Source organism: Anaerozeibacter quisquiliarum (genome assembly GCF_051162045.1).
In the GTDB taxonomy this organism is placed as follows: domain Bacteria; phylum Bacillota; class Clostridia; order Christensenellales; family Aristaeellaceae; genus Anaerozeibacter; species Anaerozeibacter quisquiliarum.
Genome location: NZ_JBISDI010000005.1, coordinates 55,903 through 113,573 on the forward strand (window position 1 = coordinate 55,903; position 57,671 = coordinate 113,573).

47 protein-coding genes (1 of these 47 running past the window's edge) are annotated in these 57,671 nt (G+C 64.5%); 21 read left to right on the forward strand and 26 right to left on the reverse strand.

Annotation, left to right across the window (positions count from 1 at the left end; all coding sequences use genetic code 11):
• Window positions 1–8: 8 nt before the first annotated feature.
• Both ACH6CV_RS03270 and ACH6CV_RS03275 read right to left on the reverse strand, forming a co-directional pair.
• Window positions 9–1,307, reverse strand: a complete 1,299-nt coding sequence (locus ACH6CV_RS03270) for an ATP-binding protein (protein ID WP_456356732.1) — start codon at window positions 1,305–1,307, stop codon at window positions 9–11.
• Window positions 1,300–1,977, reverse strand: a complete 678-nt coding sequence (locus tag ACH6CV_RS03275) for a response regulator transcription factor (protein WP_456356733.1) — start codon at window positions 1,975–1,977, stop codon at window positions 1,300–1,302. The genes ACH6CV_RS03270 and ACH6CV_RS03275 overlap by 8 nt, the downstream gene beginning before the upstream one ends.
• 177 nt (window positions 1,978–2,154) lie before the next feature.
• On the opposite strand from ACH6CV_RS03275, the gene ACH6CV_RS03280 reads away from it, so the two are divergent.
• On the forward strand, window positions 2,155–3,027 hold the full coding sequence (locus tag ACH6CV_RS03280) for a DegV family protein (protein WP_456356734.1): 873 nt from the start codon (window positions 2,155–2,157) through the stop codon (window positions 3,025–3,027).
• Window position 3,028: 1 nt separating this feature from the next.
• On the opposite strand, the gene ACH6CV_RS03285 is transcribed toward ACH6CV_RS03280, so the two are convergent.
• Window positions 3,029–5,677 (reverse strand): calcium-translocating P-type ATPase, PMCA-type, encoded by a 2,649-nt coding sequence (locus tag ACH6CV_RS03285; RefSeq protein WP_456356735.1) that lies wholly within the window; start codon window positions 5,675–5,677, stop codon window positions 3,029–3,031.
• Between the two features lie 146 nt (window positions 5,678–5,823).
• Here ACH6CV_RS03285 and ACH6CV_RS03290 point away from each other — a divergent pair, with 146 nt between their 5' ends.
• The 14 genes from ACH6CV_RS03290 (at window position 5,824) to ACH6CV_RS03355 (ending at window position 20,840) form a co-directional block, all read left to right on the forward strand.
• Window positions 5,824–6,171, forward strand: a complete 348-nt coding sequence (locus ACH6CV_RS03290; RefSeq protein WP_456356736.1) for a cupin domain-containing protein — start codon at window positions 5,824–5,826, stop codon at window positions 6,169–6,171.
• A 37-nt stretch (window positions 6,172–6,208) separates the two neighbouring features.
• A complete protein-coding gene (locus tag ACH6CV_RS03295) occupies window positions 6,209–6,394 on the forward strand; it encodes a ferredoxin (protein ID WP_456356737.1) in 186 nt (61 codons plus the stop codon).
• Window positions 6,395–6,426: 32 nt separating this feature from the next.
• A complete protein-coding gene (locus ACH6CV_RS03300; protein WP_456356738.1) occupies window positions 6,427–7,638 on the forward strand; it encodes a DUF438 domain-containing protein in 1,212 nt (403 codons plus the stop codon).
• Window positions 7,639–7,768: 130 nt separating this feature from the next.
• On the forward strand, window positions 7,769–8,872 hold the full coding sequence (locus ACH6CV_RS03305) for a sensor histidine kinase (RefSeq protein ID WP_456356739.1): 1,104 nt from the start codon (window positions 7,769–7,771) through the stop codon (window positions 8,870–8,872).
• Window positions 8,835–9,551, forward strand: a complete 717-nt coding sequence (locus ACH6CV_RS03310; protein ID WP_456356740.1) for a response regulator — start codon at window positions 8,835–8,837, stop codon at window positions 9,549–9,551. Before ACH6CV_RS03305 ends, ACH6CV_RS03310 begins: the two co-directional genes overlap by 38 nt.
• Complete coding sequence (locus ACH6CV_RS03315) at window positions 9,548–11,104, forward strand: DUF1538 domain-containing protein (RefSeq protein ID WP_456356741.1); 1,557 nt, start codon at window positions 9,548–9,550, stop codon at window positions 11,102–11,104. The genes ACH6CV_RS03310 and ACH6CV_RS03315 overlap by 4 nt, the downstream gene beginning before the upstream one ends.
• Before the next feature lie 13 nt (window positions 11,105–11,117).
• A complete protein-coding gene (locus ACH6CV_RS03320; RefSeq protein ID WP_456356742.1) occupies window positions 11,118–11,792 on the forward strand; it encodes a P-II family nitrogen regulator in 675 nt (224 codons plus the stop codon).
• A 367-nt stretch (window positions 11,793–12,159) separates the two neighbouring features.
• Window positions 12,160–13,200 (forward strand): LacI family DNA-binding transcriptional regulator, encoded by a 1,041-nt coding sequence (locus ACH6CV_RS03325; protein WP_456356743.1) that lies wholly within the window; start codon window positions 12,160–12,162, stop codon window positions 13,198–13,200.
• 19 nt (window positions 13,201–13,219) lie between these two features.
• Window positions 13,220–14,248 carry a sugar ABC transporter substrate-binding protein gene (locus ACH6CV_RS03330; protein ID WP_456356744.1) on the forward strand — a complete coding sequence of 343 codons (1,029 nt, stop codon included), beginning with the start codon at window positions 13,220–13,222 and terminating at the stop codon, window positions 14,246–14,248.
• A gap of 134 nt (window positions 14,249–14,382) precedes the next feature.
• The gene (locus tag ACH6CV_RS03335; RefSeq protein WP_456356745.1) at window positions 14,383–15,882 is read left to right on the forward strand and encodes a sugar ABC transporter ATP-binding protein; all 1,500 of its coding nucleotides are present in this window, start codon (window positions 14,383–14,385) and stop codon (window positions 15,880–15,882) included.
• A complete protein-coding gene (locus tag ACH6CV_RS03340) occupies window positions 15,875–16,873 on the forward strand; it encodes an ABC transporter permease (protein ID WP_456356746.1) in 999 nt (332 codons plus the stop codon). The genes ACH6CV_RS03335 and ACH6CV_RS03340 overlap by 8 nt, the downstream gene beginning before the upstream one ends.
• A gap of 20 nt (window positions 16,874–16,893) precedes the next feature.
• Window positions 16,894–17,880 (forward strand): sugar phosphate isomerase/epimerase family protein, encoded by a 987-nt coding sequence (locus ACH6CV_RS03345; RefSeq protein WP_456356747.1) that lies wholly within the window; start codon window positions 16,894–16,896, stop codon window positions 17,878–17,880.
• Window positions 17,881–18,120: 240 nt separating this feature from the next.
• Window positions 18,121–19,446: an alpha/beta fold hydrolase gene (locus tag ACH6CV_RS03350; RefSeq protein WP_456356748.1), complete on the forward strand. Its 1,326-nt coding sequence runs from the start codon at window positions 18,121–18,123 to the stop codon at window positions 19,444–19,446.
• Window positions 19,447–19,583: 137 nt separating this feature from the next.
• Window positions 19,584–20,840 (forward strand): MFS transporter, encoded by a 1,257-nt coding sequence (locus ACH6CV_RS03355; RefSeq protein ID WP_456356749.1) that lies wholly within the window; start codon window positions 19,584–19,586, stop codon window positions 20,838–20,840.
• On the opposite strand, the gene ACH6CV_RS03360 is transcribed toward ACH6CV_RS03355, so the two are convergent.
• Entirely contained in the window at window positions 20,837–22,042 is a 1,206-nt protein-coding gene (locus ACH6CV_RS03360; RefSeq protein WP_456356750.1) for a DUF401 family protein, read from the reverse strand. The two genes, ACH6CV_RS03355 and ACH6CV_RS03360, sit on opposite strands and share 4 nt — an antisense overlap.
• 231 nt (window positions 22,043–22,273) lie before the next feature.
• On the opposite strand from ACH6CV_RS03360, the gene ACH6CV_RS03365 reads away from it, so the two are divergent.
• The 3 genes from ACH6CV_RS03365 (at window position 22,274) to ACH6CV_RS03375 (ending at window position 26,107) form a co-directional block, all read left to right on the forward strand.
• The gene (locus ACH6CV_RS03365) at window positions 22,274–23,899 is read left to right on the forward strand and encodes a hypothetical protein (protein ID WP_456356751.1); all 1,626 of its coding nucleotides are present in this window, start codon (window positions 22,274–22,276) and stop codon (window positions 23,897–23,899) included.
• 151 nt (window positions 23,900–24,050) lie between these two features.
• Window positions 24,051–24,503, forward strand: coding sequence for a hypothetical protein (locus ACH6CV_RS03370; protein ID WP_456356752.1), 453 nt, complete (start codon window positions 24,051–24,053; stop codon window positions 24,501–24,503).
• Window positions 24,500–26,107 (forward strand): protein kinase domain-containing protein, encoded by a 1,608-nt coding sequence (locus ACH6CV_RS03375; RefSeq protein WP_456356753.1) that lies wholly within the window; start codon window positions 24,500–24,502, stop codon window positions 26,105–26,107. Before ACH6CV_RS03370 ends, ACH6CV_RS03375 begins: the two co-directional genes overlap by 4 nt.
• Window positions 26,108–26,303: 196 nt before the next feature.
• On the opposite strand, the gene ACH6CV_RS03380 is transcribed toward ACH6CV_RS03375, so the two are convergent.
• From ACH6CV_RS03380 to abc-f, 14 genes are all read right to left on the reverse strand, one after another.
• Entirely contained in the window at window positions 26,304–26,759 is a 456-nt protein-coding gene (locus ACH6CV_RS03380) for a C-GCAxxG-C-C family protein (RefSeq protein WP_456356795.1), read from the reverse strand.
• Window positions 26,760–26,911: 152 nt separating this feature from the next.
• Complete coding sequence (locus tag ACH6CV_RS03385; protein WP_456356796.1) at window positions 26,912–29,272, reverse strand: homocysteine S-methyltransferase family protein; 2,361 nt, start codon at window positions 29,270–29,272, stop codon at window positions 26,912–26,914.
• Window positions 29,244–29,930, reverse strand: a complete 687-nt coding sequence (locus ACH6CV_RS03390; RefSeq protein ID WP_456356754.1) for a methionine synthase — start codon at window positions 29,928–29,930, stop codon at window positions 29,244–29,246. Before ACH6CV_RS03390 ends, ACH6CV_RS03385 begins: the two co-directional genes overlap by 29 nt.
• Entirely contained in the window at window positions 29,930–30,781 is an 852-nt protein-coding gene (locus tag ACH6CV_RS03395; RefSeq protein ID WP_456356755.1) for a methylenetetrahydrofolate reductase, read from the reverse strand. The genes ACH6CV_RS03390 and ACH6CV_RS03395 overlap by 1 nt, the downstream gene beginning before the upstream one ends.
• Before the next feature lie 15 nt (window positions 30,782–30,796).
• Window positions 30,797–31,732, reverse strand: coding sequence for a cysteine synthase A (gene cysK / locus ACH6CV_RS03400; protein ID WP_456356756.1), 936 nt, complete (start codon window positions 31,730–31,732; stop codon window positions 30,797–30,799).
• 83 nt (window positions 31,733–31,815) lie between these two features.
• Window positions 31,816–32,262, reverse strand: a complete 447-nt coding sequence (locus ACH6CV_RS03405) for an RrF2 family transcriptional regulator (protein WP_456356757.1) — start codon at window positions 32,260–32,262, stop codon at window positions 31,816–31,818.
• A gap of 280 nt (window positions 32,263–32,542) precedes the next feature.
• On the reverse strand, window positions 32,543–33,736 hold the full coding sequence (locus ACH6CV_RS03410; protein WP_456356758.1) for a hypothetical protein: 1,194 nt from the start codon (window positions 33,734–33,736) through the stop codon (window positions 32,543–32,545).
• 16 nt (window positions 33,737–33,752) lie between these two features.
• The gene (locus tag ACH6CV_RS03415) at window positions 33,753–34,832 is read right to left on the reverse strand and encodes a zinc-dependent alcohol dehydrogenase (protein WP_456356759.1); all 1,080 of its coding nucleotides are present in this window, start codon (window positions 34,830–34,832) and stop codon (window positions 33,753–33,755) included.
• Window positions 34,829–35,797 (reverse strand): ABC transporter permease, encoded by a 969-nt coding sequence (locus tag ACH6CV_RS03420; protein ID WP_456356760.1) that lies wholly within the window; start codon window positions 35,795–35,797, stop codon window positions 34,829–34,831. Before ACH6CV_RS03420 ends, ACH6CV_RS03415 begins: the two co-directional genes overlap by 4 nt.
• Before the next feature lie 4 nt (window positions 35,798–35,801).
• On the reverse strand, window positions 35,802–36,782 hold the full coding sequence (locus ACH6CV_RS03425) for an ABC transporter permease (RefSeq protein WP_456356761.1): 981 nt from the start codon (window positions 36,780–36,782) through the stop codon (window positions 35,802–35,804).
• Window positions 36,783–36,792: 10 nt separating this feature from the next.
• On the reverse strand, window positions 36,793–38,283 hold the full coding sequence (locus tag ACH6CV_RS03430) for a sugar ABC transporter ATP-binding protein (protein ID WP_456356762.1): 1,491 nt from the start codon (window positions 38,281–38,283) through the stop codon (window positions 36,793–36,795).
• Between the two features lie 62 nt (window positions 38,284–38,345).
• On the reverse strand, window positions 38,346–39,299 hold the full coding sequence (locus tag ACH6CV_RS03435) for a sugar ABC transporter substrate-binding protein (RefSeq protein WP_456356763.1): 954 nt from the start codon (window positions 39,297–39,299) through the stop codon (window positions 38,346–38,348).
• A gap of 125 nt (window positions 39,300–39,424) precedes the next feature.
• Window positions 39,425–40,468 carry a LacI family DNA-binding transcriptional regulator gene (locus ACH6CV_RS03440; RefSeq protein ID WP_456356764.1) on the reverse strand — a complete coding sequence of 348 codons (1,044 nt, stop codon included), beginning with the start codon at window positions 40,466–40,468 and terminating at the stop codon, window positions 39,425–39,427.
• A 212-nt stretch (window positions 40,469–40,680) separates the two neighbouring features.
• Complete coding sequence (gene abc-f / locus ACH6CV_RS03445) at window positions 40,681–42,255, reverse strand: ribosomal protection-like ABC-F family protein (protein WP_456356765.1); 1,575 nt, start codon at window positions 42,253–42,255, stop codon at window positions 40,681–40,683.
• 336 nt (window positions 42,256–42,591) lie between these two features.
• Between abc-f and ACH6CV_RS03450 the strand changes: the two genes are divergently transcribed.
• Window positions 42,592–43,020: a GNAT family N-acetyltransferase gene (locus tag ACH6CV_RS03450; protein ID WP_456356766.1), complete on the forward strand. Its 429-nt coding sequence runs from the start codon at window positions 42,592–42,594 to the stop codon at window positions 43,018–43,020.
• 195 nt (window positions 43,021–43,215) lie between these two features.
• On the opposite strand, the gene ACH6CV_RS03455 is transcribed toward ACH6CV_RS03450, so the two are convergent.
• From ACH6CV_RS03455 to cmk, 8 genes are all read right to left on the reverse strand, one after another.
• Entirely contained in the window at window positions 43,216–43,458 is a 243-nt protein-coding gene (locus ACH6CV_RS03455; RefSeq protein ID WP_456356767.1) for a hypothetical protein, read from the reverse strand.
• Window positions 43,459–44,060: 602 nt separating this feature from the next.
• Complete coding sequence (locus ACH6CV_RS03460) at window positions 44,061–45,833, reverse strand: SpoIID/LytB domain-containing protein (RefSeq protein ID WP_456356768.1); 1,773 nt, start codon at window positions 45,831–45,833, stop codon at window positions 44,061–44,063.
• Between the two features lie 141 nt (window positions 45,834–45,974).
• Window positions 45,975–47,390, reverse strand: a complete 1,416-nt coding sequence (gene pepV, locus ACH6CV_RS03465) for a dipeptidase PepV (RefSeq protein WP_456356769.1) — start codon at window positions 47,388–47,390, stop codon at window positions 45,975–45,977.
• A gap of 71 nt (window positions 47,391–47,461) precedes the next feature.
• On the reverse strand, window positions 47,462–49,324 hold the full coding sequence (gene uvrC, locus ACH6CV_RS03470; protein ID WP_456356770.1) for an excinuclease ABC subunit UvrC: 1,863 nt from the start codon (window positions 49,322–49,324) through the stop codon (window positions 47,462–47,464).
• A gap of 326 nt (window positions 49,325–49,650) precedes the next feature.
• Window positions 49,651–52,062: a leucine--tRNA ligase gene (leuS, locus tag ACH6CV_RS03475; protein WP_456356771.1), complete on the reverse strand. Its 2,412-nt coding sequence runs from the start codon at window positions 52,060–52,062 to the stop codon at window positions 49,651–49,653.
• Window positions 52,063–52,743: 681 nt separating this feature from the next.
• Entirely contained in the window at window positions 52,744–54,789 is a 2,046-nt protein-coding gene (locus ACH6CV_RS03480; protein ID WP_456356772.1) for a bifunctional 4-hydroxy-3-methylbut-2-enyl diphosphate reductase/30S ribosomal protein S1, read from the reverse strand.
• A gap of 101 nt (window positions 54,790–54,890) precedes the next feature.
• Window positions 54,891–55,538, reverse strand: a complete 648-nt coding sequence (locus ACH6CV_RS03485; RefSeq protein ID WP_456356773.1) for a lysophospholipid acyltransferase family protein — start codon at window positions 55,536–55,538, stop codon at window positions 54,891–54,893.
• Entirely contained in the window at window positions 55,535–56,221 is a 687-nt protein-coding gene (gene cmk, locus ACH6CV_RS03490) for a (d)CMP kinase (RefSeq protein WP_456356774.1), read from the reverse strand. Before cmk ends, ACH6CV_RS03485 begins: the two co-directional genes overlap by 4 nt.
• A 141-nt stretch (window positions 56,222–56,362) precedes the next feature.
• On the opposite strand from cmk, the gene ACH6CV_RS03495 reads away from it, so the two are divergent.
• A complete protein-coding gene (locus ACH6CV_RS03495) occupies window positions 56,363–57,229 on the forward strand; it encodes a MurR/RpiR family transcriptional regulator (RefSeq protein ID WP_456356775.1) in 867 nt (288 codons plus the stop codon).
• Window positions 57,187–57,671 carry the start of an NAD(P)/FAD-dependent oxidoreductase gene (locus ACH6CV_RS03500; protein ID WP_456356776.1) on the forward strand. The gene runs 808 nt beyond the window's last position, so the window shows 485 of its 1,293 coding nt (coding positions 1–485); it begins with the start codon at window positions 57,187–57,189; the stop codon falls past the right edge of the window. Before ACH6CV_RS03495 ends, ACH6CV_RS03500 begins: the two co-directional genes overlap by 43 nt.

The window sequence follows — 57,671 nt, forward strand, 5'->3', positions numbered from 1 at the left end:
TCGCGTGACTATTTTGCGGGCAGCGTTACGGTGAAGCGCGCGCCCTCGCCGGGCGCGGAGACGAGCTCGATCCGGCCCTGGCAGATGTCCACGATGCGCTTGACCAGCGACAGCCCCAGCCCGTTGCCGCCCATGTGGTGGCTTGGGTCCGCTTGGTAGAACTTTTCAAAGATGCGCGCCTGGTCGGCCTCGTCGATGCCGATGCCGTCGTCCTCCACCGTCACGCGGGCCTCGCCGCCCTTGCGGGTCAGCGTAAGCCGGATGTGCCCGCCCGGCGGCGTGAACTTGGTGGCGTTGCCCAGCAAGTTGTCCCACACCTGCATGAGCAGCATTTCGTCGGCCTCGATCGACACCTTGTGAAGCTCGACCATGAGGTTTTGTTCCTTGCGCTCGATCGCCGGGTGCAGCGCGGTCGCGCAGCGGCGCAGCTGCTCGTCGAGCTTGAACTTCTCGCCCGAGCGCACGGGCGGGTGGCTCTCGAGCCGGGTGAGCTTGAGCAGATTGTCGGACAGCGAGCTCAGCCGCGCGCTCTCCGACGCGATCACTTGGGCGTACTCGCGGCGCTCTTCGTCGGTGATCCCCTCGCAGGTCAGCAGCCGCGCGTAGCCGCTGATCGAGCCCACCGGCGTCTTGAGCTCGTGCGACAGGCTGGAGGTGAAGTCGCGCCGCAGGTATTCGACCGACTTGAGCTCGTGCGCCATCCGGTTGAAGTTGCTCGCCAGCTCCGCGACCTCCTTGATGCCGCCCGCAAACAGCGGCAGCTGCGTGTCCACGCTGATGTCGAAGTTGCCCTTGGCCACCTGCCGCGTGGCCTCGGTCAGGTTGACGATCGGCTGGGCGACGCGCCGCGACAGCGCGTACACCACCAGGAAGCCGATCAGGATCAGCAGCAGGTTGCCCAGCAGGCTCCTGAGCAGCGCCGTGACCAGCAGCATGTTGGCCGGGTAGGCCTCGACCGCCATCAGCGCGCCCGACAGCGTGAAGTACAGGCTCTTGTTCATGAAGTGCCCGGTCACCCACCGCCCGCGTTCCTTAAGTTGCGCGCGCCCGGCGTCGTCGACCAGCGCCCAGTCGCCCGGGTGCAGCCGGTAGTCGGCGGAGGACAGCGCCTGCGCGACCTCCTCGGGCGAAAGATCGGTGCGCGAGGCCAGCTCCACCGCGGTGGCGGCCAGCTTCCGCTGGCTGGACAGCAGCTCGCCGTCCACAAAGCCCGCGCACATGAGCGCCATGAACGCGCTGGACAGCAGCAGCGACAACAACAGCGTCTTGACGAAGTAGCCGATCAATTTGGAGCGCAGCTTACGCATTGTCCACCTCGCAGCGGTAGCCGAGCCCGCGCACCGTCACGATCGAAAAATCCGTAACGCCCGCAAGCCGCTCCCGCAGCCGCTTGATGTGCACGTCCACCGTGCGCTCGCCGGTTTCGCAGCTCACGCCCCACACCTCGTCCATCAGCTGCCGCCGCGTCAGCAGCTGCCCCGGATAGGACAGCAGCATGAACAACAGCGCGAATTCCTTGCGCGGCAGCGTGCGCTTCGCGCCGTCCACGGTCAGCGTCCAGTCGCGGCTGGACAGCACCGTGCGGCCCACCTCGATCCGATGCTCGCTCTGGATGCCCACGCGCCGCAGCAGCGCCTTGACCCGAAGCCCCATCTCGTCGAGGTCGATCGGCTTCACCATGTAGTCGTCCGCGCCCGCCCGAAACGCCAGTTGCTTGTCGCCGAACTCGCTCTTGGCCGTCACCATCAGGATCGGCAGCGCGCGGTCGTACTGGCGCAGCGCCTCCACCAATTCGTAACCGTCCATGTTCGGCATCATGATGTCGCAGATCGCAAGGTCCAGCTTGCATTCCGCAAGCACCTGAAGCGCCTGCGCGCCGTCGGCCGCCGGACAGGTCTCGTAGCCGCTCAGCCGCAGGAACGCGCACATCATCCGGCGCTGGTTCGCGTCGTCCTCGGCCACCAAGATGCGGAACATGCGCGCCCCCTCCTTCGCCGTTGTACGGCCATACTATACCAACCGAATGTAAAGGGCGCGTGAAGCCGCGCGTGGCGCGTACCGCCGCGGAAATTAAATTTCGTCTCGCCGGGGTTCATTTTTTGTTCATATTCGCGGTGTAAGATGCCAGTGGTTATGATGGAGGGGGCTGTGCGCATGACGCGGAACCTGGACTATACCATTGTCGTGGACGCGACCATCGACCTGCCGGAGGAGCTTTTCCCGCAGGTACAGGTGATACCCATGCAGGTGCAGATCGGTGCGGACACATTGAGCCATGCCAGCAACTGGAGCGAGCAGCAAAGCGAGGCGTTCTACGCGCGGCTGCGCGCGGGCGAGCTGCCCAGCACTTCGCAAATCTCGCCCTATGCCTATGAGCAGGCGTTCGAACGGGCGCTCGAGGGCGGGGGAGACGCGCTCTACCTGGGCCTGTCCTCGGGGCTGAGCGACACGGTCGCCCAGGCGCAGCTGGCCGCGAACGCGGTGGCCGAGCGCTGCCGCGGGCAGCGGGTTGTGGTGGTGGACAGCCTGAGCGCCACCTACGGCGAGACGCTGATGCTCGAAGCGGCGCTCGACAACCGGGCGCGGGGTATGACGGCGGAAGAAAACGCGCGCTGGCTGGCCGAGCACAGACATGAATTTGCCACCTGGTTCACGGTGGAGGATCTTATGTACCTGCGCCACGGCGGGCGCATCTCGTCGGCCGCGGCGCTCTTGGGCAGCGCGCTGCGCATCATGCCGATCCTGCGCATCGACGAGTCGGGCAAGCTGCCGGTGGTCGAGAAGATACAGGGCCGTAAAAGCGCGATCAAGCAGCTGGTGCGCCGGATGGAGAAGCACATAAGCGCCCACGCGCGCAAGGTCTATGTGATCCACGCCGACGTGCCGGAGGAGGCGGAGTTGCTGCGCCGCCTCGCGCAGCACGCGCGCCCCGACGCCCAGGTGATCGTCGGCGGCTTGGGCCCGGTGATCGGCGGGCACGTGGGGCCGGGGGTGCTGGCGTTGGCGTTCCGGGGAAACGGGCGGTAGTTTATGCGCCGCGCCGCCGCAAAAGGTACGCATTCAGCGCCTTGCGAATCAGGTCGGCGGGCACGACGCTCAGCGATAGCGCCACGCAGACCAGCCACTCGCGCGCGGTCAGGCCGTAGGCGCGCAGCAGGCTGCCGCCCAGGTAGATCAGCGCGGTCTGCACCGCGAACACGAACGCCATGACGGCCACGAAACCCTTGTTGCCCAGGATGTGATCGAGCAGGTTGAGGCTGTGGGTGCGGGCGGAGAAGGCGTTGAAGGTGCCGGCGTAGACAAACACGGCGAAGAATGCGGTGAGGATGATGTCGGGCCCGCGCTCGGGCCGGAAGAAGCCGCGCGCCCACGGGCTGAGCAGCAGCCACAGGCACAGAAGCGTGGTGTACGCCGCGCACACGCCGATCTGTTCCGCCATCCTGCGATCGACGATCGGCGTGTCGCGCGCGACCGGCCGCTCGTCCAGGTAGCGCTTAAGCGCCGGCTCACCGCTGAACGCCAGGCCCGCCAGCGTGTCCATCACCATGTTGATCCACAGCATTTGCATAACCGTCACCGGCGCGTCGTAGCCGACGATGGGCGCGATGATCGAGACGGCCATCGCGCACAGGTTGACCGTCAGCTGGAACACGATGAACTTGCGGATCGAGCGGAAGATCGTGCGCCCGTAGAGCACCGCGCGCACGATCGAGGACAGGTTGTCGTCGAGGATCACGATGTCGCCCGCTTCCTTCGCCACCTCGGTGCCGCTGCCCATCGCAAAGCCGATGTCGGCTTTCTTGAGCGCGGGCGAGTCGTTGACGCCGTCGCCCGTCATGCCGACCACTGAGCCGCGCCCCTGCGCCACGTCCACCAGGCGGCTCTTGTCGACCGGCAGCGCGCGCGACACCACGCGCAAATCGGGCAGCACGCGCGTAAGCTGCGCGTCGCTCATCTGCGCAAGCTCCGCGCTCGTCAGCATCCGCGCGCCTTTATCCCTCAAGAGCCCCGCTTCGCGCGCGATCGCCTCGGCGGTCTCGGGGCCGTCGCCGGTAATCATGATTACCTGGATGCCCGCCTTTTCGAGCGCCCGCACGCTCTGCGAGGCTTCGGCGCGCAGCGGATCGCGCACGCCGATCAGCGCGACGAAGCTCAATTCACGAAAATTCTCCCCGATGCCGGGAGCGCCGGTCGCCGCGGCCAGTACGCGCATGCCCTCGCCCGCCATTTGCCGGGCCGCGCGCTCGACGGTCAGGCGGTTAAGCGGCGCCTGGACGCGCCCTTGGGCGTCATAATACCGGACGCAGTGCGGCAACAGGCGCTCGGGCGCGCCCTTGATAAGCGTCGCGTTGAGGTCGCCCGCCACCTCGGTCGCCATGTACTTGTTGTCGCTCGTGAACGGCACGCGCCCCACCTGTCGCAGCGAAAGCGCGGGCGCGAGCGCGCCCGCGACGAAGCGCTTAAGCGCGCGGTCGGTGGTGTTGCCGCCCGCGGGCTCGCCGTCGATCATCGAGGCGGCGTTGTTGTGCTCAAGCGAGGGGAACAAAACCCGCCAGAATCCCGCGTCGCGCGCGGCCGCGTCGGCGCTGTCGTATCGCGTGCCGTCGCCGCGCAGCACGCAGGCTACGCTGAACCGGCCCTCGGTCAGCGTGCCGGTCTTATCGGTCATCAACAGGTCGATGTTGCCGGCGGTCTCGACGCCGGCCGGCTTTCTCACCAGCACATGATCCCTGAGCATGCGCCGCATGTTGGCCGACAGCACCACCGTAATCATCATCGGCAGGCCCTCGGGCACCGCCACCACGATGACGGTGACCGCCAGCGTAATGGCGTGCAGGATGCTGCCCATAACCAGACCCGGTACCTGAACCATCCCGGCCATGACCTCGGACGAAAAGCCGCTCGACACCAGCCATATGTTGAAGAGGTCTGCAAGCGCCACGAGCACCGCGCCCGCGATGCCGAAGCGGCTGATCGCGCCGGCCAGCCGGGAGAGGCGCAGTTGCAGCGGGCTTTCGCGCGTTTCCAATTGGATCTCGCCCGCGAGCTGCCCGAGCATCGTTTGGCTGCCCACCGCCGAGACCCGCATCACGCCCTCGCCGGCGCACACCATGCAGCCGGACAGCAGCATCGACGGATTGTTCAGACCCAGGGCCGCGTCCATGTGCCCGTGCAGTTTGTGGGCCTCCTTGGTCTCGCCGTTGAGCGGGGACTGGTCCACGTCCAGCTCGCCCCGGATCAGCTCGCCGTCGGCGGGTACGCGTTCGCCGCTCTCGAGCAGCACGAGGTCGCCGACCACCACCTCGGCCATGGGCACGAGCGCGGCGCTCCCCCGGCGCAGCACCCGGCAGTTGACGCGCGCCTCCTCCTCTTGCAGCTTTTGAAACGCCGTCTCGCTGCGGTGCTTTGAGGCGGTGGACACCCAGGTGGACAGCAGCACGGCCAGCGCGATGCCCGCGCTCTCGTACCAGCCCGCGCCGCCCAGCGCGAACAGCAGGTTGATCGCCAAGGCCACCAGCAGGATCTTGATCATCGGGTCATTGAGGTCCTCGATGAATTTCATGAAGAACCCTTGCTGCTTCACGTGCGTCAGCTGATTCGCGCCGTGGCGCGCGCGCGACTCGATCACCTGGCGTTCGGTCAGGCCCGCGAGGGCGGGCTCATAGGCGGTCTGCATGGCTTGCACCTCCATTGGGGAAGGTATGACCTTGGCCGATCGTCTATGAACGCCGGCGGCGCGGTAAAGATTTGGCTATTGTTGGAAATCAAACGGATGATGCGCGGGCTGTGGGGTATAATGACGGCGGAAGGAGGATGAGGCGCATGGAGAAGTTCATTCGGCATTTGCCCCACGAGACGGTGCTCTCGCTTGCGGATCAGGTGGACTATCACGACGGGCAGATCGTGAGCAAGACGCTTTCGCAAAGCGGCGCGCTCAGCCTGACGCTCTTTGCGTTCGATCAGGGCGAGGAGATCAGCTCGCACGAATCGGACGGCGACGCGATGGTAACGGCGCTGGACGGCGCGGGCGAGGTGACGATTGCCGGCAGGAAGTATCCGCTCAAGGCGGGCGAGAGCATCGTGATGCCCGCCAAGACGCCGCACGCGGTGTACGCCAGCGAGCGGTTCAAGATGTTTCTGACGGTGGTATTCCCGAAGAAGGATCAGTAGACTTCGAAGACTACCAACATATAAGGAGGATATGGTCATGAAGGCGACGATCGATCGCGACGGCTGCATCGGGTGCGGCCTGTGCGCCGAAACCTGCCCCGAGGTGTTCCGCATGGCGGACGATGGGTTGGCCGAGGTGCACGGCGAAGTCACGGAAGAAAACGAGGGATTGGCGCGCGAGGCGGCCGAGGGTTGCCCGGTATCGGTGATTACGGTAGAGTAATGTAGGCAGCAGCCGCGAAGGGAGGGGATCACATGAGTCAGGAGATCAACAACAGGGCCTACCGCAGCGAGGTCATCCGCAGGCTGCTCAGCCAGCTGCACGAGGGCCGGTCGGTGGACGAGGTCAAGGCCGAGTTCGAGCGGGCGTTCGACGGGGTGTCGGCGGCCGAAATATCCGAGGCCGAGCAGGCGCTGATCGCGGGTGGCATGGAGGTGCGCGAGGTGCAGCGGCTGTGCGACGTGCACGCGGCGGTGTTTCGAGATAAGCTCTCGGGCGAGGCGGCCGGCGCGGCCGGCGGCGGCCCGGATACGCCCGGCCACCCGGCGCACACGTTGCGCGCCGAGAACCGGGCGCTCGAACGGCTGATCGATGCGCGCATCCGGCCGGCGCTGTCCGCGCTGACGGCGGGAGAGGCGGGCGCGCTGCGCGAGGCGCTTGGGGCGCTGTCCGGCATCGACGCGCACTACGCGCGCAAGGAGAACCTGCTGTTCCCCTACCTCGAGCGGCACGGCGTCACCGCGCCGCCCAAGGTGATGTGGGGCGTGGACGACGAGATCCGCGCGCTGATAAGGCAGGCGCGGAGCCTGGCCTCGGCCGAGCCGGTCGAGCCGGTCGAGCTCGCGCAGGTGGTCGAGGCCGTGCTGGACAGGGTGTCCGAGATGATCTTCAAGGAGGACAACATCCTGCTGCCCATGCTCGCCGAGCACCTGACCGAAGACGAGTGGCGCAAGGTGGCCGAGGAGAGCGAGGGCATCGGTTATTTCCTGATCCCCACGCCGCCCGCGTGGAAGCCGAGCGCGGCGGGCGCGGCAAACGGGCGGGAGGGTGCCTGGCCCGAGGGCGACGTGGTGCTGCCGACGGGCGCGCTGCGCCTGTCCGAGCTCAACGCGCTGCTGAACGCGCTGCCGGTGGACATCACCTTCGTAGGCGCCGACGACACGGTCAAGTATTTCTCCGAGGGCGCGGAGCGGGTGTTCCCGCGCACGAAGGCCGTCATCGGGCGCAAGGTGGTCAACTGCCACCCTCCGGCCAGCGTGCACATCGTGGAGGGCATTGTTAACGACCTTAAGTCGGGCAAGAAGACGCACGAGGACTTCTGGATCAGGATGGGCGACAGGTACGTATACATCCGCTACTTCGCCGTGCGGGATACGGGCGGCAAATACCTGGGCACGCTCGAGGTCACGCAGAACATCGCGCCCATTATGCAGATCACCGGCGAGAAGCGGTTGGTGTCGGACTGATGGAGATACATACAATCGAGTCGGCTCACCGGGGTCATCCCGGTGAGCCGATTGCATATGCGTTCTTTTTATATAATCTTCATTTTATTTGAACGCCGTTTGTGGTATAATATATGATGGGTGAACGTGTATGAACGCAATCAAGGGGAGCCGATCGGCGCATGTCCGTTGGCGTGACGCGGGGCTCACGCTGATGATTATAACGGCGGCGGTCGGGGTCTGCCTGTTGATGCGGCTGATGGACGACGGGGACATCTACGTTTCGATGATCTTCCAGTTGGCGGTGCTGCTGGTGGCGCGTGCGACCGACGGGTACTTCTGGGGCATCTTTGCCTCGGTTTTGAGCGTGTTCGCGGTCAACTACGTGTTTACATACCCTTATTGGGCGTTCAACTTCACGATATCGGGCTACCCGGTGACGTTCATCAGCATGCTGGTGGTTTCGGTGCTCACCTCCGCCATGACCACGCAGATCAAGCAGCAGGAGAAGGTAAGGCGCGCGGCCGAGCGAGAGCGCATCCGCGGGGACTTGCTGCGCGCGATTTCACACGACTTGCGCACGCCGCTCACCTCGATCGTGGGGGCCAGCAGCGCGATCCTCGAAAACGACGAGCAGATCGACGCCGCGCGCCGGCGCGAGATGATGGGGGAGATCGTCGAGGACGCCCAGTGGCTGATCCGGATGGTGGAGAATCTGCTGTCGATCACCCGCATCGACGGTGCGGTGCGGCGCATCCGCAAGCTGCCCGAGCCTGTCGAGGAAGTGGTGGGCGAGGCGGTTTACAAGTTCAACAAGCACTACCCCCGCTCGGAGGTCAACGTGCGTGTGCCCGACGAGCTGCTGATGGTGCCGATGGACGCGCTGCTGATCGAGCAGGTACTGATTAATCTGCTCGAAAACGCGGTGCGCCACGGCCGGACTACCCGCAACGTGTCGCTGTGCGTGCGAAGGACGGGCGACGAGGCCCTCTTTGAGGTGGCCGACGACGGGCAGGGTATCCCCAAGGAACTGCTCGGCAACCTGTTCGAGGGCGGCTACGCGGCCGGCGACCGGGCGACGGACGCCTCGCGCGGCATGGGCATCGGGCTGTCGGTGTGTATGTCGATCATCGTGGCGCACGGCGGGCGCATGGACGCCGAAAATCGACCCGAGGGCGGCGCGCTGTTCTGGTTCGCGCTGCCGCTGATGGAGGAGTATGAGCAACAAGCAGATGGTTTTGATCGTCGAGGATGAGCACAACATCCTGAGCTTCATAAGGACCACCCTGAGCGCCAACGGCTACAAGGTCATCGAGGCGCGCGACGGCCGTCAGGCGCTTCAGATGATCGCGTCGCACTGCCCGGACATGGTGATCCTGGACTTGGGGCTGCCCGACATGGACGGGCTCGTGATCCTGAAGCAGGTGCGCACCTGGTCGCGGCTGCCGATCCTCGTGGTGTCGGCGCGCGACCGCGAGCGCGACAAGGTGGAGGCACTGGACCTCGGCGCGGACGACTACATCACCAAGCCCTTCGGCACCAGCGAGTTGCTGGCGCGCATTCGCACCGCGTTGCGCCATGCCCAGGCGGGCGGCGCGACGGTGGCCGACGTGTTTACGTGCGGGGGCTTGAGCATCGACCTGTTCAAGCGCCGCGTGACCGTGGACGGCGCGGAGGCGCACCTGACCCAGAACGAGTATAAGATCGTCACCTTGCTTTCAAAGTACGCCGGCCGGGTGCTGACCTACGACTTCATCATCCAACAGGTGTGGGGACCGCACGCACAGCGCGACAACCAGATCTTGCGCGTCAACATGGCCAACATTCGCCGCAAACTGGAGAAGAACCCGGCGACACCCGCCTACATCGTCACCGAAATTGGCGTAGGTTACCGCATGGCGGAGGCCGATGCGGAAAGTGAGACGGACGTATGACGGACAAAACCAAAACGGAAAGAAGGGGTTGGGTCAGGAAGGACCGGACGATTTTGCGGGAGCGAACGCACGAGGCGCTCTCGTCGGTGTTGCCGGTCAGCATCATCATGCTGCTGCTGTTCGTGACGATCGCGCCGGTGGGCGGCAATGTGCTCATGATGTTCCTTGCCGGGGCGGTGCTGCTGGTCGTGGGCATGGGCCTGTTCACGCTGGGCGCGGAGCTTAGCATGATGCCGATGGGCGAGGCGGTGGGCGCGCACGCCACCAGGGCGAAGAAGTTGTGGCCGGCGCTCGTCACCTGCCTGTTCGTCGGGGTGCTGGTCACGATATCGGAGCCCGATTTGCAGGTGCTGGCCGAGCAGGTGCCCATGATCCCCAATTTGGCGCTGATTCTTACGGTGGCGCTGGGTGTGGGCATCTTTCTGGCGGTGGCATTCCTGCGCATTGCGTGGGGGATTCGGCTGCGCTACCTGCTGGTGGGGTTTTACGCGGCCGTGTTCGTGCTGGCGCAGTTTGTGCCGCGCGAGTTCCTGCCGGTGGCGTTCGACTCGGGCGGGGTGACGACCGGGCCGATGACGGTGCCGTTCATCATGGCGCTGGGCCTGGGCATCAGCGCGATGCGCAGCGACGGCAAGGCGGAGGAGGACAGCTTCGGCCTGGTGGCGCTCGCTTCGGTCGGGCCGATTCTGGCGGTATTGATTCTGGGTATAATCTTCAGGGGCGGCGAGACCGCCTATACGGCGGTGGAGATACCGAACATCGCCACCTCGCGCGACCTGATTATGGTGTTTTTGCGGGCGCTGCCGCAATACTTCAAGGAGGTAGCGCTGGCGCTGGCGCCGATCGTGGTCTATTTTGCGGTGCTGCAGGCGACCGCGCTCAAGTTGAGCAGGCGTCGTGTGTTCCGGATGGCGGTCGGGTTTGCGTATACCTTCCTGGGGCTGGCGCTGTTTCTGACCGGCGTCAACGTGGGCTTCATGCCCGCCGGATACCAGCTGGGCAAGGTGCTGGGCGCGCTTTCCTACCGCTGGATCCTGCTGCCGGTGGGCATGCTGGTAGGCTACTTCATTGTGTCGGCCGAGCCGGCGGTGTACGTGCTCAACAAGCAGGTGGAGGAGTTGACCAGCGGCGCGATCCCGCAGCGCGCGATGAGTCTGTCGCTGTCCATCGGCGTATGCGCCTCGGTGGGGCTGGCGATGCTGCGGGTGCTGACCGGCATGCCGATCATGTGGCTGCTGATCCCCGGCTACGCGCTGTCGCTGCTGCTGGCCTTCATCGTGCCCGATATGTTTACCGGCGTGGCGTTCGACTCGGGCGGCGTGGCGTCGGGTCCGATGACGGCCACGTTTTTGCTGCCGTTCGCGATCGGGGCCTGCGAGGCGGTAGGCGGCGACATCGTCTCCGACGCGTTCGGCATCGTGGCGATGGTGGCGATGACGCCGCTGGTAACCATTCAGGCGCTCGGGGTATATTATCAATGGAAACTCAATCGCGCACCGAAGAAGCAGGCGGTTACGACGGTTGTGTCCGACGACGAGATCATCGATGTGTGATGCAGAGGTGCCTATGAAGCGTATTCTATGGGTCATTGCGGTTACTTCCCGCGATCTCGAGGAGGACATCAACCGGTGTTTTCACAAAAGCGGCCTGACGGCGGTGATATCGAGCCTGGGGCACGGTACCGTCAAGCCGGGCATACTGGATCTCTTGGGCTTGGCGAGCGATGAAAAGGCGGTGCTGTTCGCGGTGGGCGACCGCGCGTCGGCTGAGCGGGCGCTGTACGCGCTGATCGAGCGGCACGGCCTCAATCTGCCCGGGCGTGGAATCGCGTTCGCCCTGCCGGTCACGAGCGTTTGCAAGGCGCTGGTTGCGCTGTGTGCGGACACGACCAAGGAGGAGGAAGATGCCATGGATACGCCCCATGAGCTCATCGTGGCGATCGCCAACAAAGGGACGAGCGAACTGGTGATGGACGCCGCGCGCGCGGCCGGCGCGCCGGGCGGCACCATCCTGCACGCCAAGGGCACGGGCGCGGCGGGCACGCAAAAGTTCTTCGGAATGTCGCTGGCCGAGGAGCGGGAGATGATACTCATCGTGGTGCCGAAGGAGCGCAAGCCCGCCGTCATGCAATCGATCGCCCGGGAGGCGGGCGCGACCAGCCCGGCCGGGACGCTGCTGTTCTCGCTGCCGGTCAGCGCTGTCGCCGGTCTGCACAGCGCAGATGAGGATGAAGATGCATAAATACCCCGCGTGAGCGGTGATGAGGATTCCAAAGGGGCGAAGTCCTTTTGGCGGGTTGGGGGGGGCGGCGCCCCTAACGTTCCCCCGTACCCCTGCGCCGCCGTATCCGGCGCCTAAGCAATAGGGGCTGGAGCGCCGGTCCCGGTCAGCGGCGGCGCGGCGTTCCCGATGTTCTGAGAGATAGAGACGTTGCCGGCAGGCAGCGTCTCTATCTTTCCGGGCGAGTCCGTACCTGTCCCGAAAAACAGATTTCAAATCTTTTATACATCGCCCAATCCCACAAAGAAATCTATTGACGAACGCCGAAAAATGCGCTATGATGCTTGTGAAAACGATTACCGAGCGTCAACGCTGGGGAGGGCGGCACATGGCGACCATTGTGGACGTGGCAAAGGCGGCGGGCTGTTCGGTCGCGACGGTGTCGCGCGTGCTCAACGGCAAGCGCGCGAAGGAGGGCGAACTGGCGCGCCGGGTGCTGGATGCCGCGCGGGCGCTCGACTACGTGCCCAACAGCGCGGCGCGCAACCTGCGCAAGAGCGAGAGCCGCGTGATCCTGATCCTGTTGCCCAACGTCACCAATCCGTATTACGCGCACATCCTGTCGGGCATCGGCGACTCCGCTTACCAGCATGGGTACAGCCACTTCCTTTGCAACACCGGGAACAGGCGCGAACGGGAGGAGGCGGTGCTCGGGCGGCTGACGCGCCGCCAGGCCGACGGGGCGATCTTGATGGCGACGGAACTGGGCAGCGCCTGGCTCAAGCCCTACGCCGAGCGCTACCCGATCGTGCAGTGTTCGGAGTTCGACCCCGAGGTGGACATCGCGCACGTGTCGGTGGACAACTACCGCGCCGCGCTCGAGGTCATGGACCACCTGATGGGGCTGGGACACCGGCGCATCGGCATCATATCGAGTGAAAACCGGTATTCCTCGACGGCGCTGCGCGTGAAGGGCTACCGCGACGCGTTGGAGCGTGCGGGGCTGCCGGTATCCGAGGACTACATTTGCCGCGCCGACGCCGGCTACAGCTTCAAGAGCGGCTTTGACGCGGCGGTGAGCCTGCTGTCGCTTGACGAGCGGCCGACGGCACTGTTCTGCATCTCCGACGTGCTGGCGTTGGGCGCGATCGCGGGCGCGCGGGAGCTGGGCCTGAACGTGCCCGGGGATGTGGCCGTGGTGGGGTTCGACGACGTGGAGCACACCACGATGTTCAGACCTTACCTGACCACGGTGGGGCAGCCCTGTTACGAGATCGGCTACCGCGCGATGGAGATGCTGATCGGGCTGCTCGGCGGCGAGGAAGTGCCGCGGCAGATCCAGCTCCCTCACCGACTGACGGTGCGCGAGTCGTCCGGCTTGCGGAGGCACACCCTGGATTTAACGGTCGAAAGACCGTCGAGTCAATAACATTGAGGAGGCCATCTACATGAAGAAGCTCATCGCGATCATCCTGACCCTCATGTTGACGCTCGGCAGCGTCGTCGCCCTGGCCGAAGGCGTGAAGCTGGGTATCGTCACGCCCGACGCCGACCACGGTTTCACCGGAGAATCGGTGGCGCACGCGCGCGCCGAAGCCGAGGCGCTCAAGGCGTCCGGCGCTATTGACGACTACATGATGGGCGTGGGCGGCGAGGCCAGCAAGCAGAGCCAGGCCATCGACGACATTCTGACCTGGGGCGCCGACGTGGTTATGCTGTGGCCGCTCGAGGGCGACCAGCTGCGCAACTCCGCTCAGGCCATCGTGGACGAAGGCAAGAAGCTCGTGATCTACGACCGACTGATCGAGAACTTCGAGGGCAAGGTCGCCGAGATCATGGGCGACAACGAGGGCATCGGCAACATGATGGGCGAGTACCTGCTCAAGGTGTATGCCGACAGGCTCAAGGCGGGCGAGAAGATCACCTACCTGCTGTTCATCGGCGACAGCTCCACCGTGTCCAAGCAGCGCACCCAGGGCATGCTGGACGTGCTCGACAAGAGCGAGTACAAGGACCAGTTCGTGCTGCTGCAGGACGGCTTCCAGACCGACTGGTCCAACGCCAAGGCACAGGAGTTCATGGAGAACTGGATCAACACCGCGGGCGCCGAGACGATCGCCGACCTCGACCTGATCGTTACCCACGACGACGAGATCGTGGACGGCATCACCACGGTGCTTCAAAATGCCTCGGGTTTTGACAGCCTGTCGCTGATTACCAGCGTGGGCGGCCGCAGGGAGACGCTGTCCACCTACGACAGCATCGAGAAGCCGGCGCTGGTCACCTACTTCTTCAGCCCCTCGTATATCCGCGAGGCGCTGCGCCTGAGCGTGGCCGCCGCCAAGGGCGAGACCTATCAGGGCCAGGAGATCAGCGGCCAGCTGTTCCTGATCCCCTCGATGGAGATCGACAAGAGCACGGTGGATGCGTATCGCGCGAGCCAGGAGTTCGCCGATCGTTATTCGATCAACCCGTAAAGCGCAACATGGGGCCGTAGCGTCAGGGGCGTCCCCTCCCATTCCCCTCTTCGGGGGGGGAATGGGAGGGGAATGGGGCAGGACGTCTCGCGGCGCTACGCCCCCGACGATCACGTGGACAAGGGGGCGCTTTTTTGCTGACGGAAATGAAGGGGATCGTGGTGGACTTTGGGCCGGTGCGGGCGGTCGACCATGTCGATATCCGCGTGGGGCCCGGCGAGATAACAGGGCTGCTCGGCGAGAACGGCGCGGGCAAGTCTACGCTAATGAACGTGCTGGCCGGCACGTTCGCGCCCACCGAGGGCGACATCTACCTGGACGGGGAGAAGGTAAAGATGGGCGGCGCGCTCACGGCGATGAAGCGCGGCATCCGCTTCATCCATCAGGAGCTCAACCTGTGCAACGACCTGAACGTATTCGAGAACATGTACCTGGCGCAGGAGATCCGCAAGCACGGCCTGCTCGACAAGGCCGCGATGGCCGCGCGCGCGGGCGAGGTGCTCAGGCGCATGCGCGTAGACATCGACCCCTGGACAAAGGTTTCCGAGCTGAAAACCGCCGACAAGCAATTGGTGGAGATCGCGCGCGCGCTGCTGTTCAAGTGCGAGCTGATTATCATGGACGAGCCCACCACCGCGCTGTCCAACCGGGAGATCGAGAATCTGTTTGAAATCATGCGCGCGCTCGTCAAAGAGGGCGTGAGCTTCATCTACATATCCCACAAGATGCCCGAGATATTCGCGGTCTGCGAGCGCTACTACGTGCTGCGCGACGGGCGCCTCGTGGGCGAGGGCAATATCGCGGACGTCGACGAGGACGCAATCACTTCGATGATGATCGGGCGCACGCTGGCCGACGAGGAGTTTGCGGCCAAGCCCTGCCATGTGACGGGCGAGGTCGCGCTCAAGGCCGAGCGGCTGTCGGGCGAGAACTTCAACGACATCTCGTTCGAGCTGCGCAAGGGCGAAATCCTGGCCTTTACGGGGCTGCAAAGCTCCGGCCGGGACGAGCTGGCCGACGCGCTGTTCGGCGTGATCCCGCATCAGGGCGCGCTCGCGGTAAACGGCCGGTCGGTGGGGCGTGGCGGCATCCCCAGGATGATGCGCGCGGGCGTCGCGATGGTGCCCAAGAACCGCAAGGAGCGGGGGATCCTCAACGACCTGAGCATCTACGACAACACCTCGATGGGCTACTTCAACACCCTGATGCGCCGCCCGCTGATTAACATGCGGGAGGAAAAGGCGCGCTACCGCCGCCAGCAGCAATCGCTCAAGATCAAGGCCGACAACCCCAAGAACGAAATCACATCGCTGTCGGGCGGCAACCAGCAAAAGGTGATCCTCGGCCGGTGGCTCGAGACCGGGGCGAGCGTGCTGATCTTCGATAACCCTACGCAGGGCATCGACGTGGGCGCGAAGTTCGAAATCTACCGCCTGCTGATCGAGCTGGCGAAGCAGGGCAAGGCCATCCTGGTGTTCTCCTCCGAGTTTCCCGAGATTGCGAAGGTCGCCGACCGCTGCTTCGTGCTGTACAAGGGCGAGATCAACGCGGTGATCGAGCGCGCGGACTTGAGCGAACGGGACGTGATGTTCTATGCCACGGGATCAAATGTGGAGGGGAAGAAGCATGACTGATCGACGCAAACTCACCGGCCGCACGGCGCTGCGCAAGCTGCTTAGCGACTACAGCTACATCGTTTCATTCGTATTGATCGTCCTGATCGCGGTGATCGTCAACCCCAATTTCTTCAAGTGGCGCAACATCAACTCGATCTTCGTGCAGGCGTCGGTGACCGGCATCATCGCGCTCGGCATGACGATGATTATCTGCGCCGGGCAGATCGACATCTCGGTCGGCGCGCAGGTGGCGATCATCTCGGGCTTTGGCATCGAGGTGCTCAACAAGACGCACAACATCTGGCTGATGCTGATCTTCTGCGTGGCATTCGGCGGGGCGATTGGCCTCGTCAACGGCTTGCTCGTCGCCAAGGGGCGCATGCCCGCGATGATCGCGACGCTGGCGATGCAGACCGCCTGCCGCTCGATCATCAACCACTTCGGGCAGGGCGGCCCGTTCAGCGTGGCCGGAGGCATCGCGACCGAGCCCTACTACATCGCCTTCCGCGAGGTGGCGAACGGCGCGATCGAGGTATTCGGCAACCGCGTACAGTACCCGATGATTATCTTCATCGCGATGTCCCTGCTGTTCGGGCTGATTATGCAGCGCACGCGCCTCGGCAAGCACACCTACGCCGTGGGCAGCAACCAGGTATCGGCGCGGCTGGCCGGCGTCAATGTCGATCGCACCAAGATCGCGGTGTTCTCGATCACGGGCCTCTTGTGCGGGTTCGCCAGCTGGATCTACGCCTCGCGGCTGATGGCGGTGGCGGCGGCCAGCGCGGGCAATCTGTTCGAGATGGACGCCATCGCGGCGGTGGCGATTGGAGGCACCGCGATGTCGGGCGGGCGCGGCAAGATCATCGGCACCTTCCTCGGCGTCATCATGTTCAAGATCATCAACAACATTCTGGTCGCGGCGCAGGTGCCGACCTTCCTGAACGGCGCGATCAGCGGCGCGATCATCATCATCGCGGTGCTGCTGCAAAACGTGCGCGGCAAGAAATGAGCGAAAGCGAGGGATTTCCGATGAAGCGACCCATCACCATTTGCAGCGGCCAGTTCGGCGACATGCCGCTCGAAGCGCTGTGCGAGCAGATGCGCGCGATCGGCTATCAGGGCTTTGAATTGGCCACCCAGGCGCACATCGACGTATGGAAGACCGTGGAGGATGCGGCCTACCGCGGCGAGCTTGTGGCCACGCTCGACCGGCACGGCATGCAGATCCACGCGCTGTCGGCTCACCTGATGGGCCAGTGCGTGGGCGACAATTACGACGAGCGGCTCGACAACTTCGTGCCGGACGAGGTCAAGGGGAATCCCGCGGCGATCCGCGCCTGGGCGACCGAGGGGATGAAGATGACCGCGCGCGCGGCGCAAGCGCTGGGCGTCGGCGTGGTGACCTGCTTCTTGGGCTCGCCGCTGTGGCCGATGTGGTACTCGTTCCCGCAGACCACGCCCGCGATGGTGGAGGCCGGATTCCGGAAAATCGTGGAGCTGTGGACGCCGATCTTCGACGTGTACGACGCGTGCGGCGTGAAGTTGGCGCTCGAGGTTCATCCGACCGAGATCGCGTTCGACTACTACACCACCGAGCGGCTGCTCGAGGCGATTGGCCGCAGACCGACGCTCGGGCTCAACTTCGACCCCAGCCACCTGCTATGGCAGGGCGTGAACCCGGCGATGTTCCTGCGCGACTTCAAGGACCGCATCTACCACGTGCACCTCAAGGACGTGAAGCTGAACCTCGACGGACGCGCGGGCATCCTGGGTTCGCACATCGAGTTCGGCGACACCCGGCGCGGCTGGAACTTTGTGTCGCTCGGCCACGGCGACGTGGACTTCGACGCCATCACCCGCGAGCTCAACCAGATGGGTTACCGCGGTCCGCTCTGCGTGGAGTGGGAGGACAGCGGCATGGAGCGCATGCACGGCGCGCAGGAGGCGTTCGGCTTCGCCAGCCGCGTCAACTTTGAGCCTTCGGCGTTCAGCTTCGACGCGGCGCTCAAGGCGTAGCGCCTCTGTTAAATCGCGCCGCCCTGCTTGACAACGACAGCGACGGCGCATATAATTTGATTAGATGTTTAGATAGTTTCCTAAATATATAATATTAGGAAGCGATCGGCATGGGCGATGCCTGGAACGCGATGGGAGACCTGGCGCGGCGGGCTCAGGATAGGAAGCGGAGGAAAGAACGCGATGAAGCGATGGATGCGGTGCGTGGCGGTTGCGCTTGCGATGACAGGGGCCTTGGGTATGAGCTTGGGCAGTGCGGCGGCTTCGGGCGAAGCGGGCGGGGGCGATGCGTCGGTGCGCGCGGCAAAAGCGCTGATTGAGACCATTCTGTCGCGCGACTATGCCGCCGCCGAGGCCCGCCTTTCCGATCAGCTCAAGGGCGCGCTGGACGCGCAGGGCGGGCTGCAGGCGTTGATCGATGCCATGCTCGACAGCACAGGCGCGCTGACCGGCCTCGGCGAGGCCCATATGACGCGCGCCATGGACATGGACGTGGTGACGACCGAGGCGGTCTTTGAGCGGGGGGCCTATAAGATCATCATCGCGCTGGACGGCGAAGGCGTGGCGCAGTCGCTGCTGTTTCAGAGCGACACGCAGACGCCCGAGGAGCCGGTTCCCGAGGGCGTGACCGCCGAGGAAGTGACGGTGGACGCCGGGACTGGCTATCCGCTGGGCGGCACGCTGACCTTTCCCGAAGCGGCACGGGGCAAGCTGCCGGCGGCGGGGCCGCTACCGGCGGTATTGCTGGTGTGGGGCTCCGGCCCGAACGGGCGCGACGAGGCGGTGGGCGGCAATCGGGTGTTCGCGCAGTTGGCGCACGCGCTGGCCGAGCGCGGCATCGCGGCGCTCAGGTTCGACAAGCGCGTGGTGACCTACCCGGAGGCGGCCGGGCGGCCCGACTTTTCGGTCAAACAGGAGTATATCGAAGACGTGCTGGCGGCAACCCGGTTGCTCGCTGCCGATCCGCGCGTCGATCCCGAGCGGGTGTTCATTTTGGGCCACAGCCAGGGCGGCATGCTCGCGCCCCGGTTTGTGGAGGAAGGCGCGGACGTCAAGGGGCTGATTTTGCTGGCCGGTTCGCCGCGCACACTGACCGACATCCTGTACGACCAGCAGATGGACGCGCTGGGCGCGGCGGCGGATGACCCGGCGGCGCGCAAGCCCTACGACGACATGCGCGCCGAGGCCGAGGCGGTCTATCAGGGTACCGAGGAACAGGCGCTTGCGCATCTGCCGCTGTACGGCGGCGCGATGAGCGCGTACTACCTGTACGAGATGCAAAAGCACGACCCGATCGCGCTGCTGACCGGGCAACAGACGAAGGTCTTGGTGTTGCAGGGTGACAACGACAAGCAGGTGCTGACGGAGGCCGACTACGGGCGCTATCGCGCGGCGCTCGAGGGCCAGCCCTACGCGCAGCTCAAGCTCTATCCGGGGCTGAATCACCTGTTCATGCCATCCGAGGCGCAAAACTTGGCCGAGGCGATGCGGGAGTACAATACCCCCGCGCGCATTCCGGATGAGGTGCTCAGTGACATTGCGGCCTTTGTGAAAGGCCAGCCTTGACCGATGGATGAGCAAATGGCGTCGAGCGATGGCTCCGACGCCATTTTTGTGACGATTTTACGCAAAGCACCATGGCGGCGCGCCGGCCGTATGATATACTGTTGGCCTATCGATATCGAAAGGATACTTTTTTACGTATGCAAGACAAATGGATTCGCCGCGTCGCGCTGTATCTGAGCGGGCAGACGATCAGCCTGTTCGGCTCGATGGTGGTGCAGTTCGCCATTTCCTGGCACGTGACGCTTTCCACCAAGAACGGCGCGCAGATGACGATTATGACGCTGTGCGGCTTTTTGCCGCAGCTCGTAATCGCGCCGTTTGCCGGCGTGTGGGCCGACCGCCACGATCGACGGCGCATGATCGTGTGGGCCGACGCCATGATCGCGCTGAGCACCGCCATCCTGGCCGTGCTGTTTATGAGAGGCTGCGACCACCTGTGGCTGTTGTACGTGATTTCCGCGATCCGCTCGCTGGGCAACGGCATTCAGCAGCCGGCGGTCAGCGCGCTGCTGCCCGACATCGTGCCCTCCGAGCATCTGATGCGCGTCAACGGCATCAACGCCAGCATTCAAAGCGTCATGATGCTGGCCGCGCCGGCCGCGGCGGGCATGCTGTACGCGAGGATGGGGCTGCAATCGACGTTCTGGGTGGACGTCGCGACCGCGGCGGTCGGCATCGGCATCCTGATGATGCTGAGCGTGCCGACTCGGGCGGCGCCGGCCGCCGAGGGCGCTTCGGTGACGGGCGATATGATGGGCGGCCTTGGCTATGTGAAGCGCACCCGGTGGCTCAGCCAACTGATCCTGTTCTATCTGGTCTACGCGCTGATGTTCGGGCCGGTGGTGCTGCTGACGCCGCTCATGGTGGCGCGCAGCTTTGGCGAGGAGGCCTGGCGGCTGACCGCGCACGAGATGGTATTCGCCGTCGGCAGCCTGCTCGGCGGCGCGGCGATTGGCTTTATCGGCGACAAGGTGCGCAACAGGATTCACCTACTGCTGCTCGGCAGCGCGGCGTTCGGGCTGGCGACGCTGGTCATGGGGTTCTCGCGCGATTTCCTGTTCTATCTGATCGTCATGGGGTTTTCGGGCTTCACCATGCCCCTAATCAACACGGGCGTCATGACCGTCTTGCAACAGAAAATCGCGCCTGAGTTCATGGGGCGCGTATTCGGGCTGATCTCGATCATCGGCTCGGCCGCCATACCGCTGTCGATGACGATATTCGGCCCGCTGGCCGACGTGGTCAGCGTGGAAACGCAATTGATCGTGACCGGCGCCCTTATGACAGCCATCGCCGGCTACATGACGCGCTTCCCCGAGCTGATTGAGGCCGGGGAACCGCTCCCCGCGCCCGAAGGCGGGGAGGCCGCGCCGAATAAATCAGCGCCTACCTAGAACGCCAGCCGCAGCAGCAGATAATACCCGATCATCAGCGCTGCGAACATCAGCGATGCGGGCAGCGTCTTGCGGATCAGTTCGCCCAAGGTGATGCCGAAGTAGTCCGCCGCCACCACCAGGCAGACGTGGGTGGGGGAGAGCAGACTCGCGGCGTGGCACACGCACATGAGCAGCACCATAAAGGGCATGCCGCCGCCAGGGATCGCGGCGAAGGCCAGCGGCGTACCCAGCGCGATGATGCTGCTGGAGCCGCTGATGATGGTGCCCACAAAGAACAGCAGCGCGAAGATCAGGAAGGTGGGGATGGGCAGGGTGGAGAGCGCTTCGGGCAGCATTTGCAAAACGCCCGTATACGCGATGAACTCCTTGAGCACCAGCACCAGGAAGGTGTTGCCGAGCAGCTTCAATTCAAAGGCGGAGCGCAGCGCCGAAACGAGCTCCGCCCCGCGAAAGCGATAAATTACCGCCGTCGCCGCGATCGACGCGAGCACGGCGATGACGACCGGCAGCTTGAAGGCCAGAATCAGGGTCAGTACCAGAATCAGCGGCCACAGGTGAATGAGCAGATTCAACGCATCCCGGCCCCGGTTGTCGCTGCGCGGCGTACCGGGGTCTTTTGGCAACCGGCGCAGGTAGGGGAAGTACCCGAGCGCGACCAACGCGATCAACGGCACGATCATGCCCAGCATGAACGGGGGCAGCGGGATGCCCGACAGGTTCGACATCAGCAGCACGCTCGAATAGGTGGGCAGCGTGCTTTCCGGGATGTGGCGGAACCAGCTGGCCACGAACGCCTGCTCCCTGGGCTTCAAGTAATCGCCTGCGGCGTCCCGTACGATCTCGCCGCACAGGATCATGGCGGCGGCCGAGGGCAACAGGCCGATGAACACCGGCACCCCCGCCGCGTTGACCCGGCGGTTGTGGAACAGGCCGTTCAGGTCCCGCTGCATGAGTTTGAGCAGAGCGCGCGCCTCGAGCATCCGCTGCAAATACGTGATCAGGTACAGCGACAGGAGCACCGACAGCGAATCCCAATGCGAGAGCACCTTCCAAGGGCGCGATACCCATTCGACCGGCGGGATTGCGTACAGGATGACGATGGCGACCAACCCGCCCGCAATCGCCTGATACAGCGGCCTTTTCAGCCCCAACAGCAACACAATCGCGAGGAACACGACGCCCAGGTAGACGATCTCCACAGGTACAGGCCTCCAGACCATCACGCTGCGTTTTTGCGCATGTATTTTTTCCAGTATAGACGGCGGGCACGGGTATGTCAAGCGCACAGCGCAATCGCTTTCAACCGCAGTTGGGGCGTTCGGGAAGACAATTTTGTACCGCCGATGTGTGCTGGCAGCTCACCAATTGTTCCGCGGAACGTGATATGCTTTGAAAGAAGGCATTGTATTCAGAGATGGAGGGATCAGTTTATGACAAGAAGGCTATGCATTGCGCTCGTTTTCGTCATCATGCTGACCGCGTTGGGCGCGCTCGCGCCCGCGGCGCTGGCCGAGGATGCCCGTCTGGTCATGAGAACCGACGGCACGGTGTTTGCGGGACAGCTTGTGCCGCGGCAAGTCGACCCGGAGGGCGATCCGTATCGGTACGAGGTGGAGCAGGACGAGGTGTACTTCGGAATCGATCGGGTGTCCAAGGTGGATTTCGAGCTCAGCCGCTTCAGCAACGGCACCCGCATGCGGATCGTGAAGCTGTGGCAAGACGGCGAGTCGGACATCGCCCAGACCGACTTTGCTGAGAATAAGGCCGGCATCTGGCCGCAGAAGCACACGCTGAGCACGTATCTGGGCGTCGGCGAGTACCGAATCAGCGTGTGGGCGGATTACTACGATGGTCGCCCGGTCACGCTCCAATATTGGCTCAAGGCGAAGGCTACGCCGGTTCCCGCGCCCGCCCCGGATGTGGAAGATCCGTTTGGCGCGTGCCCGATCAGCCTGGGCCAAGACTATCAAGATGTGCTCGGCGTGGAGGAGGATCGCCGCACCTTCCGCTTCCGCCTGCCCTCCGATGCCAAGGTGGAGGTATCGCTCAAGGGTGGAAGCAGGGAATGGGTGGGTATGGAACTCTTCTTCCTCGACACGCCCAATCCCGAGGACCCGAACGACGAGGGCATGCGCTTCCTGTACAACCAGGCGCCGCCGATGGTTCCCCAACAGAAAAAACCGGTGAACACCACCAAGGCGTTCAATATCCGGGGCGGGCGCGATTACTACGTGAGCGTCTACCGTGAAAACCGGTGGCAGAGCGCCGCGCCGTTCAGCTTGCAGGTTAAGAGCAAGCCCTGGGTATCGCCCAAGATCAAACTGGACAAGAGTTATACCTTTGCCCAGGGCGGTCGTCAGTGGATCAATCCCTACGGCGACACCAACCGGGTGCACGGGTTGGAATTTGACTGGGCGTGCTCGCCGGAGTCGGTCGCCGCCGTCTTTGAGGATGGGACGATCGAGTGCAGGGGCGTCGGCAAGGCCACGTTCAAGGTGAACCTCAAATCCGATCCCGCCAAGACATACACCGCGACGATCAACGTGGTCGCCAACGAGTTCCAGCGCGCCAAGCCGCTCGCGGCCAAGGCCAAGGCGGTGTACGTGTCGATAAAGCGCCTGAAGTTCGCCGCAAACGGAAGCGCTGAAGCCGAGCTGTTCGTATTCAACAAGAGCGGCGAGCCGATTTCCGGGATCGACTTCCGGCGCGCGGAGATGCGCTTCCTGCGCCAGGGCGGCTATTTCATGCACTCGCAAATCGACCCGGCGATCAAGGAACTGCACGCCTTCCCGCAACCGCTTCAAAACGGCAACTACACCACCCTCACGCTGACGTTTGGGCCTGAAGGGCCGATGGAGTGGGAGCAGATCGTACCTGAGCAGACCGATCTGACCGGCTCAGGAGACGGGCTTAGGATCGAGGATCTTGCCTGCTACACCGCGCTGACGCCCAAGGGCGTCAGGGCCGCCTTCCCCCGGATCCGCGTGCTGAACGGCCGGGACAGGGGCGTGTATGCGGCCAGGCAAGCCGCCGAGCAGCCGATGCCGAATCGGTAGAGGCACAAGGGACAGCAGGGACTGCGGCGCTGGGAAACTGGCGTCGCGGTCCCTGTTTTCTGTAATTGACGATCGGCGGATGATCGTTTATAATAAGCGAAAAGGATGGGCGAGAAGGTAAAATTCTACATTACGCAGGCAGGACGGGGTGATGAGCGTGAGCGAAACAGGCAGCGACCTCAAGACGAGTAAATTGTGGGATCAACTCTTCAAGGCCCCCTCGCTGGACGCATACCTCGGCGAGAACGAAGCGGATATTTTGCCGCCATTCTTTGAATACATCGACACATTGTGCAGGCAGCGGGGCGAGAAGCCCGCGAGCGTGATTCAGCGAGCGGGCATCGAGCGTTCGTTTGGCTATCAGGTATTTCGAGGCGACCGCAAGCCCTCGCGCGATACGGTGCTGTTGCTGGCCTTCGGCTTTAAGGCCGATGTGGAGATGGCCCAATCGCTGCTCAAACACGCGGGATACGGCCCGCTTTACCCGCGCGTGCGCAGGGATGTGGTCGTCGCTTATAGCTTACAAAACGGTATCAGCCTCGCGGATACGCAAGACGCCTTGGCCGAACTCGGGCTGCCGACGATTGGAGCCATGCCGAGATGAGCGATGTACAGAAAGCGGTCGCCGAGTTGGAGGCCGCCTTTGCGGAGATTCGCTTTCCGGATGGCTTTTTGGACGACTACGATCAATTGGAGTGCCTGGCGAGCGGACACGGCACGGAAACCTACCTGGTAACGCGCAAGGGCTCGCGGCAGCTGTTCATCGCCAAATGGTACGACCGGAACATCCATCGCTGCGTGCATGAAGGCGGCATCCTCAAGGCGCTCAGGCACGACGGGCTGCCCGCCTTCGCCGACGAATACGAGGGCGACGGCGCGGTCTGCATCGTCCGCGAGTACATCCCCGGCACGCCGCTCGACCGGTATGTGCGGGAGCGCAAACCGTCCGCCGCGCAGACCGTCGCCCTGTGCATCCGGCTGTGCGAGTTGCTGACCTGCCTGCACGGCCAGCAGCCGCCCGTCATTCATCGAGACATCAAGCCGCAAAACGTGATCGTCCGGGAGGACGGCTCCGTCGCGCTGATCGACTTCGAGATCTCCCGCGTTTACGACGACGGCGTCGATGCGGACACGCAGATCTCGGGCACCCGGTGCTTTGCCCCGCCGGAGCAATACGGCTTTTCGCAGACCGACGCGCGGGCGGACATCTACTCGCTGGGCGTGCTGCTATGCTGGATGCTGACCGGCAGCGCGGAAGTGAGGGCGGCCGTGATTCCGGACAGGCGGCTGGCGGCCATCGTGCGCCGGTGTACGGCCTTCTCCCCGGAGGCGCGCTTCCGCAGCGCCGACGCCGTCAAAAGGGCGCTGCTCGGCGCGGTCAAGCCGCGCGGGAGGACGACGCTTCGCAGCGGTCTGGCCGCGGCGCTGCTTTGCCTGTGCTTAGGCTTCGGCATCGGCCGGTATACGGGGCTCTTCACATTCTCCTTCGCGCAGGGCATACGGTTTCAGGAGCCGTTGATCGAACAAGCGGTTCGGCTGCAGCTGGGCGTGGATGCGCAGGCGCCGCTGACGCCGGACGAGTTGGCGACCGTCAGGTCCATCTACATCTTCGGCAATGAAGTGGCGCTCACGCGGGACGCCTTCGAAGGCGGGTTGTCGGGCGCGCGCGGCAAGGCCCCGAGGGGCGCCGTCGAAACGCTGGAAGACGTAAGGCTGCTGCCGGCCCTGGAGGAGATCATGGTGGCCTACCAGAACCTGTCGGACATCGGGCCGATCGCAAAGGCAAAGTACCTTGCCTCCATCACCTTGATGCACACGCGGGTGTCGGACGTCGCGCCGCTGGCCCATATGAAATCCCTGGTTAGCGTGAACCTGTATGACACAAACGTAACCGACGTCGCCATCCTTGACACCTGTCCCCGTTTGGGACACCTCGATCTCGGCGCTACGCTGGTCCGCTCCGTCGCGGGCATCGGCGGGCGTGGATCGCTGGAACACCTCGGTCTGGATCGGCTGACGCTCGATTCGCTGGATGGGCTCGAGCAGTTCCCCCATTTGACTTCGCTGGCTCTCAGGCAGGCCGTCATCGGCGACCTGTCGGCGCTTCGGGCGCTTCCCTCGCTGCGCTCGGTCGAGATGACCGGAGACATGCGCGCTCAAGCGGAAGAGTTTATGGACGGCGTGGGCTTTTCCGTTACATTCATGTGACCAATGGGACCAATCCTTCGCCTGACATCCTTGCGGATTGCCTCAAAGCAAGATCCGCCTGCCGTACCCGCTTCGCGGAAGGTGGCAACAGCCGCGCTCATCACCTGGAAATTCAGTTTGGTTCCCTGGCGGTCGGCAAGATCGCAATGGTTCAGCCGCCTTTACCGTCGGCTTGCCATGGCGGTGTTCGCCTCGATCATCCGTCGTTCCGAGATATCAGTTCGTCGAGTATATCAGCCGCGCACGCAACAAGATCGGCGCAGGGACGGGTTCGATAGTACTCCTCAGTCCTCGCCTGCGGGACAGGGCTGTCCGTACTCCCCTCAAGCCCCAGCAGTTCTCGGCATATGTAGGAGCCATTCATCTCCCTGAATTTGTAAGCGAGTGATTGAATCAAGCGATAATGCTCCGCTTTTGCGGCTTTGTCCGTCGGATTTGTATATCCATAGGCAATGCCCGCGACCATGAACATGGCTGTTACCGCGCCGCATACCTCCCGCAGCCGCCCCATGCCACCGCCGAACGAGGCTGAGAGGCGCAAAGCCGCATCCCTGTCCATACCGGTTTCATCACAGAAAGCGGCAAAAACAGACTGTGAGCAGTTATACCCTTCCGTAAATAGTCCCCTGGCGGTATCCGAATGATTGCCCATGGTCATTCGACCTCTCTCTATTTCAAATGTTGATGACATTGCCTGACCATTCGCTGGAGTGTATCCCCATGACGATTTTCACGGGGAAGCTGCAAAATGAAACGCCGCGGGCAGGCGCGATCTGGCGAAGATGCCCCTCGCTGGCGCGCGCTTTAATCAGCGCCTGCCTGGGCGAAGAAGCGGCCCACGTAGTTCACGCTCTCCATGGCGTCGCGGGCGTAGAAGTCCGCGCCCACGAAGCGGGCGTATTCCTCATTGAGCACCGCGCCGCCGACGAAGAAGGCGCAGGAAAGGCCCGCCCGGCGCACGGCGGCGATCGTATCCTTCATGCTGCCTACGGTGGTGGTCATCAGCGCGCTCAGACCCGCCAGCCGGATGCCCTGCTCGCGGATCGCCTCGACCACGGACTCGATCGGCACGTCCTTGCCGAGATCGACCACCTCGTAGCCGTAGTTTTCGAGCAGCATCCGCACGATGTTCTTGCCGATGTCATGGATGTCACCCTGCACGGTGGCCAGCAGCACCTTGCCCTTGCTGCGCGCCTGGCCGGCGGCGCGCATCCGCCCCTTAATCAGCGCAAAGCCGCCCTGCACCGCCTGCGCCGACTGCAACAGCTGGGGCAGGAACAGTTCGCCCTTCTCAAAGCGCCTGCCCACCGCGTTCAGCGCGGGGATGAACTCGCGGTCGATGATCGTCAGGGGATTTTCCGTCTCCAGCAGGCGCGCTGTCGCCGCCAGCGCCTGCTCCTTGCGGCCCTGCTCGATGCTCTCGCGCAGCGAGAGGGAGGCTTCGCGGGGGACGGGCGCGGCCTTAACCTCCTGAGCGCGCGCCTCAATATAGTGGGCGGCCCGCCGGTCCTCCCCGCTCAGCACGCGGTAGGCGTCCAGCACCTCGCGGTAACGCGGGGACAGCGGGTTGAGGATGGCCGCGTCCAGCCCCGCACCCAGCGCCGCCGCCAGGAAGGTGGCGTTTAGCAGCTCGCGGCCGGGCAGGCCGAACGAGACATTGCTTATGCCCAGCGAGGTTTTGAGATTGAGTTCCGACTTGACCAGCCGCACGGCTTCGAGCGTTTCCCGCACCTGCTCCTGCTGCGCTGAGGCGGTCAGCACCAGGCAGTCGATGACCAGATCTTCGTCGGCGATGCCATGCGATCGCGCGGTGTCCAAGATGCGCCGCGCGATTTCCAGCCGCCCGGCCGCCGTCTCGGGGATGCCCCGCTCGTCGAGCGTGAGGCCGATCACCAGCGCGCCGTATTTTTTGGCGATCGGGAAGATCTTCGCCATCACCTCGGCCTTGCCGTTGACCGAATTGATGATGGGCTTGCCGTTGTAGGCGCGCACACCCGCCTCGATGGCGGCGGGGTCGGCGCTGTCGATCGCGAGCGGCGCGGGGGTGACCCCTTGCACCGCCGCGATTACGTTGGCAAGCACGCGCGGCTCGTCGAGCTCCGGCAGGCCGACGTTGACGTCGAGCACCGCCGCGCCCGCCTCTGCTTGCGCAAGCGCCTCGCCGACGAGGTAATCGACATTGCCCTCGCGCAGCGCGGCCTGCATCTTCTTCTTGCCGGTGGGGTTGAGCCGCTCGCCGATCTCGGTGGTTGCGCCGTCGAGCACGACCGTCCGGGTGCCCGAGGTGCAGGCGGTGATGCGCACGGGCGCGGTGCGCACCGGCGTTTTGCCGGTCAATTGCGCAAGCATCGCCCGAATGTACTCGGGCGTGGTGCCGCAGCAGCCGCCGATGATGCGCACCCCCTGGCGAACCATCGCGCAGACGTCGGCGGCGTATTGCCCGGGCGGGATGTCGTAACGGGTTTCCCCGCCCGCCATCACCGGCAGGCCGGCGTTGGCCTGTACCATCACCGGCACCCGCGCGCGCGCGAGCATGATGTCCACCGCCCTCTTCAGCAGCGCCGGTCCCAGCGAGCAGTTGACGCCCAGCGCGTCCACGCCCAGCCCCTCGAGCGTTACGGCGGCGGTCAGCGGGTCGCAGCCCACGAAGGTGCGCCCGTCCGCCTGAAAGGTCATCGTGCAGAACACGGGCAGCGCGGTGTTTTCCCGCGCGGCCAGGATCGCGGCCTTGGCCTCGTAGAGGTCGGACAGCGTCTCGATCAGGATCAGGTCGGCCCCGGCCGCTTCGCCGGCGATCATCTGGCGGCGGAAGATTTCGTAGGCGCGCTCGAAGGAGAGTGTGCCCATCGGTTCCATCAACTGGCCCAGCGGCCCCACGTCCAGCGCCACATAGCGCGCGCCCGACGCGCGCGCGCAGCGGATGCCGGCGGACACCACCGCTTCCACGTCGGAAAGCTTGAGCTCGTGGGCCTGGAAGGTGTTGGCGGTGACGACGTCCGAGCCGGCCTCGACGTAGGCCCGGTGAATCGAGGTGACCGTCTCGGGAGAAGTGAGGTTGAGCATCTCCGGCAGTTCGCCGGGCGCGAGGCCGCTCTTTTGAAGCATGGTGCCCATCGCGCCGTCGAAGACCAGGATGTTATCCTTGAGGAAGGCAAGCACATCCATCATCGCCATCATCCTTTCGGAAATTGCATGTATCGCGCCGGGCGCAAGAGCGGCAGCCGCGCGCCGACGTTTCCGCAGCCGCGCCCACCCCCAGCACCGCGGTCACCGACTTTCGGGGCAACAGAATATGGCGCTCGGTGCAGGTCAGCCCGATCCGACGGGGGGCGTCCAGCACCGAAAGCAGCAGCGGCTGAACATCCAGCGGCAGGTCGCCGTAGCCGGGCGAGAAGCGGGATGTCAGCCCCTGCCCCCGCTCGGCAAGCTGGCGGCGCAGGTCGGTCTCCGCCTCGTCGCAAAACGCCTCGATGGCCTCCGTGGCGCAGGCGTCCAGCACCACGGAGCGGGTCAGGTCGGTATATGACCAGCGGCGGATCAGGTTGTCCACCCCCACGCCCAGCGTGGCGGCGAACAGCACCGCTTCATTGCAGCCCCGCACATGGCGGCGGATGTCCGCGCCGGGCAACAGCAAGGCGGTGCCGCCCACCCGCAGGCCGCCCGATTCCGGGCGCAGCGGCAACATCGCGCAGACCTTCCGGGGCGCGGCCTTGCCGTCGAGCTCCGCCATGCAGTCGGCGACCAGCGCATCGAGCTCGGGCGGCACGCTCTGACCGCGCCGCCCGAGGTAGCGCAGCACCTCGTCCCGGTCGTGCCCGGCCATCAGATGCGCCCCAGCCGCTTGAAGCAGGTCGCGGCGATGTCGGCCTTGTTCATCGTGTAGATGTGCACGCCGTCCACGCCGCGCGACAGGAGCCCGGTCAACTGCCGGGCGGCGTATTCGATGCCGGCCGCGCGCAGGTCGGCGGGGGCATGCGCGTGCTTGTGCAGCAGCTTGATGATTGCCGAGGGCAGCGACGCCCCGCACAGGAAGATCATCCGCTCGATCTGCTTGCGGCTCAAAATCGGCATGACCCCGACCGATATGGGCAGCGTGACGCCCGCGCCGCGCGCGCGGTCGATAAAGCGCAGGATCAGATCGTCGTCGAAGCAGAGTTGGGACAGGAAGAAGTCCGCGCCCGCGTCCTGTTTGCGGCGCATGAGCAGCAGATCCAGCGCGGGGGAGTCGCAGTCGATGTGCCCCTCGGGATAGCAGGCGGCCCCGATGCAGAAATCCCCGCGCGAGCGGATCGCGGCCACCAGCTCGCTGGCGTAGCGATAACCGCCCGCCGCGCTCTCGCCTTCGGGGATGTCCCCGCGCAGCGCCAATACGTTGCGAATGCCGCTTAGGCGCATCTCGTCGAGCATTTGACGGATGCGCTCGGCGCCGGCGGAGCAGGTCAGGTGGGCCATGGCCGTGGTGGCGTAACGGCCCTCAATGTGGGCGGCGATCTCCGCCGTCCGGTTGACATTGCCCGCGCCCCCCGCGCCGTAGGTCACGCTGATGAAGTCGGGCGCAAGCGCGCACATGTCGCCCAAGGCGCTTAAGATATCGTCAACGTCCGCGTCCTGCTTGGGCGGAAACACCTCCAGCGACACCACCTGGCCGTATTTGTACAGCTCGCGTATTTCCATGGCGCAACTCCTTGTCTACCCCTTGGTAAAGAGGGACGTCGAGAGATATCGCTCGCCGGTGTCGGGCAGCAGCACGACCACGTTTTTGCCCGCGAATTCCGGGCGTTTCGCAATCCGCGTCGCCGCGTGCAGCGCCGCGCCCGAGGAGATACCCACGAGCAGGCCCTCGGTTGAGGCCGCCGCGCGGGCGGTCTCGAACGCTTCGTCGTTGCCCACCGTGACGACCTCGTCGACGACGCTCGGATCGAACACGCCGGGTACGAAGCCCGCGCCGATGCCCTGGATCTTGTGCGGGCCCGGTTGACCGCCGGACAGCACCGGAGAGGCGGCGGGCTCGACCGCAAAGATCTTCACGCCCGGCACCTTCTCTTTCAGCGCTTGGCCGACGCCGGAGACGGTGCCGCCCGTGCCCACCCCCGCGACAAAGGCCGCGATCGCGCCATCTGTGTCCGCGAGGATCTCGAGCGCGGTGGTCTCCCGGTGGGTCCTGGGGTTGGCGGGGTTGTTGAACTGCTGCGAGATGAACGCGCTCGGAAGCTCCGCCGCCAGTTCCTCGGCCTTGCGGATCGCGCCCTTCATACCCTCGGAACCGGGCGTCAGCACGACCTCGGCCCCCAGCGCCTTAACCAGCGCCCTGCGCTCCACGCTCATCGTCTCGGGCATGGTGAGGATCAGCCGGTAACCCTTGGCCGCCGCCACGAACGAAAGCCCGATGCCCGTGTTGCCGCTGGTCGGCTCGATGATGACCGTGCCTTCCGTGATAAGGCCCCGCTCCTCGGCGTCCGCGATCATCGCGTAGGCGATCCTGTCCTTCACGCTGCCCAGGGGATTGAAGTACTCGAGCTTGGCGATCAGATTGGCCGCCACCCCTTGCCGCTTCCCGTACTGATTCAACTGCAAGAGCGGCGTGCGCCCGATCAACTCCGTCAGATTCTGATAGACCTTTGTCATGTTATCACACCTCCACGTCACATTGCAAGATTAAGCGCGATTTCAATGCCGCTTCCTGGCCGGCGGTATCTTTCACGTCATCTTTATACATAGTACATATATCCGCCTTCACCGCCTTCCCGCTGCGCCTCCTCGGCCAAGTCCAGCAGCGAGACGCGCTCAAGGCTGTCCTTCAGCGCCGCGTCGGCGGGATCGAACAGCAGGTCCCGCATCGCCCTTTCGATGCCGGGCGCGGCGGAGCCGACCGTGTCCTCGGCGTCCTCAAACAACGCGACCTCGGTCGCCGCGAGGATGTCGTAGGCCGAAATCGCCTGGGCGGGACGCGACAGCAGGTAGCCGCCCTGCGATCCCTTCGTGGAGGTCACCGAGCCGCTGCGCTTGAGCAGGGAAAACACCTGCTCCAGGTAGACCTTGGAGATGCCCAGCCGCTGCGACAGCCCCGCGACCGTCGCGTTCTCCCCCTGCGCCGCGGTCAGCGCCATGCTGACCGTCGCCGCCAGCGCGTACCTGCCCTTGGACGATATCCTCATCCGATCAGTCCCTCTCCATGCGCCATATCATATCAATCCGATATGTTTGGTATATTATATGGAGCGCGAGGCCGGATGTCAATCCCTTTTTGCGGGTCGCAATGTTATGATTTTCCACCCGCGCCCCGTATGCCCTGGGCGTGCGCCGACGGCAGGCCCAAAACACGTGGGCGAAGTGCCTGGCGGAGGGTGGCGCGGCATAAAACATACTTCAGGGGCATGTAAAAGACGGAGCCGCGGCGCTCTTGGCGTTACGGCTCCGCCTCGTTCTATGGCTCGACTACGCCTGCGGGCGGTCGGGGTGCTCCGCGAAGTGGCGCAGCACCACCAGCGGCTCGGTGCCGGACAGGTTTTCGAACGTCACGCCGTCCTTGGCGGCCGATTCGGTGACGAAGTACTCGTCGCTGGTCAACTGTCCGAAGCGGATCATCGTCGGCGCGGACAGCTCCGCGCCGCCGATCCGGCCATGCCCCTGCACGCACAAGAGGCCGTAGGGCACCCGCTCGCGCAGCGTCACCCTATGCCCCGGCTCGACGGTCAGGCGCTTCGCGCCCGCGACCGGGCTCTTGTAGCAGATCCACTCGTCCAGATGACCCTCGCCCGCCTCGACGGCGAGCGGCTTCATGAAGCGGTTGACGGAGAAATTCGGGTCCACGTTGAGCGCCCAGTCGATGACCTCCATCAGGTAGTCGTAGTCGCCGATCCTGTCCTCGGGGCAATTCTTCCAGAGCAGGTTCTCCGGCACCGCGTGGTCGAAGTACAGCACGCTTTGGTACATGGCGAACACGTCCGAGGCGAACTGCGGCTCGTAGGTGCACAGGCTGGCCGGCGCGTGCAGCACGCCCGGCGGCACGTCCCAGCCGGTGTCCATCGTCAGCTTGTAGGCGCGCGACAGCTCCAGCAGGTGGTTGTCGCCCTTGCCGAAGTCGATCAGCGCCTGCTTGACCTCGTCCTTTGTGACGCCCGGGTTGATGCCGAAGAAGGTGAACGGGAATTCCGCGCCGTAGTTGTTGTACTGGGCGGGGAAGAAGTACATCTCCGGCTTGCCGCTCGCGCCGACGCGGGCGGCGTATTCGTCGTTGTGGTGGATGTGATGGGGAAGCGGGCCTCTGTTGTCGAAGAATTTTGAGAACATCGGCCAGCGGCCGTACTTCCCGTGCAGGTGCTCGCCGATGATCTCGGCGCCCAGCAACTCGACCGCCTCGATCAGCAATGCTTTCTTGCCGTCCGCGGTCACGATGTAGCTCAGGCCCTCGTCACCGGGCGTCCCGGGGCCGTTGTCGGCGGGGGTTGTGGACGAGAACCAGCGCTCGTCGATGCCGCCGCGGGCGAGGCCCAGCGCGAAGTAATCGTCCGGGTGCAGCCGGAGCCGGCGACCCGGGCGGCAGAACGAGCGGGGCACCCAGTTGGGCGCGAGGCGTACGACGCCCTTGCCGTCATTGAGCGCCTGTTCGATGATGGCCCTCGGATTCATGTTCATCCCTCCTCGATTAATCGATCAATACCATGGCCTTGGTCTTTTCGGGGCGCGTTCGGTCGGCCATCAACTCGATGCCCTCTCGAAGGCCGTCCAGCGGGAAGCGGTGGGTGACGAGGGCGGCGGCGTCCACCACATGGTCGCGCAGCGCGTTGAGCGCCGCGTCCCAGGTGTGGGGCGCGAGCCAGCTCACCAGGATGGACTTGTCCGCCGTGAGCGTCTTAAGCAGCGGCACCTTCAGCTCTGTGTCCGCGTCGGGCAGGCCGAAGTAGACGATCGTCGCGCCGCGGCCGCTGACCTCGAGCGCGCCGGAAAGCGCCTGCTCGGCGGCGGTCGCTACGATTACCCGGTCGGCCAGCGCGCCGCCCGCGGCTTCGACCGCGCCCACGGCGTCCCGGCCGTAATAGGGGGAGGCGGGATCGCGCGTGTTTATCAGGAAGTCCGCGCCCATCGCACCGGCCTTTTTGAGCGCGTAGTCGCTGGTGCCGATCATCGCGATCCGACCCGCACCCCGGGCGCGAATCAGCCGCGTCATCATCAGGCCGATGCTGCCCGGGCCGAAGATCACGACGTAGTCGCCCATTTGGACATCCAGCTTCTTCACGCCGCGCGCGGCGCAGGCCAGCGGTTCGCACAATGCCGCATCTTCAAAGGACACGCCCTCCGGGATCCTGTGCAGATGGGTGTAGTCGATCGCGGCGTATTGAGCGAACGCGCCGTCCGCGCTGACGCCGCTGACGCGGCTGTTGCGGCACAGGTGCACCTGGCCGCGCACGCAATCCGGGCAGACGCCGCAGTGCTGCACCGGATTGGCCAGCACGCGCTCGCCCGGCGCGAACAGGCCCAAGGCGGCGGGAATCTCCCCGACCTCTTCGACGACGCCCGAGAATTCGTGCCCCAGGATCAGCGGACCCTTGCCGGTCTTGGTGTCCAGCGGGCTGCGACCGTAGTAGTAGGCCACGTCGCTGCCGCAGATGCCGCAGGCGCGCACGCGCACCAGCACCTGGTTGGCGCCCACCTCGGGGATATCCACGGTCTCGGGCCTCATTTGCTTCGGCTCGTAGAACACCTGCGCCCGCATCTTGCCTTTCATGCGATCGCCTCCTTGCCCAAGGTGGGTTTGCGCTTGATCTGCATAAGCACCGCGTCTGCCGAGACGACCGCGATCAGGATCAACCCCTTGACCACATCCTGCCAGTTGGCCTGAACCTCCAGCCGCTGCAGGCCGTTGAACAGTACGCCCACCAGCAGCATGCCCCACAGCGTGCGCGGCGCGCCGCCCCGGCCGCCTGACAGGCTCGTGCCGCCGATGACCACGCCGGCGACCACCGACATGGTCAGGTCGCCGCCGTAGAGCGAGTTGCCCGAGGACAGCCGCATCGCCATCAGGATGCCCGCCGCCGCCGTGGTGACGCCCAGGATCACGAACAGCATCGCCTTGTAGAAGTCCACGTTGATGCCCGCCATCTTGGCCACCGTCAAATTACCGCCGGTGGCATACACATTGCGCCCGAAGCGGGTGCGGCTGAGCGTAAGCCAGGAAAGGGCCAGCGCGCCCAAGAAGAACCAGGTGATGTTGGGCAGGCCCCAAACCTCGCCGTTGCCGAACGCGTTGAGATCGGCGTTCGGGTAGTTGATGGGCTTGCCGTTGGTGTAGGTCAGCGCGAAGCCCTTGAGCATCAGCATCATCGCCAGCGTGGCGACGAAGGCGTTGATCTTGAGCTTTGAGACCATGAAGCCGTTGAGCGCGCCCACCAGCGCGCCGGCGAAGAGGCAGGCAAGGATCGCCAGCGGCACGCCTGCGCGCTTGGCGATGTCGGTAAACAGAATCGTGGTCACGCCCATCAGCGAGCTGACCGACAGGTCGAACTCGCCGCCGATGATCGATATCGTCATCGCGAAGGCCACCATGCCGTACAGCGAGATTTGAGCCAGGATGTTCTTTATATTGGACGCGGTCATGAAGCCGTCGGTGGTGAAGGTGAGCAGCGCCACCGCCGCGACCAGCGCCACGACGATGATGTTCCCCCGCAGGAATTTTCCGATGTTCGATTTCATCGCGCTACCCCCTTCGCGCCTTTCGGCTCTTATTCATCACATCCAGCGCAAAGGCCAGCGCGATCACCAGGCCCTTGACGATCATCTGTGGGTAGGTGGACAGGCCCAGCAGGTTCATCGCGTTGGACAGCACGCCCATGACCATCACGCCCACCAGCGTGTTGACGAAGCTGCCGCTGCCGCCCTTCATGCTTACGCCGCCCACGACGCAGGCGGCGATGGCGTCCAACTCGTAGCCCGTGCCGGCGGTCGGGTTGGCGCTCATCACGCGCGAGGGCAGCAGCACGCCCGCCACGCCGGAGATCAGCCCGCACAGCGTGAACGCTGCGGCGAAGTACAGCCCCACGTTGATGCCGCTGAGCCGGGCGGCGGCCGGGTTCGAGCCGACGAACATCAGCCTGCGGCCAAACGGCGTCAGCGTGAGCAGCGCCTGGCAGATGGCGATCAGCAGGAAGAATGCCCAGGCCGGGTTCGTACCCTTGCCGATCTGGGTGAATACGCCGGTGGCCGTCACCATCATGAATAGGCCGCCCTGTATAATCAGCGCCAGCGCCGCCAGGACCGATTGCGCGCCGTAGGTGATGATGAACGATTCGCCGAGCCGCCCGTTGATGCCCGCCAGCAGGCCGCCCTTGACGAGCCCGATGGCGCCCGCGGCCAGCACCGGCAGCGTGATGGCGGCCATCTCCCGGCCCTGATTGGCCAGTGTCACCGCGATGATGCCGATCAGCGACATCATCGCGCCCACCGACAGGTCGATGCAGCCCAACAGCAGCACAAAGGTTATGCCGCAGGCCAGGCAGCCAATCACCGAAATCTGGTTCAGGATGTTGCGGAAATTGGCGACCGTCAGAAACCGGGGATACAGGATGGCGACGACCGTCGACAGCGCCAGCATGATAAGCGGGACTGCGTTGTTGCCGACAAAGTCAATCAACCGCGTCTTTGCGCTCGTGCGCGCCTTCGCGCCATGTTCCAGCATCATAGTCCCTCCGTCATCCCAGCGCAAAGCGCATGATGTCCTCGGGTTTCAGGTCTTTGTGGTTGTCGACGCATGTGCGCAGCCTGCCTTCGTACATCACGGCGATCCGGTCGGACAGCGCGAAGATTTCCGGCAGCTCGGACGAGATCATGATGACTGCCTTGCCCCGCCGCACCAGCTCGTTAATCAGCAGGTAGATTTCATACTTTGCGCCCACGTCGATGCCGCGCGTCGGTTCGTCCAGGATCAGGATGTCGGCGTCGTTGTACAGCCACTTGGCCAGCACCACCTTCTGCTGGTTGCCACCGGAGAGCTGGTCGGCCCGCCGGTGGATCGAGGCGGTCTTGATGCCCAGTTCCCTGACCATGCGGCCGGCCTCGGCCGCCTCCCTGCGCCGACTGAGAAAGATGCCCCGGGACACGCGGGCGAGGTTGGTGACGGTGATGTTCTTCATGACGCTGAACTCGACCGCCAGCCCTTCCTCCTTGCGATCCTCCGGCACCAGGCCGATCGACAGCTTCTTGGCCTCCATCGTGGAGCGGATGGCCACCTTGCGGCCGTTCACGCGGAATTCGCCGCGCTCGACCTTGTCCGCGCCGAACACCGCACGCGCGATCTCCGTGCGGCCGGAGCCGACCAGGCCCGCCAGGCCCAGAATCTCGCCCCGGCGCAGCGTAAGGTTGATGTCCTTTAGAAAGCCGGGGGTGCACAGATCGCGTATCTCGAGCAGCCCCTCGCCGATCGTGTGCGGCGTCCGTTCCGGGAATTCGATCTCCATGCTCCGGCCGACCATGTGCTCGATCAGCTGCGCCTTGGTGGTTTCGGCCACGTCTCGGGTGCACACGGCGCGGCCGTCGCGCAGCACCGTCAGCCGGTCGCAGATCTGATAGACTTCCTCGAGCCGGTGGGAGATGTAGATGACGGTGACGCCTTGCCCCTTGAGAATGCGGATGATGTTGAACAGTTTGCGGATTTCCTCGGTGGTCAAGGTGGCGGTGGGCTCGTCCATTACGATCACCTTGGACGAATGCATCAGCGCCCGCGCGATTTCCACCATCTGCTTTTCGGCGATCGACAGTTCGGAGACCGGACGCAGCGGATCCATCTCAAAATCGATGCTCGCCATGAAGCGGGAGAACTCGCGGGCCATGCCCTTCCAGTCCACCGCCCCCCAGCGGTTGCGCCACAGCCGGCCGAGAAAGGCGTTTTCCACGGTGGTCAGCGTAGACACCAGGTTGAGCTCCTGAAAGATCAAGCTGACGCCGCCGTCCACCGCCATACGCGTGTTGGCAAAGCACACGGGCACGCCGTCCAGCAGGATCTGGCCGGCGTCGGCAGGGTAGACGCCGGAGAAGACCTTCATCAGCGTGGACTTGCCCGCGCCGTTTTCGCCGAGCAGCGCGTGCACCTCGCCCCTCCGTACGCTGAAATCCACATTGTCGAGGGCGACGGTCGCGCCGAACTTCTTGGTGATGCCCCGCATCGAAAGCATGCAATCGTCCACCGATTTTCCCACCTCTCGGGATTGCCCGGGGGTGCGTGCCCCCGGGCATGTCATACGCCGTCTTACCAGCCCCAGCCCTCCCACTCGGCCACGTTTTCCTGCGTGACCAACGGGCAGTTGCATTTGTACCATTGCTGGTCGCCGTTCTTGATCTTGCCGTCCATCACGGCCAAGACCGCCTCGACGCCCAGCTGCCCCTCTTCCTTGGCGGAGTGCAGCACCGAGCCGTACAGTTCGCCCGACTTGATCGCGGCGATGCCGACGTTGTTGGCGCCGGTGGACACGCACTTGAACTTGCCGGTGAGCCCCGCGGCGGCAATGGCCTGCTGCGCGCCCTGGAAGATGCCGTCGTCGTGGGTGTAGAGGAAGTCGATCTCCTCGCCGAAGCGCACGATGTAGTCCTGCATGATGGTCATGGCCACCGCCGGATCCCAGCCGTCGACGTTCTGGGCGGCGAGGATTTCAATGCCCGGGTACTGGCTGACGTATTCCTCAAAGCCCTTCTGGCGGTTGGTGGCGGGGTCGGTGCCGGCCGCGCCCATCAGGCAGACCACCTTGGCGGTCTCGCCGACTTGATCGACGCAGGCCTTGCCGGCCACGCGGCCCATCTCCACGTTGTCCGGGCCGGCAAACACCGGGATGGTCTCGGCAACCGACGCGTCCACCTTGGAGTCGATGATCGCGTAGGCGACGCCCGACGCGTTGAGCGCGTTCACGACCGAGATCGAACCCTCGGCATCCGCGGGGAAGTAGATGATGCCGTCGTAGCCCTGGTCGATTGCGGTCTTGATCTGGTCGAGCTGCACGGAGGCGTCGGCCTGGCCGTCCACGATCGTCAACTCGATGTTGTTTTCCTCGGCGGTTTTCATCGCCTGCGCGTTGAGGGGAGAGCAGAAGGGCGCGGTGAAGAAGGCGTTGGTGAAGAACACCTTGCGCTTGGCGGTCTCGGCGCCGGCGAGGCTTGTGCAGGACGCGACCAGCAGTACGCACAGAAAGATCGAGAGAAGCCGCTTCATAGACAAATACCCTCCTCATAGATGTCGGTGATTGGTATCAGGGAATGCGGCGCGATGAATGGACGTCGGCCCTCCTTTCAGAATGGTCTTTCTTGGCGAATTCAGAGCCGTTTATGCGGCTCGGGCTACCACTTTTGCAGGTTCAAGTCGTCGACCTTGCTTGTGTCGGTCGAGCGTCGGACGATCAGCCGGGCGTTGAGCCGGGTCTTGAGCGGCGGCTTCTGCCCCTGCCGCCGTTCGGAGAGCAGCCGTACCGCGAGATAGCCCATCTGATAGATCGGGTACTGCACCGTGGTCAGGTTGGGCTCGATCAGCCCGGCCACGAACAGGTTGTCAAAGCCGGCCACGGCCACGTCCTCGGGCACGCGCAACCCCTGCCGACGGATGGCCTTGACCGCGCCGACGGCCATCTGGTCGTTGGCGCTGAAGACGGCGGTGGCTTTCAACCCCTTGGCAAAAAACTCGTCCATCGCCGCGTAGCCGGACAGCGGCGAAAAGTCCCCCTTGAGAACCAGGTGCTCGTCCACCGCGATGCCGTGATCGAGCAGCGCCGTCCGGTAGCCCCGCGCGCGCAGCGCCGAATGCGGGAAGACATCCGAGCCGCAGATGTGCGCAATTTGCCGGTGACCGAGGGCGATCAGGTGCTCGGTGGCTTCATAGGAGGTCGTATAGTTGTCCACGTAGATTTGGTAGAAGAAGTCGCTCTTGAGCGCCCGGCTGAGCACCACGACGTTGCCGCCGCGGGGCTCCATCGCCGAGCGGATCTCCTCGAAGTACGCCTCCTCGTCGCTCAGCGGGCAGACCGAGTCCAAGATGAGGTCGTTCACGCCCCGGGCGATCAGCGCGCGAACCAGCTCGCGCTCCTTTTCCCAACTGCGGCAGGAGTCGCTCAGTTGGATCGTGTAGCCGAACTCGGTCGCCGCCTCGGTGATGCCGTTGAGCAGCGGCGGGAAGAACGAGCTGTAGATGCCCGGCAGGATCACGCAAACCATGAGGGCCGCGCGTGGGCGCTGACGCCCGCGCTTCTTGGGCGTATACCCGAGCTGCTCCATCGCGGCCAACACGCGCGCCTTGAGGTGCGGGCTCACGTACTTCTCGCCCTTGAGCACCGCAGAGACCGTCGAGATCGACACATGCGCGGCTGCCGCCACATCACGGATGTTTTTCATGTTCGCAAATGTTAACTCCAGCTTATTTCTCTATGCGAGAATGATAGCATCGAGCGCATGATTCGTCAAGGGATTTTGGTGATGTGCAGAATATTTTAATGTTTAGGTCCGGGGGTTGCCGGATATGACGGAGATGATGCTTGAAATGCTCTGATACAAAAAGCGTAGAGAACTTTGCGCCGCATTGTTCTCTACGCGCTGCGACACAATGACTAGCCCAGCACGATCGCCTTGCCCGCGATTCGCTCTACAAAGCGCCGGTCGTGTTCGACGAACACCATCGTGGCTTCCGATTCCGCCAGCATGTTCTCCACCTGCTCGCGGGACTCGAGGTCGATGTAGTTGAGCGGCTCGTCCCATACGTAGATGTGCGCGGGGCTTGCCATGCTGGCGGCCAGCAGCACCTTCTTGCGCTGGCCCAGCGAGTAGCCTCGCATGTCGCGCTCAAACGCCTCGCGCGGGAAATCCAGCTTGCGCAGCAGCATCAGGAACCGACTCAGATCGAGCGCGCCTTGCTCCGCAAGCGCCACCGGCGTGCCCGAGAGCTGATCCGCCGTCTGCGGCATGACCGAGATGACGAGGTTGCTCGCGCGGGTCAGCTGGCCCGACATCGGCTCGAGCGCACCCAGCAGCAGCTTGATAAGCGTGGACTTGCCCGAGCCGTTCGGCCCGACCAGCGCCAGCCGGTCGCCCTGCGCAAGCTCGAAGCTTACCCCTTCGAACACCGGCCGCCCGTCGTACCCGGCGGCGATGTCGCGCAGCCGCATGAGCACCTTCGCCGGGTGCGGGAGCGCCTCGAGCTTGAGCGCCGAGGCGTATTCGAGGTCCTTGAGCAGCGCTTCCCTTTCCTCGATCTTGCGCTCGGTGCGCACCTGGATGGACAGCGCGCGCTTCATCGCCTTGGCCGCCAGGTGTCCTACGCGCCCCCGGTCGGCCATGTGGGTGCCGATCTTGGTCGCCTCCACCTTGTCGCTGAACGCGCGCTTCTCGGTGGCCGACTCCTTGAGCCGCTTGATCTCGCCGGAGAGCCTCGCGTTCTGCTCGATCTCGAACTCGTCCCGCAGCCGCTTATTCTCGCGGTAGGTGGAGTAGTCTCCGGCCGTCACCTCCGCACCGGTTTTGTTGAGCGAGATGATGTGATCGACCGTCTGATCCAGGAACCAGCGGTCGTGCGACACCAGGATGAACCCCGACTTGGCGCGCAGGTAGTCCGCCGCCACCCGCCGCCCCTCGGCGTCCAGATGGTTGGTGGGCTCGTCGATCAGCAAAAACTGGTTCTTGCGCACGAACAGCGCCGCCAGCAGCATGCGCGTGCGCTCCCCGGGGCTGAACGAGCCCAGCGGGCGAACAAGCGCTTCCGGGTCCACCTTGACCCGCTCGGCCTCGCGCTTGAGCGCTTCGTCGATTGCGTACCCGCCCGCCGACGCGTAGCGCGTCTCCAGCTCGCCCCATTGCGCGAGGGAGGCCTCATCGCCCTGATCCAGCAGCTGCGCCATGCGCGCTTCCCACGCGCAGAACGGCGCGACCGACTCGCGCATGCACGTCAGCGCGCTCTTCGATGGGTCCACCGGCAACGGGAACATGCTGAAGCCCACGCTGGCGGTGATTTCGCCCTGCCCGCGCAGTTCGCCGGCCAGCAGCCTAATCAGCGTGGTCTTGCCCCGGCCGTTGCGCCCTACCAGCCCCAGCCGCCACCCGGTGTCCATGTGGAATTCCAGCCGCTCAAACACCGGCGTGAAGCTGCCCGGGTAGGTGAAGCTCAGGTTTTTGATTTGTATGATGGACATGTCGATCCCCCCATTCAGTTCGGTCGGCGTCGGACGGATCATACAAAATGAAACGAACCGCAGAAAGAATCTGCGGCTCGCAAATTACGCGATGGCATGTTCCGTCTGACGCGCCGTATCGCGGCCCCCCAGGGGACGCGAATCCGGCCGGCCCCGAAGGGCCTATGCATTACAGACGGTTTTTGCGCATTGGACGGCTCCTTTACGTTTATGCGCATAGTATGCCACAACATCGGCCCGCTGTCAACATGAGTTTTGTGGGTTCGCGTTTTTGGCTTGATTCTTTACCGTACTTGTCATATTATGAATAAGGCATACAGAAAGTGTTGTGATGGAATGGAGATTGCGATTGATTACGACTGCGACGAGCGGGAATTCCTGCATTCGGTTCGCGTAAACGGCCTGCTCGCATACAACATGAAGGCGACAAGGGGCCAACTGAAGGTACCGGATCTGGCGTTTGCCCATGTGGCGCGCGACGAAGCGGGCGCCGTCGTGGGCGGCATATCCGGCTCCACCTATCTCTCGTCGCTGGAAATCGAGGCGCTTTGGGTGGACGAGGCCTACAGAGGGCGGGGGATCGCGTCGCGCCTGCTTACGGCCATCGAGCGCCGTGCCCAAGAAGCCGGATGCCGGCTGGCCCACCTGACGACCTACTCTTTCCAAGCCCCGATTTTCTATCAGAAGCAGGGCTATGCCGTCTGCGGAGAAATCGACGGCTTTCCCGATGGCATCAAGCTGTATACGCTGAAGAAGCAACTGTGAACGCATCGGTGCGATAAACAAGGGCAAGATCACCGTGCCGAAGACGAAGCCGGACAAAGAGATGGCCGCGGAACATGGCGCGGAGGGGCTGGGCAACTGCCGGGCGCAAAGCCATGTTCTTCGCCAAATCTTCAGGGAATTCCATATCCGCATCTCCGTTACGACAAAACGCCCCGCCGAGGCAGGGCGAGCAGGTTATTTTTTCTTTTTTTTGACAAACGCCAAAATTTCCTCCGGCGTGACCTCGGCCTCTTTGAGCGCGGCAACCGCTTTGCTGAAGCTGGGCTTGCGCTCGGTCTTGGGTTTTTCCGCGCCGATCTGGTCGCGCCTGACAATCAATTGGTCGATCATCTTCTGATGGTAGGCGATTTTCCCATTGATCTCGGCTTTACGTTCTTCGACCGTGCGGCGAATGCGAGTCTTCTTTCCCTCGCTCATATAATAACCACCCTTCTCTTGCTTTGCGCATATCATAGCACGGGGAGAGGAGAAATGCAATACGGGCAATCGGTCTTGACCAGCTTCGACGGTTCAGGGATTGCCTCGTCATCATCCTCAAGCGTCCGCATATGCCCGCCCAATGCTTTCCTGCTCATACCCTCAGCCTCCCATTTGCACCTTATGACTGATAAAGTGTATAAGGGTGACGCAAGGATTATGCAAAATACCCTGTTGGGAACAACTTTTTATCCGGAGGTCACGAAAGTAAGGGAAGGCGCAGAGCGAGCGCGCACAGCATTGAAACTGCATATCCGCCCCCAAAGATACCTTTTCATCAATAGAGAACGTATTGGAAGCGCCTATACAGCTTGACGAAGCGGGTCACGAATCATACCAGATGGAATCATGAACGCGTTCATGCTTCCGGCTGGTATGAGCAATAGGCCAAACGGGTGCGGGTGGACACAACTCGCCCCCGCAAGGAATGACGGGCGAGGAGCGGGGGACAAGAGCATGAGATCGGAACGCCGACAAAGGGGTTGGCGGGCTGACGCGCCGCGCAAAGTGCAATCCTCCGCGCGGCGCGTCATCGATGCCAACTATTCTATTGTAAGATAGTCCATCGACGCGTAGCCGTTGAGCTCGGCGGTTTGGATTCTTGCCCAGCCGCTGGGCAGTTCCTCCACCACGATCACGCGCTGCGCGTTGTCGAGCGTGCCCAGCAGCTTGCCGGTGGTGGCGGCCTGATCGCGTACGTTGAGCGTCGAGCCCTTTGAACCGAGCGTCACGCGGGCGTAGGATTCGCCGTCCTTCAGCGCGGGCAGCGGCGCGGGGGTGGGCTTGGGCGTCGGGCGCGGGCGCGCCTTGCCGAGCGAGGCGCTGAGCGCTTCAAGCTCGGTGAGCGGCGCGCGCACGTACTGCTCGGCGACCAGCGTCATGCCGGGGTAGTAGAAGCCGAGGATATCCTGCCACTTTTTGCCGTGCGCCCCCGCCATCTGCTGCGCGCCGCGCTGGCTCATGCCCACGCCGTGCCCAAACCGGCGCGACTCGATCCGGAACGCGTCGGGCGCTTCGCCTTCGCGCGCCGCCCGGTCGCCCACGAGCTTGACGACCGACGCGATTTCGCAGTCGGAGCCGCTGATCTTAAGGCCGTAGTTGGGCTTAAGGTCCTTGTAGAAGTCGAGTTCCGTGTACAGCGTCTTGCCCACGGTCTCTACGCGGTTGAGCGGCTGCATCCTGGCGTCGGGCGTGGGGCCGGGGCCGTACAGCAGCTTACCCTCGACGGTCATCCCCACCCGGATCTTGCGGAACATCCGGTTGCCCGGGCCGAACATGGGATCGGTGGGTTCGGCGCTGACGAGGGCGATCAGCCGGATGTCGCCGATCTCGTCGCTGTACCCGAGCGCCGACAGCTGCTCGGTCAGCCCGGCGCGAAGCTTCGCGCGCAGGTCGCGGCCGAGCTTTGCGGGATCGGCCGGCAGCGTCAGCGACTTGACCGGGCTCGAGGGATTTTCCAGGTCGTAGGGGTCGTCGCGCACGGTCAGCCAGCCGTAATCGCCCGCTCCGCCCCATAACTGGTCGGGCAGCGCCGTTTGGCCGCCGTTGCTGGCGGTGAAGTAGCAGGTGGCGTATTGATCGCGGTATCGCCCGACCACTCCGCGCGTCTCTGAGACCGCCAGCGCGGCGTTTTCGTGCTTGGGGTTCACGCCCTTGAACACCTGGTCGGCAGTCGTGTCCACTACGTCGTAGGCCCGGCCGGGGTGCTTGCGGCTCATCGCGTAGGTGCGCGCCGCCACCGCCTGCGCCTTGAGCGCCTCGATCGGGAACGAGTCGCTCATCTCGTAGGGTACCACGCCCAGCAGGTAGTCCTCGATGTCGAGCGCGGCGGTTGCCCGGATCGCGCCGGCTTCGTTTTCCAGTGTCAGGTCGCCCGGGTACAGCGTCTCGCGGCCGGTCTCGTGGATGCGGATGCCGTTGTCCGCGCCATCTTTTACGGCGTGGCGCGTCAGCGTGAACGACGGCCCCATGTTGAGCGTCAGAGCGCCGCAGTTCAGCAGCAGGTCGTCGCCGTCGATCGCCACTTTAACCTCGGCGTCCCGCGCGAAGCGAAAGCCCCGGTCGTTTTCGACCGTGTAGCTGCCCGACAGCGTGAGCCCCAGCGCGACCGGCCGGCCGAGCGATTTGAGCAGCACGCGCAGCAGCGCGCTTTCCTCGGTGGGGCGCGGCGAGGGACTCACCGCGGGCGCGGGGGCGAACACCGGCGCGGGTGTCGGCGTAGGCGCGGCGCTGAACGGCCAGAACGCGCGCGCGCCGGCGGTCAGCGAAAGCGTGAGGGCCAGCGCAAGCGCGGCCGGGCGAATGAGTCTTTTCATGAATGCCTCCGACAAAATATGACAACATTTTACCTTTGACGGCGGTTTCTGCCGCAATGTTCCTTTCTTAACCAAAAGCCACCGTCCTGCCAAATATCGGCAGGACGGTGTGAAGTTATACAAATTTCAGGCAAAAATTGGTTATTTTCCCGCCAGGTGCGCGATCGCGTGGGCCATGATGCGGATCGACAGCATGTACTTCTCGATATCCACGTATTCGTCGGGCATGTGGCAGCGCTCCTCGTCGCCGGGGAACAGCGTGCCGAACGCCACGGTGTTGGGCATCATGCGCGAGTAGGTGCCGCCGCCGATCGCCATGGCGTAGGCCGGCAGGCCGGTCTGCTCGTGGTACACCCGGAGCAGCCCCTGTACGACCGGGTGATCCTCGGGCACGTGCAGCGGCACATGGCCGCCGGTGCGCGTCACGGATACCTTGTAAGGCGACAGCGCCATCACCGCCGCGCCGCACATTTGAACCTCGTCGGCGCTGATCGGATAGCGGATGTCCAGTTGCGCCCACAGCTCGTTGCCGTCGTAGCGCAAGAGGCCCAGATTGCAGGTAAGCGCGCCGGAGAGCTCGTCCGATTGCCTGATGCCCAATCCCTCGCCGTCGTAAGCTACGCCCAGTGTTTTCGCCAGCGCTTCGATCGCACCGCGGCTGCCGCCGCCCGCGCCCAGTTCGTCAAGCGCGATAAGCAGCGCGCCCGCGGCGTTGAAGCCGGTGTGGGGCATGGCCGCGTGGGTCTGGATGCCGGTCGAGGTCAGCTTCGCGCGCCCGTCGCTTAAGATTTCGAGTTTCAGGTCGAACCGCTCGTGCGCGGCCGCAATGGAGCGGACCCGGCGCTCGATTTCCTCAAAGCTGTGCTCGCCCAGGCCCAGCTCGCATGTCGCGAGACCCGGCACCACGTTTTGCCGGACGCCGGCGTAGAGCGAATACACGGGCAGCGCGGCGTTCGCTTCGCCGCCGGTCAGCTTTGACAGTCGAAGCGCCAGCCCGCCCTTCTCGATGTTAATCAGCGGATACTCGGCGTCGGGCGAGAAGCCGTAGTCGGGCATCTTGCGTACCGCGGCGTAATGGCGCATGTCGCTCATGCCGGTCTCCTCGTCGCAGCCCACGATCAGCCGCACCGCGTGCTTGAGTGGGATGCCGGCTTCGCGCACCGCGCGCATGGCGTACAGCGCCGCCAGCGCCGGGCCCTTGTCGTCCTGCGTGCCGCGCCCGTACAGCCGGCCGCCCTCGATCTCGCCGCCGAACGGGTCGTGCTCCCAGCCGTCGCCCGCCGGCACGATGTCGAGGTGGGCGAGTATGCCCATCACCTGGTCGCCCGCGCCCATCTCGGCCGAGCCGGCATAGCCGTCCACGTCGTCGGTCGCAAAGCCCAACGCCGCCGCGTCCCGCAAAAACAAATCGAGCATCCGGCGCACATTGTCCCCAAACGGCGCATTGCCGGCGCTTTGTGCGGCCTGCACGCTGTCGATCGCCACCCACGAGCGCAGCTTCCCGAGAATCTCATCCCGCCACGACGCGATCAGCGCGTCCATTTGTTGTAAGCTCATTGCATGCCCTCCCAAGCAGTCTTGCTCTGTAAGTGCATTATAACACACCGGCGCGCGGATAACCAGCCGGATTATTCGGACGCCGGCGGATGGAAATGGCCATGGATCACCTTCGCCAGCGTCGCTCCGATGCCCTCGGCCTCGGCGAGCGCCGCCTCGCTCGCGGCCTTGACCGCCTCGATGGTCTTGAAGTGCTTGAGCAGCGCCTTCTTCTTCTTCGGACCGACGCCCGGGATGTCGTCGAGCGCCGAGCGGATCTGCGCCTTGGCGCGCAGTTTCCGGTGATGGGTGATGCCGAAGCGATGCGCCTCGTCGCGCAGGCGCTGAATCAGGTGCAGCGCCTCCGATCGGCGGTCGAGGTAGATGGTTTCGGACTGGCCCGGCAGCACGATCTCGTCGATGCGCTCGGCCAGGCCGAACACCGGGATGTCGATCAATTGCTCGCGCAGCGCCTCGCCCGCCGCGCCCAGTTGGCCCACGCCGCCGTCGATCAGCAAGAGGTCGGGCAGGTCGGAGAACTTGCCGCCCGCGGGGTCGAGCCCTTGCGCCTCGCGCTCGGCGCGCTCGGTGAGCCCGTGCTTGAAGCGCCGGGTCAGCACCTCGTGCATCGAGGCGAAGTCGTTCGGGCCCTCGACCGTCTTGATCGAAAAGTGGCGGTACTGCTTGGGGGCGATCACGCCGTCCAGCATCACCACCATCGCGCCCACCGACTGCTTGCCCGATGTGTTCGAGATGTCGTAGCCCTCGATGCGGCGGGGCGGTTCGTCAAGGCCCAGCACCTGCGCCAGCTCCTTGAGCGCCCCCGTCGTGCGCGCGTAGCTGCGCTTGAGCTTCTCGGCGCGCTTCTCGATCGCCTCGCGCAGGTTCTTCTCGCAAAGCTCGATCAGCCGCACCTTCTCGCCGCGCTCGGGCACGCGCAGGCGGACCCGCGCGCCTCGCGCCTCGGTCAGCAGCTGTTCGAGCGTCTCCTGATCGGCAACGGCGATCGGCAGCAGCACCTCGTCGGGGATGCCCGCGCCGTCGTAGTGCTGGAGCAGGAATGATGAGAGTACCTCGTCCGCCGGCTCGTCGCCCGCCCTCGGCAGCACATGGGTCTCGGCCTCGATCAGCTTGCCATCGCGTACCGACAGCCGCTGCACCAGCGCGTCCGCGCCCTCGCTCAGCGCGTACAGCACGTCGGTATCGCCGCCGCCGGGCGCGTGCGCGCGCTGCTTCTGCATCACGTTTGTAACCGCCTGGATGCGGTCGCGGAACACCGCGGCGCGCTCGTAATTGAGCTGTGCCGCGGCTTCGTTCATCGACTGGCGCAGTTCCCTGAGCACCGGCTCATACTTGCCCGACAGGAACTCGATCACGCGCCGGATCAACAGCAGGTAATCCTCGCTCGACACCTTGGCCGCGCACGGGGCCAGGCACTGCCCGAGCTCGTAGTGCACGCACGGGCGCACCGAGGGGTCGGGTTTCAGGACTTTATCGCACACCCGGATCGGGAACACCGCGCGCACCGCGTCCAGCACCTCGCGCACCGCCGTCGCGCCGTGGTACGGCCCGAAATAGCGGCAGCCGTCCTTCGCGACCGTGCGACGGATCTGCACGCGCGCAAACGGCTCGGCAAGATCGATCGCGATGTAGGGGTAATGCTTGTCGTCCTTGAGCAGGATGTTGTAATAGGGCCGATGCAGCTTAATCAGATTGCACTCGAGCATCAGCGCCTCGAATTCGCTCGAGGCGAGCACGGTGTCGAAGTCGGTGACCTTTGTAACCATCGCGCGCACCTTGGGGCTGTGGTTGCGCTGCGAATGGAAGTACTGGCGCACACGGTTCTTGAGGTTCTTGGCCTTGCCGACATAGATGACCGTATCGCCCGAGCGCATCAGATAGCAGCCGGGCGATTCAGGCAGGTGGGCGAGTTTGAATTCGACTTCTTGCGTCATGGCGACCTCCGGAAAGGGGCTCGAACCCTTTTTGCCTGCGGGCAAAAATGCTCCGAGCCGTGGGTTACGGGGGAGACGGGGTGACGGGGGTTACGGGGCCGCCTGCCTGAAAACCCTGCGGGGTTTTCCGGGCGGCAGGCGGACGGGAAGGGATTCCCCGTCGGGCGGGCAAGCTCGCCCTTTGGGGGAATCCCATACACGCCCCCGGTACACGCCCGTGGGCGCATTATGAGGGGGGCTTCGGCCCCCCATTCCCCCGGGGAAGGGGGCCGTCGGGCACGTCGGGTTGCGCTGTTGTGTGCATCGGCCCTGTACGTATATCGGCGTCAGACGACCGCGTTGATTAGCCGGCCGGGCACGAAGATCAGCTTTTTCACCGGCTTGCCGGCCAGCAGCTTCTGGAAATCCGGGTCGGCGGCGAAATAGGCTTCCGCGGCCTCCCGCGTCAGGTCCGCGGGCACCATCAGCCGGCCGCGTACCTTGCCGTTTTCCTGCACGGCCACCTCCACCATGTCTTTTTTCAGCGCTGCCTCGTCGAACTGAGGCCACGGCTGGTGCGACAGCTCGCCAAAACCGTTGATCTGGGCGATCTCCTCGGTGATGTGCGGCGCGACCGGGTTGAGCAGCTGGCACAGCAGCTTCATCTCGCCCCGCGTCGCCGACTTGTTGTCGTACAACGCGTTGACCAGCGACATCATCGCCGCGATCGCGGTGTTGAACTTCATCCGCTCGTAGTCTTCGCCGACCTTCTTGATCGCGCTATGTACCTCGTACGCCATGGCGGCCGACACGCCTTCTTCCTCGCTCATCAGCTCCTGCAGCCGCCACACCCGGTCGAGGAAGCGCCGGCAGCCGCGCGCGCCGTCGGTCGACCACGGAATCGCCTGGTCGAACGCGCCCATGAACATCTCATACAGCCGGAACGCGTCCGCGCCCAGCTCGTCCACCACGTCGTCGGGGTTGACCACGTTGCCGCGCGACTTGGACATCTTTTCGCCGTTGCCACCCAGGATCATGCCGTGCGAGGTGCGCTTCAAATACGGTTCCTTGGTCGGCACCAGCCCGATGTCGTACAGGAAGCGGTGCCAGAACCGGCTGTAGAGCAGGTGGAGCGTGGTGTGCTCCATGCCGCCGTTGTACCAATCGACCGGCGACCAGTACCCAAGCGCTTCGGGCGAGGCCAGCGCCTCGTCGTTGTGCGGGTCCATGTAGCGCAGGAAGTACCAGCTCGACCCGGCCCATTGCGGCATGGTGTCGGTCTCGCGGCGGGCGGGCGCACCGCACTTCGGGCAGGCGGTGTTCACCCAGTCGCCGATCGCGGCCAGCGGCGATTCGCCATCGTCGCCCGGTTCATAGTGCTCGACATCGGGCAGCGTGACCGGCAGCGACTCTACGGGCACGGGCACCCAGCCGCAGTGCTCGCAGTGCACGAGCGGGATCGGTTCGCCCCAGTAGCGCTGGCGCGAGAACACCCAATCGCGCAGCTTAAAATTCACCTTGCGCTCGCCCAGGCCTTTTTCGGCCAGCCATTCGATGATGGTCTTTTTCGCCTCGGGCACGCCCAGCCCATTGAGCGGCCCCGAATTGACCATGGTGCCCTGCTCGATGTCGGAATACGCGGCCTCGTCGACATGGCCGCCCGCGACCACCTCGACGATCGGAAGATGGAACTTCTTGGCGAACGCCCAGTCGCGCTCGTCGTGCGCGGGCACCGCCATGATCGCGCCCGTGCCGTAGCCCATCAGCACGTAGTCGCCGACCCAGATCGGAATCTGCCGCCCGGTCGCCGGGTTGACCGCGCGGATGCCCTCGATGACCACGCCGGTCTTGTCCTTGTTGAGCTCGGTGCGCTCGAAATCCGACTTGCGCGCCGCGGCCTCGCGGTAGGCGGCCACCGCGGCAAAGTTTTTAATCTCGGCTTTGTGCGCTTCGATCAGCGGGTGCTCGGGCGACAGCACCATGTAGGTGGCCCCGAACAGCGTATCCGGACGCGTGGTGTACACGCTTAGCTTTTCGCCGGTGGTCAGCGCGAAATCGACCAGCGCGCCCTCCGAGCGCCCGATCCAGTTCTTCTGCTGCAGCTTGACCTTCTCGATGAAGTCCACCTCGTCGAGGCCGTCCAGCAGCTTTTGCGCATAGTCGGTGATGCGCAGCATCCACTGGCTCTTGACACGGCGCACCACCTCGCTGCCGCAGCGCTCGCATACGCCGCCCACGACCTCTTCATTGGCCAGGCCGCACTTGCAGCTCGTGCACCAGTTGATCGGCATCTCGCTCTTGTAGGCGAGGCCGTGCTCGAACAGCTTGAGGAAGATGAACTGCGTCCACTTGTAGTATTTCGGGTCGGTGGTGTTGACCTCGCGCGTGTAGTCGAACGAAAACCCCAGCCGCTTGAGCTGCTCGCGGAAGCGGTCGATGTTCTGCCTCGTGACCTCGGCCGGGTGCACGTGGTGCTTGATCGCGTAGTTCTCGGTCGGCAATCCGAACGCGTCGTAGCCGATCGGGAACAGCACGTTGCAACCCTCCATGCGCCGCTTGCGCGCGATGATGTCCATCGCGGTGTTGGAGCGCGGATGGCCCACGTGCAGCCCCGCGCCCGAGGGGTAGGGGAACTCGATCAGGGGCATGAACTTCGGCTTCGTGTGATCGGCTTCGGCGGTGAACGTGCCGTGCTCGTCCCAATAGGCCTGCCACTTGGGTTCGATCACGGCGGGGTTGTAGGCGGGATACTCCTTCATACTGCGCTGCTCTCCTTTGAAGTTAACAATAAAATAAATAGACGCCCGACGCTCGTTCAAGAGACGCCAGGCGTTGCCTTTCGCGGTACCACTCTCGTTGGCCTCGTGTGAAGCCCACTCGCGCCCGGTAACGGGGGCTACCGTCCAAGAGGAGCGCTCCGGGGCGAGCTTGATCCCGCGCGACGCCGCCTCGCACCGACCGGCGGCTCTCTTCATCCGCGCACAGGATGGATATTCCCCATCATTGCCCAACCATTGTAGCCGATTCGGCGGGAAAAGTCAAGGATTCGATTTAAGCGTCCAGGGCAATTTACCTTGATGACGCACATCGCGCTGCCGCCGTCGGCTTGCGGCGGGGGCGGTCTTGCCTTTCTTGAGCACGGTCGCCGCGCCCCGCGCGTCTACCTGCGCTACCTCCGGCGCGCTGCTTGCCCAAGTAAAAACCGCCGACCCGTTCTGACGCTGGCTGACGGGTGCTTTTCCGCCCGCTCGCTTCTGCAAAACGTGTGACGTAGCGCTGCTACGCCTGCGCATTTTGCGGGAACATATCGAACGAAAATCCCCCCGCCGGCCAAAGCCCAATGGATCAGCGGTTGTGCCGCCGCTGTTCAAGAGCGGCGTGCCGTACGGCGCAACGAAAGAATCATGGCCATACGGACCGCTTTTAAGCGTTCCGCCCGCTTATTCGCTCTGCATGTCGCCGAGCAGAGCGGTGTCGTCGCCGGCAATCGCGAACGAGTCGGCGATTTCGTTGACTTCGCCGAGGCCGTCGAGCGCCTCGTCTTCGAGCACGGCGCGGATCGACAGCGAGATGCGGCGCGCTTCGGTGTTGACGTCCAGGATCTTGACGCGCACCACGTCGCCCACGCCCACCGCGTCTTCGACCTTGGCGATGCGGGTCAGCGCGCACTGGGAGATGTGAACCAGGCCGTCGAGGCCGGGCGCCAGTTCGACGAACGCGCCGAACGTGGTGATGCGCACCACCTTGCCTTCGACCACGCTGCCCACGATGAACCGCTCACCGGCGGTCTCCCACGGGCGCGGCTGGGTCTGCTTGTAGGACAGCGAGATGCGCTCCTTCTCGGGGTCGAGGTTCAGGATCTTGACCGGAATCTCCTGCTTGACCGACACCACTTCGCTCGGGTGCTTGACGCGGTGCCAGCTGAGGTCGGTGACGTGCACCAGGCCGTCCACGCCGCCGATGTCTACGAACGCGCCGAAATCGGTCAGGCGGCGCACGATGCCGCTGAGCACCTGGCCCACTTCGAGCGTGGCCCAGATCGCCCGCTTGCGCTCGGCCTCCTCGGCCGCCAGCACCGCCTTGCGCGAACCCACGATGCGCTTTTTGGACTTGTCGACTTCGATGATCTTGAGCTTCATTTCCTGGCCCACGAAGTCGGAGATCTTCTCGACGTAGTGCTGGGACAGCTGCGACGCGGGGATGAAGGTGCGTATGCCCATCACGGTGGCGATCAGCCCGCCCTTGACGGCTTCCTTGCCCACGGCATCGACGAACTCGCCGGCCTCGTACTTGGCCATAATCTCGTCCCAGCTCTTCTTGTTGACGATGTTGCGTTGCGACAGCAGCACGTTACCGTCGCCATCGTTGACCTTGACCACTTCGACCTCGATCTCGTCGCCCACCTTGACATCGGTCGAGGAGAGGTCGGCCTTCTTGACCAGGCCATCCATTTTGTAGCCCACGTTGACGCACACTTCGTCGTCCGTGATCTGCAGCACCGTGCCGGTGACGGTCTGGCCCGGGCGCAGTTGCACCAGCGTCTTGTCGACGCTCGCCATGAAGTCGTCTTCAGGGCTGGCTTCTGCGATGGGGGCCGCCGCTTCGGGCGCGGGCTGGGTGGGCTCGAAGGTCCCTTCGACCTGTTCCTGTCTCTCGATGTCGCTCATTCGTGCTACAACCTCCTTAAACGTACAAACCGGCGTGGATGCACCGGCTGTCATCCCTATTCGATCACGCGCGCCAAACGGGATGGCATCCAGTTCCAGCGCGGTTTCGATGAAATAAACGCGGGGGCAAAGCGCTTTGCACAACTCGTACAGCTTCTTCGAGTTGGCGCTGTTGCGACCGCCCACGACCAGCATCACATCGACGCTCGCCGCGATTTGAACGGCCTCCGCCTGTCGCTTCTCGGTGGCGGGGCAAGTGGTCAGGCGAATGTCGGGCTCGGCAATCCGACGGGCGAGCGCCTCGCAGGCCTCGCCATAGCGCGCCGTCGGCAGCGTGGTCTGCGAGACCACGAGCGCCTTTTCCATCGGCGGCAGCGCCTCGATGTCGGCCGCGGTCAGCACCGCGTGGCCCAGCCCCAGGCTCCAGCCCAGAATGCCTGTAACCTCCGGATGATCCCGGTCGCCGACCACGATCACCGGCGTGCCCTGCGCCGCCGCCTCGCGTGCCATCGCGTGGATGCGCTTGACGAACGGGCAGGTGGCGTCCACGACCTCAAGGCCCCGCCGCTCAAGCGCCCGAAAGACGGCCCGGCCCACGCCATGCGAGCGCACCACCACCTTGGCGCCTTCCGGCGCCGCCTCGGGCGAGTCAACCGGGCGCACACCGCGCGCGGCTAGTTCGGCGACAAAATTCGGATTATGAATCAAGGGGCCCAACGTGACGGCGGGCGCGGAGCCTTCTGCCAGTCGTTCGGCCATCTCGACCGCACGTCGCACACCGAAGCAAAAACCGGCGCTTTCGGCTATAATCAGCTGCAATACCGTCCTCCCGACACATTAAGACATCCTGTTTAGTTCGAGATCATGCCCACATTTCCTGCACGATCGGGACGCGACCAAAGATTTTACAAAATAATTCCCTAATCCGATGCTTCTTTCAGCGCATATACCGCTTGGCGGATGCGCTCGGTCGCGGCCTCGAGCGTCCGGCTGTCAAAGCGTCCGGCGTATTCGGACAGATCGACCGCCGGGCCGAAGGTCAGATGCAGCCTGTGGAACAGCCGCGCCCGGCCCGCGATGTAGGCCGGCACCACCGGCGCGCCCGATTTGAGCGCGATCAGCGCCACGCCGCTTAAGAAGGCGCCGCTGCCCTTGAACGCGCGCCGGCCCTGGGGGAAGATGCCCAGCACCTCGCCGCCCTTCAAGACCCCCAGCGATGTGCGCACCGCCTGCAGGTCGCCCGCGCCCCGGTCGACCGGGAATACGCCCAGCGCCCTCAAAAACGCGCCGAAGCCCCAGACGTTCATGATCTCCTTCTTCGCCATGAACCGTATCCAGCGCGTAAGCGAGCAGAGCAGCGCGATCGGATCGACCAGCGACTCGTGGTTGGCACACAAGATCACCCCGCCCGACGGCGGCAGATGCTCGGTCCCCAGCGCGCGCACCGGCAGGAACACGAACAAAAACGCCCGTACCAGCGCGCGCAGAGCCACGCGCAGCCACCGATGTTCCCCGATGTCCGCGCCGGCACGCCCCCGGGCAGGGGCGGCCTGTCGCTCATCCATCATGATGCGCCTCCGCCCAGCCGCTCGCGCAGCAGTTGAAGCGCCCGCTCGACCGTCTCGTCGAGTGTCAGCTCGCTTGAGTCCAGCTCGACCGCGTCGTCGGCCTTCTTGAGCGGGGAGGCCGCGCGCGTCGAATCGTCCCGGTCGCGGATGCGCATCGCTTCGAGCACCGACTCGTAGCTGTCGCCCCCGCCCTGGGCTTTGAGCTCCAAGTAACGCCGCCGGGCGCGCTCCTCGGCGCTGGCGACCAGAAAAATCTTGAGTGTGGCGTCCGGCAACACCTTCGTGCCGATGTCGCGCCCGTCCATGACCGCGCTGCGGCCCGCGCAGATCTCGCGCTGCATGGCGACCAGCCGCTCGCGCACTGCGGGTACCGCCGAGGTCTTCGACGCTGCGATCGTGACTGCCCCCGCGCGTATGGCGTCGGTCACATCCTCGCCGTCCAGGTACACCTTCTGGCGTCCGTCCTCGTAGAGCACGTCCAGCATCACGCTTCCGACATGGCTGGCCACCGCGCTTGCGTCGTCCGGATCGATCCCATGCCCCAGCATCCACAGCGCTACCGCCCGGTACATCGCGCCGGTGTCGAGGTACAGCGCGCCGGTCCTTTCGGCGACGGCCCGCGCGATCGTGGACTTGCCCGCGCCGGACGGCCCGTCGATCGCGATCGTAAAATGATGGTTCAAACGCATTTCACATCCTGTCCTTGCGGATAGAGTATATCATAAACGGGCGCAATACGCAATTAGGATGAATGCCACTTGCAAAAACGGCGCTTTTACGCTAAAATGATCGCATGCAAACCGTAGCGCGGGGAGGTCAGACGGATGGAGAACGCCCAGGAGTTGATCCAGCGGCTCAACCACAGCGGCAAGAAGCTGTCCAAGAGCCACAGGCGAATCGCCGAATGTATCGTCACCCATTACGACAAGGCGGCGTTCATGACCGCGTCGCGCTTGGGCGAGTACGTGGGGGTGAGCGAGTCCACGGTGGTGCGCTTTGCCGCCGCGCTGGGTTACGAGGGCTATCCGCAGCTTCAAAAGGCGCTGCAAGAGCTGATCCGGCATCGGCTGACCGCGTCGCAGCGCTTCGAGATGACCAGCGACATGGATCATACGCAGATGCTCAGCCGGGTGCTCAAGGCCGACATGCAGAACATCCGCGCCACGCTCGACGAGCTGGACCTTGTGGCCTTCGAGGACGCGATCGACCTGATCCTGGCCGCGCGCCACGTGTACGTGCTGGGGCTTAGAGCCAGCGCGCCGCTCGCGCAGTTCATGGCGCATTATTTGAACTTCATCTTTCCGTCGGTCACGCTGGTCACCTCCGGCGTGTCCGACATCTTCGAGCAGATATCGCGCATCGGCGAGGGCGACCTGCTGATCGGCATCAGCTTCCCGCGCTACACCAGCCGCACGATCGAGGCGATGCGCTTCGCGCGCGGGCGGGGGGCGTCGCTGATCGCGATCACCGACGGGCCGCTGTCGCCGCTGCACGCGGCGGCCGACCTGTGCCTGACCGCCAAGAGCGACATGGCGTCGTTTGTCGACTCGCTGGCCGCGCCGCTGTCGCTGATTAACGCGCTGATCGTGGCCGTGGGGCAGAGGCGGCGGCAGGAGGTCAACGACTATTTCCAGCAGATGGAGGACGTGTGGGCGGAGTACGACGTGTACTTGGGGAAGAACCAGGCGTGACGGACGTATTGGTGGTCGGAGGCGGCGCGGCGGGACTTTCGGCCGCGCTGTTTGCAGCGCGCGCGGGCGCGCGCGTTACGCTGCTCGAGCGCAATGAAAAGCTGGGCAAAAAGATCTATATCACAGGCAAGGGCCGGTGCAACGTGACCAACACCGCCGAGCGCGAGGACTTCATGAAGCAGATCGTGCGCAACCCGCGCTTTCTGTACGCCGCGCTCAGTCACCTTGGAAGCCGCGACCTGATGGCGCTGCTCGAGGCTTTGGGCGTACCGCTCAAGGAAGAGCGCGGCGGGCGCGTGTTTCCGGTATCCGACCGCGCCAGCGACGTGACGCGCGCGCTCGAAAGGGAAATCCTGCGATTGGGCGCGACCGTCCGGCTGAACGCGCGGGCCCATGAGCTGCTGCTCGAAGACGGCGCGGCGGCGGGCGTGCGGCTGGAATC

Coding starts and splice junctions, on each gene's coding strand:
- ACH6CV_RS03270 (WP_456356732.1), bottom strand. CDS start 1,307: ATGCGTAAGCTGCGCTCCAAATTGATCGGCTACTTCGTCAAGACGCTG.
- ACH6CV_RS03275 (WP_456356733.1), bottom strand. CDS start 1,977: ATGTTCCGCATCTTGGTGGCCGAGGACGACGCGAACCAGCGCCGGATG.
- ACH6CV_RS03280 (WP_456356734.1), top strand. CDS start 2,155: ATGACGCGGAACCTGGACTATACCATTGTCGTGGACGCGACCATCGAC.
- ACH6CV_RS03285 (WP_456356735.1), bottom strand. CDS start 5,677: ATGCAGACCGCCTATGAGCCCGCCCTCGCGGGCCTGACCGAACGCCAG.
- ACH6CV_RS03290 (WP_456356736.1), top strand. CDS start 5,824: ATGGAGAAGTTCATTCGGCATTTGCCCCACGAGACGGTGCTCTCGCTT.
- ACH6CV_RS03295 (WP_456356737.1), top strand. CDS start 6,209: ATGAAGGCGACGATCGATCGCGACGGCTGCATCGGGTGCGGCCTGTGC.
- ACH6CV_RS03300 (WP_456356738.1), top strand. CDS start 6,427: ATGAGTCAGGAGATCAACAACAGGGCCTACCGCAGCGAGGTCATCCGC.
- ACH6CV_RS03305 (WP_456356739.1), top strand. CDS start 7,769: ATGAACGCAATCAAGGGGAGCCGATCGGCGCATGTCCGTTGGCGTGAC.
- ACH6CV_RS03310 (WP_456356740.1), top strand. CDS start 8,835: ATGAGCAACAAGCAGATGGTTTTGATCGTCGAGGATGAGCACAACATC.
- ACH6CV_RS03315 (WP_456356741.1), top strand. CDS start 9,548: ATGACGGACAAAACCAAAACGGAAAGAAGGGGTTGGGTCAGGAAGGAC.
- ACH6CV_RS03320 (WP_456356742.1), top strand. CDS start 11,118: ATGAAGCGTATTCTATGGGTCATTGCGGTTACTTCCCGCGATCTCGAG.
- ACH6CV_RS03325 (WP_456356743.1), top strand. CDS start 12,160: ATGGCGACCATTGTGGACGTGGCAAAGGCGGCGGGCTGTTCGGTCGCG.
- ACH6CV_RS03330 (WP_456356744.1), top strand. CDS start 13,220: ATGAAGAAGCTCATCGCGATCATCCTGACCCTCATGTTGACGCTCGGC.
- ACH6CV_RS03340 (WP_456356746.1), top strand. CDS start 15,875: ATGACTGATCGACGCAAACTCACCGGCCGCACGGCGCTGCGCAAGCTG.
- ACH6CV_RS03345 (WP_456356747.1), top strand. CDS start 16,894: ATGAAGCGACCCATCACCATTTGCAGCGGCCAGTTCGGCGACATGCCG.
- ACH6CV_RS03350 (WP_456356748.1), top strand. CDS start 18,121: ATGAGCTTGGGCAGTGCGGCGGCTTCGGGCGAAGCGGGCGGGGGCGAT.
- ACH6CV_RS03355 (WP_456356749.1), top strand. CDS start 19,584: ATGCAAGACAAATGGATTCGCCGCGTCGCGCTGTATCTGAGCGGGCAG.
- ACH6CV_RS03365 (WP_456356751.1), top strand. CDS start 22,274: ATGACAAGAAGGCTATGCATTGCGCTCGTTTTCGTCATCATGCTGACC.
- ACH6CV_RS03370 (WP_456356752.1), top strand. CDS start 24,051: ATGAGCGTGAGCGAAACAGGCAGCGACCTCAAGACGAGTAAATTGTGG.
- ACH6CV_RS03375 (WP_456356753.1), top strand. CDS start 24,500: ATGAGCGATGTACAGAAAGCGGTCGCCGAGTTGGAGGCCGCCTTTGCG.
- ACH6CV_RS03380 (WP_456356795.1), bottom strand. CDS start 26,759: ATGGGCAATCATTCGGATACCGCCAGGGGACTATTTACGGAAGGGTAT.
- ACH6CV_RS03385 (WP_456356796.1), bottom strand. CDS start 29,272: ATGGATGTGCTTGCCTTCCTCAAGGATAACATCCTGGTCTTCGACGGC.
- ACH6CV_RS03390 (WP_456356754.1), bottom strand. CDS start 29,930: ATGGCCGGGCACGACCGGGACGAGGTGCTGCGCTACCTCGGGCGGCGC.
- ACH6CV_RS03395 (WP_456356755.1), bottom strand. CDS start 30,781: ATGGAAATACGCGAGCTGTACAAATACGGCCAGGTGGTGTCGCTGGAG.
- cysK (WP_456356756.1), bottom strand. CDS start 31,732: ATGACAAAGGTCTATCAGAATCTGACGGAGTTGATCGGGCGCACGCCG.
- ACH6CV_RS03405 (WP_456356757.1), bottom strand. CDS start 32,262: ATGAGGATATCGTCCAAGGGCAGGTACGCGCTGGCGGCGACGGTCAGC.
- ACH6CV_RS03410 (WP_456356758.1), bottom strand. CDS start 33,736: ATGAATCCGAGGGCCATCATCGAACAGGCGCTCAATGACGGCAAGGGC.
- ACH6CV_RS03415 (WP_456356759.1), bottom strand. CDS start 34,832: ATGAAAGGCAAGATGCGGGCGCAGGTGTTCTACGAGCCGAAGCAAATG.
- ACH6CV_RS03420 (WP_456356760.1), bottom strand. CDS start 35,797: ATGAAATCGAACATCGGAAAATTCCTGCGGGGGAACATCATCGTCGTG.
- ACH6CV_RS03425 (WP_456356761.1), bottom strand. CDS start 36,782: ATGATGCTGGAACATGGCGCGAAGGCGCGCACGAGCGCAAAGACGCGG.
- ACH6CV_RS03435 (WP_456356763.1), bottom strand. CDS start 39,299: ATGAAGCGGCTTCTCTCGATCTTTCTGTGCGTACTGCTGGTCGCGTCC.
- ACH6CV_RS03440 (WP_456356764.1), bottom strand. CDS start 40,468: ATGAAAAACATCCGTGATGTGGCGGCAGCCGCGCATGTGTCGATCTCG.
- abc-f (WP_456356765.1), bottom strand. CDS start 42,255: ATGTCCATCATACAAATCAAAAACCTGAGCTTCACCTACCCGGGCAGC.
- ACH6CV_RS03450 (WP_456356766.1), top strand. CDS start 42,592: ATGGAGATTGCGATTGATTACGACTGCGACGAGCGGGAATTCCTGCAT.
- ACH6CV_RS03455 (WP_456356767.1), bottom strand. CDS start 43,458: ATGAGCGAGGGAAAGAAGACTCGCATTCGCCGCACGGTCGAAGAACGT.
- ACH6CV_RS03460 (WP_456356768.1), bottom strand. CDS start 45,833: ATGAAAAGACTCATTCGCCCGGCCGCGCTTGCGCTGGCCCTCACGCTT.
- pepV (WP_456356769.1), bottom strand. CDS start 47,390: ATGAGCTTACAACAAATGGACGCGCTGATCGCGTCGTGGCGGGATGAG.
- uvrC (WP_456356770.1), bottom strand. CDS start 49,324: ATGACGCAAGAAGTCGAATTCAAACTCGCCCACCTGCCTGAATCGCCC.
- leuS (WP_456356771.1), bottom strand. CDS start 52,062: ATGAAGGAGTATCCCGCCTACAACCCCGCCGTGATCGAACCCAAGTGG.
- ACH6CV_RS03485 (WP_456356773.1), bottom strand. CDS start 55,538: ATGATGGATGAGCGACAGGCCGCCCCTGCCCGGGGGCGTGCCGGCGCG.
- ACH6CV_RS03495 (WP_456356775.1), top strand. CDS start 56,363: ATGGAGAACGCCCAGGAGTTGATCCAGCGGCTCAACCACAGCGGCAAG.